The organism is Streptomyces hyderabadensis (assembly GCF_020404845.1).
Lineage (GTDB): Bacteria > Actinomycetota > Actinomycetes > Streptomycetales > Streptomycetaceae > Streptomyces > Streptomyces hyderabadensis.
This window is the reverse complement of record NZ_JAIOJZ010000056.1, coordinates 1-48,024: the sequence shown is the minus strand read 5'-3', so window position 1 is coordinate 48,024 and position 48,024 is coordinate 1. Positions and strand designations below refer to the sequence as shown.

The window sequence follows — 48,024 nt, the reverse complement described above, 5'->3', positions numbered from 1 at the left end:
TCTACGGGGCGGCCGTCGGCGAGATGGGTGAGCCGTTCCAGCATGAGGACCGCGGTGCCGCGCGGGGCCTCCAGTACGGCGGCGGAGTGCGCGTCGGCGGTGACGGCCTCCAAGGTGATCTCGGCGTGGCCGAGCGGCAGCCCCGTGACGGATTCCAGGAGGCGGAAGACGTCGGTGTTCTCCAGGTCGGCGCCGAGCAGGGCGGTGCCGATGTCCAGGGGCAGGTAGGTGAGGTCAAGGGACAGGGGGACGCCGTTGAGGCGGCGCAGGCGCTCGATGTACAGCACGTCGGCGCCGGGCGGGACGCGCAGGCGCTGGGCCACCGGTGCGGGGGCCGGGACGGGCACGGTCGTGCGTACCTCGTTGGTGACGCGGCCGTGCTCGTGCAGGGTCTCCGCGAGGCCCATCAGGCGGTCGAGGCCATGGGCGTACTTGCGGGCCACGACCACCGTGCCGATGCCGGGCTGGCGGGCCACCAGGCCCTCGGCGCGCAGCAGGTCGAGCGCCTGGCGGACGGTGTTGCGGGTGGTGTCGTAGTCGGTGGCGAGGGTGTTCTCGTGGGGGAGGGTGCCGTCGGGGAAGGCGTCGTCCAGGAGCTGGCGGCGGAGCAGGTCGGCCAGTTGACGGGCCCGGTCGGCGCGCAGCCGACGCCGCGTGCGGTGGGCGGCGACGGTGGTCGCGCCCTGGCCGGCGTGGTCTCGGATGCGGTCGGTGGGCGGCATGGCTGGAACCATACCTATCCGGTAGGAATAGTGGTGTTGCTGGAATGTTGCGCCACCGAGGGCTCCGCCGGTTGTGCGGGTGAGCTGGGGTTTCTCTTTGGGGCGGGGGAGTTCTGCCAGCCGTGGGCGCGTGGCGGTGACTGCCCGCGGCCACGGGGCGGGTGCCGTCAGGCCAGTGCGGTCAGCCCCGGGGCGGGTGCCGTCAGGCCAGGGCCGTCAGCCCCGGGGCGAAGGTGATCAGGAGCGGAAGGAGGGGGATCAGGGCGGCCGTCGCCGTGGCCAGGGCGCGGTGGCGGCGGCGCGGGCGGGGCTGGGGCTCCAGGAGGCGGTCGACCCGCTCGCCGAGGAGGCGGTGGCTGGAGGCGCAGGACAGGACGCCCCGGTGCTGGTTCAGCTCGATCAGGGCGAGCGCGGTGGTCAGGTGGCCGCAGCGCCGGGAGGCGGTGTCGTCGGCCGAGAGCTCGACCAGACGGTGGGTCTGGTCGCAGAAGTGGGCGAACAGCGGGACGCTCGGGAACCCGGTGGCCAGGGCGGTCGACAGGTGCAGCAGCCAGTCGTGGCGGGCCCGGGCGTGGCCGCGCTCGTGGGTGAGGACGGCGTCCAGCTGATGGTCGGTGAGGCGGTGCAGGGCGCCGGTGGTGACGACCAGCTGCGGCGGGTTGCCGGGCATCCACCAGGCGTCCGGGTACTCGTCCTCCAGGACCAGCAGGGGACCGCGGGCGGCGGGGAGTCCGGCGGGCAGGTCGGGGGCGCGCTCGCGCAGATGGGCGCGGGACCGGGCGCGCCGGCGGCGGGCCTCGACGAGTTCACGCGCGAGCATGGCGGTCGTCCAGGCGGCACCGGCTGCCAGCAGCAGGGTGAGGACGGCCGCCCAGACCGGGCCGGCGGAGAGGTTGTAGGCCGCGGTCACCGCGGGCGGCGCCGGTGCGAAGAGCTGGGCGCGGACGGTCCCGAAGACGGCCGCGGCACCGAGGACGAGAGCCGTCAGACAGCACAGCAGCACGGTGGCGACCAGGCACTGCCACACCCACAGCCCGACCACCGGGTCCCGGTCGGGCCACGCGGAACGGGTCAGCGCGCGCGGCACCGGCACCGCGGCGGTCACGGCGACGACGAACAGCAGGAGCAGGCAGACGGTCATGCCACTGGCTCCGGATCCTGGTCGAAGGATGGGCGGCTCTGGCTGTGCAGGGGCTGTGCAGGGGCTGTGCTGTACCGGGGCTGTGCTGTGCCGGGCTGTGTGCGGACACCGCCCGACGCCAGTATGACGGGGCCGGGCGGTGTGAGTCAGGTGTTGGCGGGCACCGGATTCGGATTCCGGGCACGCGGGATCCGGAGCCCGTCCGTGGCCCGGCCCCGCCCCGTCGGACTCAGGCGTCCCGTCCGACCACCCGCCCGGTCACCTCGCCCAGCCCCACCCGGACACCGTCGGGTCCCGGGGCCCAGGCCGAGAGCGTCACCACGTCCCCGTCCTCCAGGAACGTCCGCTTGCCGTCCGGGAGTTCCAGCGGGTCACGGCCGTTCCAGGTCAGCTCCAGCAGCGACCCCCGCTCCCGCTCGGCCGGCCCGCTCACCGTGCCCGAGCCGTAGAGGTCACCGGTGCGCAGCGAGGCGCCGTTGACCGTCATGTGGGCCAACTGCTGGGCGGCCGTCCAGTACATGGTGGAGAACGGCGGCTCGGAGACGACATGACCGTTCACGGCGACGGAGATGCGCAGGTCGTAGCCGCCGGGGCCGTCCTGGGCGTCCTTCGTGTCGTCCAGGTAGGGGAGTAGCTCGTGGGTGCGCTCGGGCGGCGCGACCCGGGCCTCCTCCAGGGCGTCCAGCGGGGTGATCCACGCCGACACCGAGGTGGCGAAGGACTTGCCGAGGAACGGGCCGAGGGGGACGTACTCCCAGGCCTGGATGTCCCGCGCGGACCAGTCGTTGAGCAGGCAGAGCCCGAAGACGTGCTCGCGGAAGTCGCCGAGTGCCACCGGAGCGCCCAGTTCGGACGGCACGCCCACCACGAAGCCCACCTCGGCCTCGATGTCGAGACGGACGGACGGACCGAAGACGGGGGCGGCGTCGGCCGGTGCCTTGCGCTGTCCCGACGGGCGCACGACGTCCGTGCCGGACACGACGACCGTGCCGGAGCGGCCGTGGTAGCCGATCGGGAGGTGCTTCCAGTTCGGGGTGAGGGAGTCGGCGGCGTCGGGGCGGAAGATCTGGCCGACGTTGCGGGCGTGGTTCTCGGAGGCGTAGAAGTCGACGTAGTCGGCGACCTCGAAGGGCAGGTGCAGGGTCACCGACGACAGCGGGTGGAAGAACGGCTCCAGGGCCTCGCGGTGGGAGGGGACCGTCACCCACGCCGTCAGCGCGCGCCGCACGTCCGACCACGCCGTGCGCCCGGCCGCCAGCAGCGGGTTGAGGGTGGGCTGCGCGAGCAGGGACGCGTACGGCGAGCCGAGCGCGTGGGCCGCCGCGCCCGCGTCGAGGACGTGGTCGCCGAGCCGGACGCCGACCGTCCGGTTCGACGGCTCCCGCGAGCCGGGGATCGAGAACACGCCGTACGGAAGGTTGTGCGGGCCGAAGGGGTCGCCCTCGGGGACATCGAAGGGGGGCATCGGGTGCTGCCTCGCTTTCGTGCTCGCCATGTGCGCCGTGCGCGCCGTCTGTCGTGCGGGCCACGTTACGGGTGACGCACCGGTCTTGGGCAGTACGGCCGGAGGCGGCCCCGGCAGGCCGCGGTGCCGCCCACCAGTGCGGAGACCCAGAGACCCAGCAACCCAGAGGCCCCGCGATCCCGGGACCCCGCGATCCCGAGACCCCGGGACCCTGAACCGGACTCAGCCGGTGAAGTGTCAGGTTGTGGGGCGTGATCGGGCGTCCGCGTGCATCCGCGACCGGGTTCGGACGCACTCGCTGCGTCCTCGTTCGGAAGCGGTCACGGGTGAGTCGGACGGGTGCGGTGTCCGTATTCTCTGATCATGGACCGCACCGCATGTTCCCTCGTCGCCACCGACCTGGACGGCACGCTGCTCCGCGGCGACGACACCGTCTCCGACCGGTCGCTGGCCGCGCTGGCGCTGGCCGCCGGGGCGGGGGCGTGCCACCTGGTGGTGACGGGGCGGCCGGCCCCCCGGGTGCGCCCCCTGCTCGACCGGCTCGGCTGCACCGGACTTGCGGTGTGCGGGCAGGGCGCGCAGGTGTACGACGCCGGGGCGCACCGGATGCTGTGGTCGGTCACCCTGGACCGGGAGCTGGCCGAGACCGCGCTCGGCAAGATCGAGGCGGAGGTGGGCCAGGTGCACGCCGCCGTCGACCAGGACGGGGTCGACGGGCTGACGCTCATCGAGCCGGGCTACCTGATGCCCCACCCGACGCTGCCCGCGGTCCGCGTCGAGCGGCGCGAGCAGCTGTGGTCCACGCCGATCAGCAAGGTGCTGCTGCGCCACCCCGAGCTGACCGACGACGAACTGGCGGCGACGGCGCGCGCGGTGGTCGGCTCGCTCGCGACGGTCACCATGTCGGGGCCGGGCACCGTGGAGCTCCAGCCGTGCGGCATCACCAAGGCGACCGGTCTGGCGCTGGCCGCCGAGCACCTGGGGCTGGAGCGGCGGCGGACGATCGCCTTCGGGGACATGCCCAACGACATCCCCATGTTCCACTGGGCGGCCCACGGCGTGGCCATGGCCGGTGCCCATCCCGAACTCAAGGCGGTGGCGGACGAGGTCACCACGACGAACGAGGACGACGGCGTGGCCGTCGTCCTCGAGCGGATCTTCGGTACCTCTTAGCCGCGCTGCCGGGGCGGTGCGGTGGTGCGGCAGCGCGGCTGGGCGGCTCAGTACGCGCTGAAGACGTTGTCCATCGAGCCGTAGCGGTCGGCCGCGTAGTTGCAGGCGGCGGTGATGTTGGCGACCGGGTCGTACGGGTCCCAGGAGGTGCCGGGCACGTGGTACGCCTGGAAGGTCGGGTCGATCACCTGGAGCAGCCCCTTGGACGGGGTGCCGTTGACGGCGTTGATGTCCCAGTTGTTGATGGCGAGCGGGTTGCCGGAGGACTCCCGCATGATGTTGCGGTGGATGCCCTCGTAGGTCCCGGGGATGCCGTGCTGGGCCATGATGTCGAGCGACTCGCGGATCCAGCCGTCGAGGTTGTCCGGGTACGTCGTGGCCGCCGTGGTGGCGGTCGTGGCGGCGGCCGGGGTGGCCGCGGAGGCGGTGGTGGCGCCGATGAGCGGCAGCGCGAGCACCGCGGCACCGGTGCCGGCCACCGCGAGCTTGCGGGCGAGGCGGCCGGTGCGGGCGTGACGGTTCTGACCGTTGGCAGACATGCAGTGTCCCTCTCCTTACGCCTACGAGGTGAGCTGTCGGGTTCGGGCGGGGAGGTGCCCGGCCGCGCCCTGACGGGTACGGCTTCACCCCGAGCCGCTCCGGTGGTGACCGGTGCGGCGACTTACCTGGGTCCCCCGCTCCTGCCGGCGAGTTTGTTGGGTGGATGACTGCGACGGGCGGTGGCAGGATTCGGCGTCCGCCCGACAGGCCGGGAACGTATGCGAGAGCACATGTCCGGAACAAGTGCAGGAATCACCCAACGTGCCTGTTGACCTTGGTCTGGGGTGTTTGAGGCTCTTGATCCTTTGCTGTTGCCAAGCCTCAACTGGCTTGCGGGGCAAAGGGAGGGCACAGGTTCGGACGGGGTTGCCTGCGGGTGGTCCGGAGTGAGCCAACTCACTGGCCTCAACAAGCACGGCAAAACGGGCATTAGCCTCAACTGTGCGTCAACCGGCCGCGGGTGAGGACGGCTTCGGGTGTCGGGCGGCGAGGGGAGGGAAGCGGGGTGGGGGGCGGCGTGGCGAGCGGGGTGCGGAAGGAGGTGTCTGACGTGCCCGTCGAGCGGGGTGCGCGGACCGTCGCGGGCCGCGGCCGGGCGGACGGTGTGGGCGCGTGTGTCGATCGGGTGACGTTCTCGAAGTGCGGGCCGTTGGGAGGAGTGGTGGGATCTTCGGTGGCGGCTTCCGGTCCGTTCGCCCTCCGGGCCCGGGTCTGGGGCCGGGTGCGGGTCCGGCTCCCTCCCTCTGGCGATGTCAATCAAAATCTGCTCATATCACCTGATCAAAAACATACCGTTCATGATCCGATACCGACCAGCCTGTAACGGTGGGCGCTAGCGGTGATCGAAACGTGACCGGATACGCTGACTTGAGTGGTGGCAGCGACCTATCGACAAACCAGGTAATCGCCAGTAGACACCAGCAGACAGGAGACCCCTCGTGACCGTCGTCGGGCCGTTCGGGCTGAGCGTGCGGGACCAGGCTCTGGAAGCCGATGTCCAGGCCGGATTGGTTGCTGTCGAGGAAGGGTTGCTTGAGGCAACCAAAAGCGACGTGCCGTTCATCACGGAGGCCGCCCAGCACCTGGTGCGGGCCGGCGGGAAACGGTTCCGGCCGCTGCTGGTGATGCTCTCGGCCCAGTTCGGCGACCCCTACGCCCCCGGGATCGTGCCCTCGGCCGTGGTGGTGGAGCTGACCCACCTCGCCACGCTGTACCACGACGACGTGATGGACGAGGCCGCCGTCCGGCGCGGGGTGCCCAGCGCGAACACCCGCTGGGGCAACTCGGTCGCGGTCCTCACCGGTGACTTCCTGTTCGCCCGCGCCTCCCAGATCCTCGCCGACCTCGGTCCCGAGGCGGTCCGCGTCCAGGCCCTCGCCTTCGAACGGCTGGTCACCGGCCAGATCCTGGAGACCGCGGGCCCCCAGGACGGCCGCGACCCGGTCGACCACTACCTGGACGTGCTGGGCGGCAAGACGGGCTCCCTGGTGGCGGTCTCCTGCCGGTTCGGCGCGATGATGTCCGGCGCCGACGAGACGGTGGTGGACGTGCTGACCCAGTACGGCGAGCGGCTCGGCGTCGCCTTCCAGCTCGCGGACGACGTGCTGGACATCGCCTCCGACTCCGACGAATCCGGCAAAACGCCCGGCACGGACCTGCGCGAGGGCATCCCCACCCTGCCCGTACTGCGGCTGCGCGAGCGGGCGGCCCGGCTGGGACTCGCCGAGGACCTCGCGCTGTGCGAGCTGCTCGACTCCGACCTGAGCGACGACGCGCGGCACGCCGAGGCGCTGCGCCTGCTGCGCGCCCACCCCGCGCTGGAGCAGGCCCGCCGGGACACCGTCAGGTACGCCAAGGACGCCCGGGCCGCGCTGGCCCCGCTGCGCGAGTGCGACGCGAAGGCCGCGCTGGTCGAGCTGTGCGACGCGGTGGTCCACCGGGCCGGCTGACCGCCCGGTGACAGCCGCGCGCGCCGTCACTGCCGGCCGGTGTCGAGCACCGTCCGCCGCCTGCCGGGGTCGAGCGCCGTCCGCGGCCTGCCGGTGCCGCGTGCTGCCTGCTCGTGCCGTCCGCCGCGTGTCGCCAGTGACGTGCGTCACGCCCCACGTCTTTCACGGCTCATGGGTCACGAGGTCGCGCGCCGTCCGCTGCCGGGTGGCGTACCCGGTCCCCTACGGGCCGGGGGAGGCGGCACCCCTGGGTGTCATCCCGCAGGAGTACGCGGAGTTGAGCCCGCGGGCTGACGCTTGCGCTCCGGTGATTTGGTCAGATGGACACCACGGAAAAACACCAATCCTCACCGATTCGGGTGAGAATGGCGGCTCACGGCCGAACACGTGCGAGGTCGCGAGACAGCCGCCGCCGACGACGGAGGTAGGGCACACATGGCACCGATCGATTCCGACGACAACACGACCGCCGGGGAGGGTGAGGAGCTGCGGGCCGGACGGCGCAAGGCCGCGCGGTACGTCGTCCCGGTCGCGGTGATGGGAGTGGCGGCCGCGACGATCGGGCTCGTCCCGGCGCTCGCCGACTCCGGCGACCCCGACCTGCCGAAGGTCACGGCGGAGCAGCTCATAGAGAAGATCGCCAAGTCGGACGTCCAGCAGCTGTCCGGCACGGTGCGCATCAACACCGACCTGGGCCTGCCGGACCTCGGAGGGCTGGAGAGCGGCCTGATGTCCGGAATGTCCGGTGGTCCGGGCTCCGGCGGGGACGGCGAGGGCTCCGCCGCCGACCCGTCGGCCAAGCTCACCGAGCTGGTGTCTGGCAGCCACACGCTGCGCGTCGCGGCCGACGGCCCCGACCGGCAGAAGCTCTCCCTGCTGGAGAACGCCGCCGAGTACAGCCTGATCCACAACGGCAAGGACGTCTGGGGCTACGACAGCCAGTCCAACGAGGTCTACCACTCCACCGCCCCCGACGGCGCCGAGCGGCCGGAGAAGGACGTGCCGGGCAAGGACGTGCCGGCCACGCCGAAGGACTTCGCCGACCAGGCGCTCAAGTCGGTCGACGACACCACGTCCGTGACCGTCGGCGGCACCGCGCAGGTGGCCGGCCGGGACGCCTACCGCCTGGTCGTCGAGCCCAAGCAGAAGGGCTCCACGGTCGGTGCGATCACCGTGGCCGTGGACGCCGAGACCGGTACCCCGCTGAAGTTCACCCTGACCCCGGCGAGCGGCGGCGCCGCCGTCGTGGACGTGGGCTTCACCAAGGTCAGCTTCGCGAAGCCGGACGCGTCGACGTTCGACTTCACGCCGCCCGAGGGCGCGAAGGTCACCGAGGCCGACGAGTCCGACGCGGCCGCCGAGGCCCCGGAGCACGGGCGCCCGGCCGAGGGAGACCTGGCCGAGGGGCTGGACGGCCTCAAGGTCATCGGCGAGGGCTGGAACTCGATCGCCACCTTCGACACCGGCGCCCAGGGCGGCCTGCCCACCGGCTCCGAGGGCGGTGACCTCGGCGGCCTCGGCGGCTTCCTCGGCTCCTTCGGCGACCAGGTCAAGGGCGACTTCGGCTCGGGCACGGTCTTCAAGACCCGCCTGGTCAACGCCCTGATCACGGACGACGGCAAGGTCTACGCCGGTGCGGTCACCAAGGACGCGCTGGTGAAGGCGGCCGACGCCGCGCAGTAGTACGTACGCAGCACCCCCACCCCGTACGGCGAAGAGGACCCCGTACGGGGAAGAGGACGAGAAGAGGGAGCCGATGGCCGAACCGTCCGCCACGGAGCCGGAGCGCCCGCACCAGGAGCGCGCGGATGACGCCGTCATCGCCACCCGCGGGCTCACCAAGCGCTACCGCGGCGGACAACTCGCCGTCGACGGTCTGGACCTGACCGTCCCGGCGGGCAGCGTCTTCGGCTTCCTCGGGCCCAACGGCTCCGGCAAGACCACCACCATCCGCATGCTGATGGGGCTGATCGAACCCACCTCGGGCAGCGCCCGGGTCCTCGGCCGGCCCATGCCCCGCGCGTCCCGCACCGTACTGCCCCGGGTCGGCGCCCTCATCGAGGGCCCGGCCCTGTACGGCTTCCTCTCCGGGCGCGACAACCTGCTGCGCTACGACGCCGCCGACCCGACCGCCGACCCGCGCACCCGGCGCGAGCGCGTCGCCGCGGCGCTGGACCGCGTGGGCCTCGCGGCCGCGGGCGGCAAGAAGGCGAAGGCGTACTCGCTCGGCATGAAGCAGCGGCTGGGTCTCGCCGCGGCGCTGCTCCAGCCGCGCCGACTGCTGGTTCTGGACGAGCCGACCAACGGACTCGACCCGCAGGGCATGCGTGAGATCCGCACCCTCGTCCGGGAGCTGGCCTCCGACGGCACCACCGTCTTCCTCTCCTCCCACCTGCTGGACGAGATCGAGCAGGTGTGCACCCACGCCGCCGTGATGGCCCAGGGACGGCTGATCACCCAGGGCGCGGTCGCCGATCTGTCGGCCGGGGCGCGGGGCCGGCTGGTGGTGACCACGCCGGACGCGGGCGAGGCCGCCCGGGTGCTGAAGGAGCAGGGGGCCGCGGACCTGGTCGTCGACGGGGACCGGGTCACGGCGGAACCGCCGGAGCGCGACCTCGCCGAGGTGAACGCGGCACTGGTCGCGGCCCGGGTCCGGGTCCGGGGCTTCGTCCTGGAACGGGCCTCGCTGGAGGACGCGTTCGTGGCGCTGACCGGGGAGGGTTTCGATGTCGCGGGCTGAGGCGCAGGACGATCGGGTGAGGGAGCCCGCGGTCGCGACGCCGGGCGGCCCGGACGCCGCGCGGACCCCGAGTCCGCTGTGGTCCCTGGGGCTGCTCCGCAGCGAGCTGCTGACCACCTTCCGGCGCTGGCGGACCCTCGCCCTGCTGGCCGTGCTCGCCGCCGTGCCGATCCTGGTGGGCATCGCCGTGAAGATCGAGACCAGCGACGGGTCCTCGCTCGGCGGCGGTGGCGGCGGAGGCGGCGGCGCGGGCCCGGCGTTCATCTCGCAGGTCAGCAACAACGGGCTGTTCCTGGTTTTCACCGCGCTCGCCGCCACCCTCCCGTTCTTCCTGCCGATGGCCATCGGCGTCGTCGCGGGCGACGCGATCGCGGGCGAGTCGAGCGCGGGCACGCTCCGCTACCTGCTGGTCGCCCCGGCCGGCCGCTCCCGGCTGCTGCTCACCAAGTACGCGACGGTGATCGCCTTCTGCCTCGCCGCCACCCTGGTGGTCGCGGTGTCGGCGCTCGCGGTCGGCGCGCTGCTGTTCCCGGTCGGTGACCTGATCACCATCTCCGGCACCCGGATCACCTACGCCGAGGGTCTGGGACGGGCCCTGCTGATCGCCCTGGTCGTGGCCGCCTCACTGGTCGGCATCGCGGCCCTCGGCCTGTTCGTCTCCACCCTGACGGGCAGCGGCATCGCGGCGATGGCCACCACGGTCGGACTGCTGATCACCGTCCAGATCCTCGACCAGATCCCCCAGCTCGACGCGCTCCAGCCGTACTTCTTCTCGCACTACTGGCTCTCCTTCGCCGACGTGATGCGCGAACCGGTCTACTGGGACGACCTGGTGAAGAACCTCGGTCTCCAGGCCCTCTACGCGGCGGTCTTCGGCTCGGCGGCCTGGGCCCGGTTCACGACCAAGGACATCACCGCGTAGCCACGGCGTCCGCGCGCCCGCTGCCCGGCAAGGGTTCCTCGCGTACCGCCCTCGTACCGCGTGACCTCCTGGAACGAGCCTGTGACACCCCGGTGACGCCAGAATCGGGAGCGAGCGGAGAGACTCGACAGTAGGTGCACGACAGGCATGACAGGCTCTGGACGGCAGGAACGCAAGACGCCGACGGAAGCCGCCGATGAGTGGGGGAACGATGTCTCGACTCGGCCGCGACAGGCAGCGGGAAGACGAACGCGCCGCGGGCTCGCCCGATCCCGCGGCGACACCGATCGACGTCCGCGTACCGGACGGCGGCTCCGGGGCGCGCGGTGCCACGGTCGACGGTTCGCTGGTCGTCGCGGCCCCGGGCGAGGAGATCCAGAACGCCGTCCTGAACCGCCTCCACCGCCTCGCCCTCGCCGCCGGTCACCCCGTGCTCGCCACCATCCACGACCGCCGTCTCGGCTACTCCGTCCCGCTCCGGGTCGATCCGGACGGTTCCAGCCACCTCGCCGCGGAACCGGTGCCGACGGCGGCGAAGGACGTGCCTCCGGAGGGCCTGCCTTCACAGGGCGTGCCCGTGGAGGACCCGCCTGTGACGGAGTCGCCTGTGAAGGTGCCGCCTGTGGAGGTGCCCGTGCCGACGCCCGGGTCGTCGCCCGTCCGACAGGACCGGCACACCCGCGTCCTGCGCCCGGTGGCGCCGGTCCGGGACAGCGCGCCGACGTTCACGCTGCGCGCCCTGCCGGAACCGGCCGGGGGCACGCCGCCCGGTACGGTGGCGCCGCCGACGGGCGTCTTCGGGCCGCCGCCGCGCATGGACGCCGTAGCCACGGCGGACGTCTCGCCGGACGCGGGGTCGCGCCCGGTGCCGGGTCCGTTCACCGCCGTGCCGGAGCCGATCCCGGCGCCCGAGCCGCGGGCGACCTCCGCACGCAGGCCGGAGACGACCCCCGCCCCCGCACCCGAGCCGGCGGCCGCCCCTGACCTCGGCCCACGCCCCGACCCGTACTCCGACCCCGACCCCAAGCCGACCCCCGCCCGCGGGTTCGACGCCGTGGCCGAGGCCGTGCTCGGGGACGCGCCGCTCACCGCTCCCGGCGACGCCACCGCCCCCGCCCTGCTCGCGGAGCCGACGGTCCGTATCAACGAGGCCGTCAAGGAGGGACGTACGGAGGTCGCGGCCCGGCTGGCGGAGGAGACGGTGACGGAGGCCTCGCGCACCCTGGGACCCGAGCACCCGGAGGTGCTCCGGCTCCGTGAACTCACGGCGTACATCGCCTACTTGTCGGGCGACCCGCACCGTGCCTTCCGGCTCTCCCTCGACCTGGCCCGGATACACCGGCGCTCGGGCGACGCCGAGGCCGCGTACGGCAACGTCCAGAGCGCGGCGACCGCCTGGCGTGCCGTACGCGACCCCGCCCGGGGCCTGGAGCTGGGGGACGATCTGGTCGGCCTGTGGGGCGAACTCGTGGCCGAGGACGGCCCGGCCGCCGAGGACGCCGAGGAACTGGAGTCCGCCCGCGCCCGCATGGGCCGCCTCACCGAACGCGTCCGCGCCCAGACGGGCTGACACGGGCGGCGCGGGCGGCGCAGGTGGCGCGGGCGGCCCGGACCGCGGCCACGCGCGGGGCGATTCCCCTACTGCGACAGTGCCCAGACCGCGTAGGCGATGGCGTCGCTGTTGCGGTCCAGGGCCGTGTCGTTGATGTTGGCGGTGGTGTCGCAGGACGAGTGGTAGCAGCGGTCGAACGGCTGGCCCACGGTGCCGCCCCACTTGGCCGCCTGCGCGGACGTCTTGCGGTAGTCCGCGCCGCTGAAGAGGCCGCCGACGGGTACGCCCGCGTTCTTGAAGGGCGCGTGGTCGGAGCGCCCGTCGCCCTCGGTCTCGATCTCCGTGGAGATGCCCAGGCCGGCGAAGTAGTCCTTGAACGTCTTCTCGATCGTGGGATCGTCGTCGTAGACGAAGTAGCCGGGGTTGGGCGAGCCGATCATGTCGAAGTTCAGATAGCCGCTGATCTTCGCGCGCTCGACGGAGCCGAGGCTGTTGACGTAGTACCGGGAGCCGACAAGTCCCAGCTCCTCCGCGCCCCACCAGGCGAAGCGCAGGTGCTTGGCGGGCTGGTAGCCGGACCGGGCGACGGCGAGCGCGGTCTCCAGGACGGCCGAGGAGCCGGAGCCGTTGTCGTTGATGCCGGGCCCGGAGGTGACGCTGTCCAGGTGTGACCCGGCCATGACAACCTGATTAGCGTCGCCGCCCGGCCAGTCCGCTATGAGGTTGTACCCGGTGCGGCCCGAGGCGGTGAACTGCTGGACGCGGGTGGTGAACCCGGCCGCGTCCAGCTTGGCCTTCACGTAGTTGAGCGAGGCCTGGTAGCCGGCGCGGCCGTGGGCGCGGTTGCCGCCGTTCGCCGAGGCGATCGACTGGAGCTGGGAGAGATGGGCCTTGACGTTGGCTATCGGTATGTCGGGCGCGGCGGCGGCCGTGGCGGTGGGGTGCGCGGGCGCGGTCGCCGCGCCGGCGGCGGAACCGCCGGTCACCAGGGTGGCGACGGCGACGGCTCCGGCCGTCAGCGCACGCCCGGAAAGGAGGAGCTTCATGTGGGGGGCTCCGAATTCCTAGGGGGTCCCTGGGGAGGGGACTCCGCAGTGAATGGGGTGCCTGGATGGTGCGGGCGGGACTGACCAGCCGTCAAGACCGCTATTCGGCCACGCCGTCACACATACCGGAAGCCCCCTGCTCGCAGCCCGGGTGGTTCCGGCTCTAGTGGACGCAGAACTCGTTCCCCTCGGGGTCCGTCATCACCACCCACTCCCCGCCCGCCTCCTTCACCTGCCGCTGCACGCTCGCCCCCAGTGCCTCCAGCCGGGCGACCTCCTCCTCCCGCCGGCCTTCCGGTGCGTGCACGTCGAGGTGGACCCGGTTCTTGACGGTCTTGGCCTCCGGCACGCGCTGGAACAGCAGTCGCCGCCCCAGCCCGGTGCCGCTCTCCTCCTGGAAGGGGTCGTCGGGGTGGCGCACGGCGGCCAGGTCCCGCCAGGCGCGGCGGCCGTGGGACTCGACGGTCAACTCCGTCGGCACCGCGCCGAAGCCCAGCAGTTTCTCGATGAGCGCGCTGTTGTCCTCCAGTTCGTAGTGGAGGGCCGCGGCCCAGAAGTCCGCCTGCGCGTGCGGGGCGGCCGCATCAATGACGATCTTGAAGTGCAGGGGGGCGGGTCTTGAGGTCGATGTCATGTAACCACTTATACTGGTTGCATGACCGAGCGGGCAGCGGAATCGCCGGATGGACCGGAAACACGGGCAACGCGGGGAACACGGGAAACGCTGGAATCGCCGAAGTCGGCCCCCGGTCGTCCCCCCGGACTCACGCTGGTGTCGTCCCAGGGCAAGTCGTACCGCTTCGACCCGGGCGCGCTCTGCCTCGAACTGCTGCCGACGGGAGGGCCGGGCGAGTTCGCGCGCTGGGAGGTGCTGCACGAGCCCGCCGACCTGCTGGCCTGGGCCGACCGCAGCCGACTGCCGGGCGGGCTCGACCTGTCGGTGGACCGGGCGGACCTGGCACGGGCCAGGGCCCTGCGCGACGCCCTCTTCCTGCTCGCCGCGGACCGGGCCCACGGGCGGCTGCTCCGCCCCGCCCACCTGGACGTCGTCAACGCCGCCGCGGCCGCGCCGCCGCTCGTCACCCGCCTCGAAGCGGACGGCACGCGCGGCTGGGCCCCGGGTGCCACCGGCTCCGGACTGCTGTCGACGGTGGCGCGCGACGCGATCGAGCTGTTCACCGGTCCGTACGCGGACCGCATCCGCGAGTGCGGTGCCCACAACTGCTTCCTGCTGTTCGTGGACACCTCACGCCCCGGGCGTCGCCGCTGGTGTGCGATGGAGCACTGCGGCAACCGGGAGAAGGTCCGTGCCCACCGTGCCCGGCGGGCGCCGGACGAGCGCTGACCCGCCGCCCGGAGGTGCCGCTACGGCTTCCCCGCCCGGGTGCCGTGCCGCTGCCGCGGCGCGTCGGCGGCACCCGGCGACGCCGGCGTCCCGGAGGCCACCACCCCCGGCTCCCGCGCAGCGGCCCCCTTGGCCGGCGGTACGCCCGTGCCCGCCCGGTCCAGCCCCTCACGCAGTGCTCGCGCACTCCGGTGGGCCGTGCGCAGCGCGTCCCAGGTGAGCAGCGTCAGCGCCAGCCAGACCAGCCCGAAGCCCGCCCAGCGCTCGGGCGGCATGGCCTCGCCGAAGTACAGGACGCCGAGCAGGAACTGGAAGACCGGCGCCAGGTACTGCAGCAGCCCCAGGGTGGACAGCGGCACCCGGATCGCGGCCGCGCCGAAGCAGACCAGGGGGATCGCGGTGACGACACCGGTCGCGGCGAGCAGGGCCGAGTGCCCGGGCCCCTCGGAGGTGAAGGTCGAATCGCCCTGGGCGCCCAGCCACAGCAGGTAACCGAGCGCCGGGAGGAACTGGATCGCCGTCTCCGCGGCCAGCGACTCGACGCCGCCGAGGTTGACCTTCTTCTTCACCAGTCCGTAGGTGGCGAAGGAGAAGGCGAGGCAGAGCGAGATCCACGGCGGCTGGCCGTAGCCGATGGTGAGGACGAGCACGGCCGCGAAGCCGGTGCCGACCGCCGCCCACTGGGCGGGCCGCAGCCGCTCCTTGAGCAGCAGCACACCCATCGCGATGGTGACCAGCGGGTTGATGAAGTACCCGAGCGAGGCCTCGACGACGTGGCCGCTGTTCACGGCCCAGATGTAGACGCCCCAGTTCACGGTGATCACTGCGGCGGCGACCGTGACCAGCGCGAGCCTGCGCGGCTGCCGCAGCAGCTCGCCGGCCCAGGCCCAGCGTCGTACGAAGAGCAGGGCGACGGCGACGAAGACGAGGGACCACACCATCCGGTGGGCGAGGATCTCCCCGGCCCCGGCCGGCTTGAGCAGCGGCCAGAACAGCGGGACCAGGCCCCACATCCCGTACGCCGCGAAGCCGTTCAGCAGGCCTATGCGCTGATCACTCCTGGACGACCCGGCCACGGGCACCTCCTTCTCGCACACGGCATGCAGGGGACGGGGAGGCATGCCAGGACGAAGGTAGCGCCGGACCCACCCGCCTGTCATGCCCGTATCGCAATACGGTCATGACAGGCGAGGTGGGTGTGGGTAGGCGGGCGGGTGGGCGGCGGCCGGAAGGGCGGAGTCAGCCCTTGAGCGCGGCGGCGACGGCCTCCGCGAGCGGCGTCGTCGGACGGCCGGCCAGCCGGGACAGGTCGCCGGTGGAGACGACCAGCTCGCCCTTGGCGATGGCGGCGTCCACGCCCGCGAAGACGTCCGCGAGCGGTCCGGGCACCCCGGCGCCGGTCAGGATCCCGGTGTAGTCCTCGACGGAGACGGGGGTGTAGCCGATCTCCTTGCCCGTCTGCCGGCTCAGCTCGGCGGCGTACTCGGCGAAGCTCCAGGCCTCGTCGCCGCCCAGCTCGTACGCGGTGTTCTCGTGACCCTCGCCGGTCAGTACGGCGACGGCGGCGGCCGCGTAGTCGGCGCGGGAGGCGGAGGAGACCCGGCCCTCCCCGGCCGCCTGCACGACGGCGCCGTGCTCCAGGACCGGGGCGAGCTGCTCGGTGTAGTTCTCGTGGTACCAGCCGTTGCGCAGCAGCACGTACGGCACGCCCGAGCCGACCAGCACCTCCTCGGTGGCGCGGTGGTCGTCGGCGAGCGCGGCCTTGAGGCTGCTGGGGGCGCTGGTGTAGGCGAGCAGGGCGACGCCGGCCTTCTTCGCCGCTTCGATCACGATCGTGTGCTGCCCCACGCGGCCCTTGTCGAACTCGTTCCCGGAGATCAGCAGCACCCGGTCGCCGGAAGCGAACAGGCCGTCGAAGGTCTCCGGGGAGTTGTAGTCGGCGACCGCGAGCCGGACGCCGCGGGCGGCGAGGTCGGCGGCCTTGCCGCGGTCCCGGACGACGGCGGTGACCTGGTCGGCCGGGACCTTCTCCAGCAGTTGCCGCACGACGTGGCGGCCGAGGTGTCCGGTGGCTCCGGTGACGACGATGCTCATGGCTTCAGTGCTCCTAGTGGGGGTGCGTTGCCACTAACCCTAGGAGCTGCGCTATCCGAAGGAAAGTGCCCACTTCAAAGTAAGTACCTACCTGTGGGTAAGCGAAAGGGCCCGGACGTTCTCCGTCCGGGCCCTCGTGTGCCGTCCACGGCGGTCTGTCAGCCGACGACCGTCCAGGTGTCGTTGCCGGCGAGCAGGGCGGCGAGGTCGCCCTTGCCGTGCTGCTCGACGGCGGTGTCGAGCTGGTCGGACATCAGGGTGTCGTAGACCGGCCGCTCGACGGAGCGCAGGACCCCGATCGGGGTGTGGTGCAGGGTGTCGGGGTCGGCGAGGCGGGAGAGGGCGAAGGCCGTGGTCGGGGAGGCGGCGTGGGCGTCGTGGACGAGGATGTCCGCCTCGTTGTCCGCGGTGACGGTGACGATCTCCAGGTCGCCGGTGCGCGGGTCGCGTACGACGCCCTTGGCGCCGTCGGTGCCGAAACGGATCGGCTGACCGTGTTCGAGGCGGATCACCGCGTCCTCGGCCTGCTCCCTGTCCTTGAGGGTGTCGAAGGCGCCGTCGTTGAAGATGTTGCAGTTCTGGTAGATCTCGATCAGCGCGGTGCCGGGGTGGTCGGCGGCCTGGCGCAGGACCTCGGTGAGGTGCTTGCGGTCGGAGTCGACGGTCCGGGCGACGAAGGACGCCTCCGCGCCCAGGGCGAGGGAGACCGGGTTGAAGGGCGCGTCCAGGGAGCCCATCGGGGTCGACTTGGTGATCTTGCCGACCTCGGAGGTGGGGGAGTACTGGCCCTTGGTCAGGCCGTAGATCCGGTTGTTGAACAGCAGGATCTTGAGGTTGACGTTGCGGCGCAGGGCGTGGATGAGGTGGTTGCCGCCGATGGAGAGGGCGTCGCCGTCGCCGGTGACGACCCAGACGGACAGATCGCGGCGGGAGGCGGCGAGGCCGGTGGCGATGGCGGGGGCGCGGCCATGGATGGAGTGCATCCCGTAGGTGTTCATGTAGTACGGGAAGCGGGAGGAGCAGCCGATGCCGGAGACGAAGACGATGTTCTCGCGGGCGAGCCCGAGCTGCGGCATGAAGCCCTGCACGGCGGCGAGGATGGCGTAGTCGCCGCAGCCGGGACACCAGCGCACTTCCTGATCGGACTTGAAGTCCTTCATGGACTGCCGGCCCTCGGCCTTGGGCACGAGCTGGAGCAGTGCGTTGGCGTCAGCCATCGATGGCCTCCTTCAGGACGGCGGCGAGCTGTTCCGCCTTGAACGGCATGCCGTTGACCTGGTTGTGGGAGCGGGCGTCGACCAGGTACTTCGCCCGGATGAGGGTGGCGAGCTGGCCGAGGTTCATCTCCGGGACCACGACCTTGTCGTACCGGTCCAGGATCTCGCCGAGGTTCGGCGGGAAGGGGTTGAGGTGGCGCAGGTGGGCCTGGGCGATCCGGCCGCCCTCCTTGCGGATCCGCCGCACGGCGGCGGTGATCGGCCCGTACGTCGAGCCCCAGCCCAGCACCAGCGTCCGCGCGCCGCCGTCGGGGTCGTCGACGTCCAGGGCGGGGACCTCGATGCCGTCGATCTTGGCCTGGCGGGTGCGGACCATGAAGTCGTGGTTGGCCGGGTCGTAGGAGATGTTCCCCGTGCCGTCCTGCTTCTCGATGCCGCCGATCCGGTGCTCCAGCCCGGGCGTGCCCGGCACCGCCCACGGGCGGGCCAGGGTGTGCGGGTCGCGCTGGTAGGGCCAGAACACCTCGGTGCCGTCGTCCAGCGTGTGGTTGGGGCCCTGCGCGAACTGCACCGCCAGGTCCGGCAGCTCGTCCGGTTCGGGGATCCGCCACGGCTCCGAGCCGTTGGCCAGGTAGCCGTCCGAGAGGAGGAAGACCGGCGTCCGGTAGGTCAGGGCGATCCGGGCGGCCTCCAGGGCGGCGTCGAAGCAGTCCCCCGGGGTGCGCGGGGCGACGACCGGGACCGGCGCCTCGCCGTTGCGCCCGTACATCGCCTGCAGCAGGTCGGCCTGCTCCGTCTTGGTCGGCAGCCCGGTCGACGGGCCGCCGCGCTGGATGTCCACCACCAGCAGCGGCAGCTCCAGCGACACCGCCAGCCCGATCGTCTCGCTCTTGAGCGCCACTCCCGGACCCGAGGTCGTCGTCACCGCCAGCGACCCGCCGAACGCTGCACCCAGCGCCGCACCGATCCCCGCGATCTCGTCCTCCGCCTGGAAGGTGCGCACCCCGAAGTTCTTGTGCTTCGAGAGCTCGTGCAGGATGTCCGAGGCCGGAGTGATCGGATACGAACCCAGGAACAGCGGCAGGTCCGCCTGCCGGGACGCGGCGATCAGACCGTAGGCCAGCGCCAGGTTCCCGGAGATGTTGCGGTAGGTGCCGGGCTCGAACGCCGACCCGGCCGGCGCCACCTCGTAGGAGACGGCGAAGTCCTCCGTGGTCTCCCCGAAGTTCCAGCCCGCCCGGAAGGCCGCGATGTTCGCCGCCGCGATGTCCGGCTTCTTGGCGAACTTCGACTTCAGGAACTTCTCCGTGCCCTCGGTGGGCCGGTGGTACATCCACGACAGCAGCCCGAGCGCGAACATGTTCTTGCTGCGCTCGGCCTCCTTGCGGCTCAGGTCGAACTCGGTGAGCGCCTCCACCGTCAGCGTCGTCAACGGCACCGGATGCAGCCGGTAGCCGTCCAGGGAACCGTCCTCCAGCGGAGAGGTGTCGTAGCCGACCTTCTGCATCGCCCGCCGCGTGAACTCGTCCGTGTTCACGATGATCTCCGCACCGCGCGGCAGGTCGCCCACGTTCGCCTTCAACGCGGCCGGGTTCATCGCCACCAGCACGTTCGGCGCGTCACCCGGCGTGAGGATGTCGTGGTCGGCGAAGTGCAGCTGGAAGGACGAGACACCCGGCAGGGTGCCGGCCGGGGCCCGGATCTCGGCCGGGAAGTTCGGCAGCGTCGACAGGTCGTTGCCGAACGACGCGGTCTCCGAGGTGAACCGGTCACCGGTGAGCTGCATCCCGTCGCCCGAGTCCCCCGCGAACCTGATGATCACCCGGTCCAGCCGGCGGACGTCCTTCGCCCCGGCCGGTTTGCGCTGCGCTCCCACGACGGTCTCGTCGGTACCGTCGGCCTGCTCCGCTGGGCTGCTGACCTGGCTGGTCACTTACTGGACCTCCCTAGGGACGGCTGTCCGGGGACTGGTCTCCCACCGACCGTCCCAGGATCAACCCTACGTCCGCACGCAATGACTTCCGGTGGACATTCGCATGATGGACACGACTTCGAGATGGCCCGCGGCCCTGGAATTCCACGGCTTTCCCGCCCCGGCACCGTGCAGGACGCACGCGGCCCGTCCTCCGGTTTCTCATTCGTCCGGATGAGCGTCCCCGTTGCCGAGCCCGCCCGGTGCCTCCGAGGCGTGGGCCCCTGATATCAGGGATTGAGATGGATGTCAGGAATTGAGATAGGTGAGCACGGCGAGCACCCTGCGGTGATCACCGTCGCTCGGGGACAGACCCAGCTTCATGAAGATGTTGCTGACGTGCTTCTCGACGGCCCCGTCGCTCACGACGAGCTGCCGGGCGATCGCCGAGTTCGTCCGGCCCTCGGCCATGAGCCCCAGCACCTCCCGCTCGCGCGGGGTGAGCCCCGCCAGCACGTCCTGCTTGCGGCTGCGCCCGAGCAACTGCGCGACCACCTCCGGGTCCAGCGCCGTACCGCCCTGCGCCACGCGCACCACCGCGTCCACGAACTCCCGGACCTCGGCCACCCGGTCCTTGAGCAGGTAGCCGACGCCCCGACTGGAACCGGCCAGCAGCTCCGTCGCGTAGCGCTCCTCCACGTACTGGGACAGCACCAGCACACCGAGACCCGGATGCGCCTTGCGCAGCCGCACCGATGCCCGCACCCCCTCGTCGGTGTGTGTCGGCGGCATCCGCACGTCCGCCACCACGACGTCCGGCAGCTCGCCCTGGGCGTCCAGCTCGGTGATGGTCTTGACCAGTGCCTCACCGTCACCGACGCCGGCCACGACCTCGTGCCCGCGGTCGGTCAGCAACCGGGTCAGCCCCTCTCGGAGCAGCACTGAATCCTCGGCGATGACCACCCGCACCCTGTCCTCCACGATCCTCGGCCCCCCACAGCCCGTGCACCCCACGGCCCGCGCGGCCCACGCCGCGTCCACGAACCGTCCGTGCGACGGGTCCAGCATCCCAGCATCCGGGGGCGGACGCGCTCGGGCAACGAGAAGAAGGCGGCAAGTCCCGGGTGCCAGTCCGGGTTCGGCCACTCGATGGCCGGTTCTCGATCATCCCACCAGTCGGTATCAGGGCAACCGACGGAGCAGCAGGCGGCAGGCAGCAGGTGCTGTGCACCAGCCGGGCCCCGGTCGGCGCCTGCGGAGCCGTACGGAGCCCGGCGGCTGCTGAGTCGTACGGAGCCCGGCGGATCAGCCGGTGATCGGCTCGTTCCGCCACGGCAGTTCCGCCGTGATCCGGGTCGGACCGCCGGCGGGGGAGTCCACCACGAGGATCCCGTCCACCGCGTCGAGCCGCTCCGCCAGACCGGCCAGCCCCGAGCCGGCCGACGCCTGCGCGCCGCCCACGCCGTTGTCCACGACCTGGAGCATCAGCCGGTTCTCCACCCGCCACACCTCCACGGCGGCCGACGTGGCCCTCGCGTGCTTGCTGATGTTCTGGAGCAGCTCCGAGACGGTGAAGTAGGCGATGCCCTCGATCGCCGACGCCGGGCGCTCCGACAGGTCGACCTCCACCCGCACCGGCACGGTGCAGCGCGAAGCGACCGAGGAGAGCGCCGCGTCCAGGCCGCGGTCGGTCAGCACCGCGGGGTGGATACCCCGAGCGAGGTCCCGCAGCTCCTGGAGCGCCGTCTTCACCTCGCCGTGCGCCTCGTCCACCATGAGGGCCGCGGCCCTCGGGTCCTCCTTCAGCTTCTCCTTGGCCAGGCCCAGGTCCATGGCGAGGTTGACCAGGCGGGCCTGCGCCCCGTCGTGCAGGTCGCGCTCGATGCGCCGCAGGTCGGCCGCGGCCGTGTCGACCACCACCCCCCGGTCCGACTCCAGCTCCACGACCCGCGTCGCCAGCCGCGACGGTCCGAGCAGTCCGTGCACCATGACCCGGTCCACCATGGTCAGCGCCCGCACCAGCCACGGTGTGGCCAGGGTGAACAGCAGACCGACCAGCGCGGTGACGGCTATCTCGAAGGGGTTGTCCAGGTAGACCCGGTGGGTCTCGTCGCCGTAGAGCTGGAGCCCGTCCTGGCCGGCGTACATCGGGAACACCCAGAACCACAGCGGGTACGTCAGCGTCGCCCACCCGATCGCCCAGACGTTCAGGGCGACGACGAACGAGAACACGGCCCACGGGAACTGCACCAGCGCGTACAGCAGGCTCCGCCAGGAGGTGCCGCTCTTGAGCACGGCTCCCATCCAGCCCATCGCGCCCTGCTTCTTCAGCCGCAGCGGCTCCGGGTCGGCCACCCGCAGCCCCAGCAGGGCGCGCGCCCGCGCCCGCTCCATCGCCCCGAAGCCCCGGCACCCCGCGAGCGCGGCCGCCAGCACCGGCACTCCCAGGAACGTCACCAGCAGGCCCGCCCCCAGCGTCACCATCGTCACGGCGTAGGTGAAGAGCAGGATGCCGACCGGCAGCCCCAGCAGGACATAGCCGAACTCCCGCCAGCTGCGCGCCTCGAACGGTGCCCGCAGTCCCGCCGGCAGCCGGTGGCCCCGCGCACCGGTGTCCCCGGGGAAGCCGGAGCCGCTGCCGAGCCCGTAACCCTGTCCGTATTCCGTGGCCATCGGTGCCGTCCTTCTCCTCGTCGTCTGCGGTCGTCTGCGGCTGTGCTGTCGTACTCCCAGCCTCCTCGGCCGCACCGCCATGGCCAATGGAGCCCGTCGGCGTCTGGAGAGGGGGGTTTTCCCTACCTCCTGGCGAGTGAGCCGGCCGCGTCGGCCTCCGTGCGGTCGCGCCACGGCAGCTCGGCCGTGATGGTCGTGGGGCCGCCCTCGGGGGAGTCGACGACGAAGAGACCGTCGACGGCGGACAGCCGGTCGGCGAGGCCCTTCATCCCCGTACCGCCGTCGAGGCGCGCACCCCCGCGGCCGTTGTCCTCCACCTGTATGAGCAGTCGGTCGGACGACCGCCACACCTCCACCGAGGCCGAACTCGCCCCGCTGTGCTTGCTGACGTTCTGCAGCAGCTCCGAGACCGTGAAGTAGGCGATGCCCTCGATGGCGGCCGCCGGGCGCTCCGCCAGGTCGACGGTCACCCGGACCGGCACGGTGCAACGGGAGGCGACCGAGGAGAGCGCCGCGTCCAGGCCGCGGTCGGTCAGTACGGCCGGATGGATACCGCGAGCCAGGTCCCGCAACTCCTGCAGGGCCAGCTTCACCTCCCCGTGCGCCTCGTCGACCATGGCCGCCGCCGCGTCGGGGTCCTCCAGGAGCTTCTCCTTCGCCAGTCCCAGCCCCATGGCGAGGTTGACCAGGCGGGCCTGGGCCCCGTCGTGCAGGTCGCGCTCGATGCGCCGCAGGTCGGCCGCGGCCGTGTCGACCACCACCCCGCGGTCCGACTCCAGCTCGGCGATCCGCCGCTCCAGCTCGTCGGACGGGGACAGCAGCCCGCGCACCATCGCCCGGTCGGCGTTGGCGAGGCCCCGCGCGACGAACGGCAGCACCGGCCACAGCACGATCAACGACGTCAGGGTGACGACGAAGGTGAGGACGCCCCAGGGGAACCGGATGAACTCGTACAGCACCGTGCGCCAGCCCACCGGGTCCTTCAGCAACATCCACAACTGCGCGAAGAAGCCGCGGCGGCTCCGCAACGGCAGCGGGCTCGGCTCGTCCACCCGCACGCCGAGCAGCATCCGCGCCCGCGCCCGCTCCAGCTTGCCCAGCTGCCGCGCGCCCAGCAGACCGGCCGCCAGCAGCGGGAGCCCGATCACCGTGACCGTCAACCCGACACCGACGGACAGCATCGTTATGACATAGGTGAATCCGAGCAGCGCCGCCGGGAGATTCGCCAGCAGGTGGGCGATCTCCTTCCAGGTGTGCCGGTCGTAGGCGAAACGGGCCGGTGGCAGGCGGTCGCCGGCCGCTGCGCCGGTGGTCCCGGCGAGGCTGGATGTCGAGAGGCGTTCGGTCATACCCGTCAGCGTGCCGTGCGGCGGGGCGCGGCGCCATGAGGTGGACCGCCGGGATGCACTGAGGAAAACCCCACCCCCGCGTCCCAGGGCGCGACGGGCTGCTTACCGTCTCTTTATCAGGCTCTAGACTCCCGTGCGTACAGATCGTCGAACAGCGGCGTCCACGATGTCCGCGACGTCCACGACAGGGAGCGAGGGGCGCACGTGCCGGAACCGACCGTCGGCGACGCGACCGCCGGCGCCGTGACCACCGCCGATGCGACCGTGGGGCTCGCCGCCGACTACTTCCGGTCCTACTCCGTCGTCGGCCTGCTCGCCGTCGTGGGGGTGCTCTTCGTCGCCGTGGCCTTCGGCGCCGGGCGTCTGCTGCGGCCGGTGGTCCCGACGCCCGAGAAGCTGCTCACGTACGAGTGCGGCGTCGACCCCGTCGGCGAGGGCTGGGCACACACCCAGGTCCGCTACTACGTCTACGCGTTCCTCTACGTCATCTTCGCGGTCGACTCGATCTTCCTCTTCCCCTGGGCGACGGTCTTCGCCGACCCTGGTTACGGGGCCACGACCCTCGTGGAGATGTTCATCTTCCTCGGATTCCTCGCCGTGGGCCTGTTGTACGCATACAAGAAGGGCGTCCTGTCATGGACGTGAACCCCGTCGACCCCGCACCCGTGCCGCTCCCCGAGCCCAAGAGGCTGGGCACGCTCGCCCGCCTCGCCCCGGAGCCGATGAAGGTCGTCCTGAACTGGGGCCGCCGCTATTCGCTGTGGGTCTTCAACTTCGGCCTCGCCTGCTGCGCGATCGAGTTCATCGCCGCGTCGATGGCCCGCCACGACTTCATCCGGCTCGGTGTGATCCCGTTCGCGCCCGGCCCCCGCCAGGCCGACCTGATGGTCGTCTCGGGCACCGTGACCGACAAGATGGCTCCGGCCGTCAAGCGCCTGTACGAGCAGATGCCCGAGCCGAAGTACGTCATCTCCTTCGGCGCCTGCTCCAACTGCGGCGGCCCCTACTGGGACTCCTACTCGGTGACCAAGGGCGTCGACCAGATCATCCCCGTCGACGTCTACGTGCCCGGCTGCCCGCCGCGCCCCGAGGCGCTGCTCCAGGGCATCCTCAAGCTCCAGGAGAAGATCGCGCGGGAGTCGCTGGGGGAGCGGTACGGCACCTCGCCCCGGCCGTCGACGGCCGCGCTGCGCAGCGGTCTGGTACGGCCGCCCGTGTCGGCCCCGGACCCGGCCCCGGCCTCCGACGCGGAGGAGGGCCGATGACCGCCGTCGGCTGGCTCCCCGCGGACGCCGCGGACCTCTTCGGTCCGGACGCCGCGGCGGCGGAGTCGTACGACCTGCTGACCGTCGACGTGCCGCCCACGTCGTGGATCACCGCCCTGGAGACGGCGCGCGACCGGCTCGGCTGTACGTACTTCGACTGGCTGAGCGCGGTCGACGAGCCGGGCACCGGGTTCCGCGTCGCGGCGCACGTCGTGGCGCTGGGACCGGTACGCAGGCTGCTGCTGCGTACCACCGTCCCGCACGACGCCCCGGTCCTGCCCACCGCCGTCGCGGTGTACGCGGGCGCGGCCTGGCACGAGCGCGAGACCCACGAGATGTTCGGTGTCGCCTTCGCGGACCACCCCGCGCTGGACCACCTGCTCCTGCCGGAGGGCTTCGAGGGCCACCCGCTGCGCAAGGACTTCGTCCTCGCCGCCCGCGTCGCCAAGGCCTGGCCCGGGGCCAAGGAACCCGGCGAGTCCGACCACGGCGGTCCCCGTCGGCGCCAGATGCTGCCGCCGGGCGTACCGGATCCCAACGAGTGGGGCCCGCTGAAGGGCCAGCTGCCTCCCGCCCCCGCGCGCCCGGCCCGAGGTACGGGGCGCGCGACCGGGGAGCGCCCGGTACGCGGTGCGGGCGAACGCCCCGCCCGCCGTTCCCGTACGGCCGCCGAGGGCTCCGTCGGCCAGACGGCTCCCGGCAGCGAGACCCCGGCCGCGCCGCGCCGGTCCCGTACGGCCGCCGAGGGCTCGGTCAGCCAGGCCGCCCCGGCCGGGGAACCGGCGGCGGCACCGGCACCGCGGCGGTCCCGCAGCGCGAGCCAGGGCTCCGCCTCCCAGCGAGCGGCCGCCCCGACGGACGGGCCCACCGCCGATCCGGCCACCGGACAGCAGGACCCCGCGGGGGCGGTGAGCCCCCGGCGCACCCGGAGCGCGTCGCAGGGCTCGGCGAGCCAGCGGGAGGCCTCCGACGCCGCGTCCTCCCCCACCGAGGAGCCGGCGCCGAAGCCGGCGCCTTCGACCCCGCGCAGCCCCGATGCCCCGTGGCACCACGCCCGCCCGGCGTTCGACGAGCCTGCCGCCGCCGATGAGCCGAAGGCTGCCAGCGAGTCGTCGGCGGCTCCGGACCGGTCCGAGGCGCCCCGCGAGTCGCCGGATGGTCCCGACGGGCCCGACGCTCAGCACGGGTCGGAAGCCCCCCAGGAGCCCGACACCCCCGGCGGCACGGACACAGGTACAGACACAGACACGGACACGGACACGGACACGGACGCCGACACTCCGCCCGATCCGCCGAACTCCCCAGGAGGCCCGCAGTGAACGACGCGCTCGACGTCACCCTGCGCCTCCTGGTCGTCTTCGTCGTCTTCCTCGCCTTCCCCCTGATCGTCGGCCAGACCGAGCACAAGGTGATGGCCCACATGCAGGGCCGCCTGGGCCCGATGTACGCGGGTGGCTTCCACGGCTGGGCCCAGCTCGTCGCGGACGGCGTGAAGTTCGCGCAGAAGGAGGACGTGGTCCCCGCCGACGCGGACCGCCGCATCTTCCAGCTCGCCCCGGCCGTGGCCCTGCTGCCGTACCTCCTGGTGCTCCTGGCCATCCCGGTCGGGCCCGGGGAGGGCGCAGTCGGTCAGGCCGTCGACGCGGGCGTCTTCTTCGTCCTCGCCGTCATGGGCGTGGGCGTCCTCGGCTCGCTGATGGCGGGCTGGTCCTCGGCCAACAAGTTCTCCCTCCTCGGCGGCCTGCGGACCGCCGCCCAGCTCCTCGCGTACGAACTCCCGATGCTGCTGACCGCGGCCTCCGTGGCCATGGCGGCCGGCACGGTCTCCCTCGTCGGCATCCTCGACGCCTTCGAGTGGTGGTGGCTGCCCTGGCAGATCGTCGGCGCGGTCGTCTTCTTCGTCGCCGGGCTGGCCGAACTGCAACGGCCCCCGTTCGACATGCCGGTCGCCGACTCGGAGATCATCTTCGGCGCCTACACCGAGTACACCGGCCTGCGCTTCGCCCTGTTCCTCCTCGCCGAGTACGCCGGCATCGTCGTCCTGTGCGGTCTGACCACCGTCCTCTTCCTGGGCGGCTGGCACGGCCCCTGGGGCGCTGACGGCCTCGGCTGGGTGTGGACCCTGCTCAAGGCGGCCGTCCTCGCCTTCGTCGTGATCTGGCTGCGCGTCACCTACCCGCGCCTGCGCGAGGACCAGCTCCAGAAACTGTCCTGGACCCTCCTCGTCCCCCTCTCCCTCGCCCAGATCGCCCTCACCGGCATCGTCAAGGTGGTGATCGCGTAATGGCCCCCGTCCCCGGCAGCGGCCTGGCCAAGGGCCTGGCCGTCACCCTGCGCACGATGACGCGGAAGACCGTCACCGAGCAGTACCCGGACGCCCAGCCCGAACTGCCGCCCCGTACCCGCGGGGTGATCGGCCTGTTCGAGGAGAACTGCACGGTCTGCATGCTGTGCGCCCGCGAGTGCCCCGACTGGTGCATCTACATCGACTCCCACAAGGAGACGGTCCCGGCGACCACCCCCGGCGGACGCGACCGCAGCCGCAACGTCCTCGACCGCTTCGCCATCGACTTCTCCCTGTGCATGTACTGCGGCATCTGCATCGAGGTCTGTCCTTTCGACGCCCTGTTCTGGTCCCCGGAGTTCGAGTACGCCGAGACCGACATCCGCGACCTCACCCACGAGCGGGACAAGCTCCGCGAGTGGATGTGGACCGTGCCGGCCCCGCCCGCCCTCGACCCCGGCGCGGAGGAGCCCAAGGAAGTCGCCGCCGCCCGCAAGGCAGCCGACAAGCTGGCCGCACAGCAGCGGGCGGACCAGCCCGGGCAGGAGGACCGGACGTGACCCTCGCCGCCGCATCCCACGGCTTCCTGTCCCCGACCGGCGTGGAGATCGCCTTCCTCCTCGTCGGCCTGGTCACCCTCGGAGCCGCCGTCCTCACCGTCACCACCCGCCAACTCGTCCACGCCGCCCTGTGGCTCGTGGTGGCCCTGGGCGGCCTCGCCGTCGAATACCTGCTGCTCACCGCCGAGTTCATCGCCTGGGTCCAGGTCCTCATCTACGTCGGTGCCGTCGTCGTCCTCATCCTGTTCGGCCTGATGCTCACCAGGGCGCCCATCGGCCGCTCCCCGGACGCGGACTCGGGCAACCGCTGGGCCGCGCTCACCGTGGCGGTGGCCTCCGCGGCGGCCCTGGTGTGGGTCGTCGTCGACGCCTTCCGCACCACCTGGATCGAGCTGGACGGCCCGGCGGCCGGCTCCACCGCCGTCACCGGCGCGAGTCTCTTCCAGAACTGGGTCCTCCCCTTCGAAGCCCTCTCGGTCCTCCTCCTCGCCGCCCTGGTCGGCGCCATCGTCCTGTCCCGCAGGACCAAGGCGGCCCGCGCGGACGAAGTGTCCCGGGCCGGAACCCCCCAAGGGCAGCAGGGCGGTGTCCGCTGATGCACCTCGCCTATCCAGCCGTCCTCTCCGCCCTCCTGTTCTGCACGGGCCTCTACGGCGTCCTCGCCCGCCGCAACGCGATCCTGGTCCTGATGTCGGTCGAGCTGATGCTCAACGCCGTCAACCTCAACCTGGTCGCCTTCGACGTCTGGCTCAGCAGGGCCGCGGAAGAGACCCTGCACTCCGGCCAGGCCCTGACCCTGTTCACCATCGCCATCGCGGCCGCCGAGATCGGCATCGGCCTGGCGATCGTCCTCGCCGTCCACCGCAACCGCGGCACCTCCGACATCGACAAGCTCCGCGACACCGCCGAGGGCCACGAACCGGACGGCCCCGACACCGACACCCCCGCGACCGGGACGGCCGCCGAGAAGGCTGAGGCCACCGCGTGACCACGACCACCCTCGCCGTACTCGTCCCCCTCCTGCCCTTCCTCGGGGCTGCCGCCGGTCTCCTGCTGGGCCGGTCGGCGCCCGGGTTCGTCCGTCCCCTCGCCGTGCTGCCGACGCTGGCCGCCCTCGTCCTCGCCGTACTCGTGGCGGCCCGGCAGGGCGGCGGACGGGCCGTCGACGCCGTCACGGAGCTGACGCCCACCGGTTCGGTCCCCGTCGAACTCGCCCTGCACATCGACGGCTTCGCCGCCCTCGTCGCCATCCTGGTCGGCACCGTCGCCACCTGCGTGCAGCTCTACTCGACGGGCTACCTGCGCGACGACCCGCGCTACCCCTCCTACGCCGCCCTCGTCTCCCTGTTCACCTCCGCCATGTTCCTCGTCGTCTACTCCGGCGACCTGATGGTGCTGCTGGTCGGCTGGGAGATCATGGGCATCTGCTCGTACTTCCTGGTCGGCCACTACTGGGAGACCCCGGAGGCCCGCGCCGCCTCCCTCAAGGCCTTCCTGGTGACCAAGCTCGGCGACGTCCCCTTCCTGATCGGCCTGCTGGCCCTGGCGACCGAGGTCGGCTCCTTCCGCATCACCAAGATCCTCGGCGCGGTCGCGAGCGACTCCCTCGACCACCCGACGCTGATCGCCCTGCTGCTCCTGGCCGGGGTGGCGGGCAAGTCGGCGCAGTTCCCCCTGCACACCTGGCTGCCCGACGCGATGGCGGGCCCGACGCCCGTCTCCGCGCTGATCCACGCCGCGACGATGGTCGCCGCCGGTGTGTACTTCGTCGCCCGGCTCCTTCCGCTCTTCGAGGCCTCCGGGGCCGCGATGGTCGTCCTCGCCGTCATGGCCGCCGTCACCATGGTCGGCTCCGCGCTCGCCGCGCTCGCCCAGGACGACATCAAACGCGTCCTGGCCTACTCGACGATCGGACAGCTCGGCTACATGACCGGTGCCCTCGCCACCGGCGACCGGGGTGCCGCCGTCTTCCACCTCCTCACCCACGGCGCCTTCAAGGCGCTCCTGTTCCTCGCCGCCGGCGTGATCATCCACGCCGCCGGCACCAACTCGCTGGCCGCCATGTCGCGCATGCGGGGCCTGCGCGACCGCGTCCCGGACGCCTACTGGACGATGACCGTGGCCCTGCTCGCGCTCGCCGCGATCCCGCCCTTCAGCGGCTTCTTCTCCAAGGAGTCCGTCCTCGGCGCCGCGGAGCACGTCGCCACCGGCCACACCGAGCACGCACCCGGTGCCGCGGGCTGGACCGTCCTCGTCGCCGGCCTCGTCACGGCCCTGCTCACCGCCGCCTACGCCACCCGCCTGTGGCTGCTGGCCTTCCGCGGCCGCGGCGCCGAGGCCCCCGACCACGGCAGGCAGCCGGTGGTCATGAACGCGGTGCTCTGGGTACTGGCCCTCCCCTCACTCGCTCTGGGCGGACTAGCCTTCCGGCTGCTGCCCGACTGGTTCGACGGCCACGACCTCACCCCGACCCTCACCACCTCCGTGCTGGGCACGGGAGTGGCCCTGGTGGGCGGCATCGTCACCTACGCCGCCTGGCGGCACACCTCGGCGCTCGCGGCCCGCACCCCGCTGGGCGCCGTAGCGGCCCATCCCGAGGGCGACGCCGCCCTGGTGGAGGCCGAGGCCATCGCCGCCCACCGGCCCGCCTACGGAGACCTCGCCTCCGCGCCCGACCCCTCGGACCCGGGACGCCTCCTGCTGGGCCCGGTGCACCGGCACGCTGCCGTCGGCTTCCACCTGGACGCGGTGTACACGGCCCTCTTCGTCCGCCCGGTCCAGGCAGGCGCGAGCCTCGTCCGGTTCCTCGACCGCGAGGTCGTCGACACCTACGTACGCGCGGCGGGCGGACTGCCCCGCCTGCTCGGGGCCGCCGTACGGCGTGCCCAGACCGGCAATGTGCAGACCTATGTGAGCGCGCTGCTCGCCGGCACCGTCGTCCTCGCGGTCGCCGCCGTCCTCGTCGCCACGGGAGCGTGAGCAGGCGTGATCGATATCAACGAGTCCGTGATGCAGGTCCTTCTCGCGTTCATCGTCGTGGGCCCGCTCCTCGGTGCCGCCGCCGCCCTGCTGCCGGCCCCGCCCGGGCTGAAGGGGAAGTCACCCGAGCAGGCCGTACTCCGGCACGGCGTCACCGTCACCGGCGCCGTCCTCATCGCCGCGATCGTCCTCGTGCTCGGCTTCGACCACGACCATCCGTCGAAGATGCAGGCCAGCACGGACATCAGCTGGATCCCCGCACTCGACGTGCGCATCCACCTCGGCATCGACGGCATCTCCCTCCCCCTGCTGGTCCTGACCGCGCTGCTGACCTTCCTCTGCGCGCTCTACTCGTACTCGAAGATGCCGTCGGGCCCGAGCCCGAAGGCATTCGTCGCGCTGCTGCTCGTCCTGGAGTCCGGCACCCTCGCGACCTTCGCCGTCCTCGATCTGGTCCTGTTCTTCCTCGCCTTCGAGACGGTCCTCATCCCGATGTACTTCCTCATCGCCCGCTGGGGCGGCGAGGGACGGGCCGGGGCCGCCTGGAAATTCATCCTCTTCACGCTCCTCGGCTCCGTCGTCATGCTGCTCGGCCTGCTCCTGATCGGAATCACGGCGGGCACATTCGACATGGTGGCACTCGCCACTGACAACGGCCGGTCGCTGACCACATCCGTGCAGGTCATCGCCGTTCTCGCGATCGGGATCGGGCTCGCGGTCAAGACCCCGATGTGGCCGTTGCACAGCTGGCTGCCCGACGCCCACACCGCCGCGCCGACCGTCGGCTCGGTCCTGCTGGCCGGCGTGCTGCTGAAGATGGGCACGTACGGGTTCGTCCGGATCCTGCTCCCGGTGGCGCCGGACGGTTTCCGCACCTTCGCGCCCTACCTCGCCGCCTTCGCGGTCGTCGGCATCATCTACGGCTCCCTGGCCTGTCTGGCCCTCGCCAGGAGGGGCGCGAAGGGCGACCTCAAGCGCCTCATCGCCTACTCCTCCGTCGGCCACATGGGCTTCGTCCTGCTCGGCATCGCGACCATGACCCCGACCGGCGTGAACGGCGCCCTGTTCGCCAACATCGCCCACGGCCTCATCACCGGCCTGCTCTTCTTCGTCGTCGGCGCGCTCAAGGACCGCACCGGCACCACCGACCTCGACGCCCTCGCCGAGGAGTCCGGCCACGCCCTGTACGGCAAGGCGCCGCGCCTCGGCGGACTGCTCGCCTTCGCCGCGGTCGCCTCGCTCGGTCTGCCGGGCCTGGCCGGGTTCTGGGGCGAGATGCTCACCCTGTTCGGTGCCTTCGACCCGGCCCGGGACCTGAACCGCCCCGCCTTCCTCACCTTCATGGCGATCGCCGCGTTCGGCACCCTGCTGACGGCCGCGTACATGCTGATCGTGGTCCGCCGCGTCTGCATGGGCGCCGTACCGCAGGACGCCCCGCAGCCGAAGCTCGCCGACGTACGCGTGTACGAGTTCGCCGCCTGGACGCCGCTCGTCGCCCTCACCGTCGTCGCCGGACTGTGGCCCAGGACCCTCCTCGGGCTGACCGACCCGGCCGTGCAGCAGCTCCTCTCAGGAGGCACCCGATGAGCTTCCCGGCCCAGCCCCTCGCCGAGGCAGCCCTGGCGCAGCCACTGGCCCAGAACCTCGTCCAGTCCGTCGACTGGCTCGCCATCGCGCCGCCCACCATCACGGCCGTCGTGGGCCTCGTCGTGCTCGTCACCGACCTGTTCGTCAAGGACGCCCGCAAGCCGCTGCTCGGCTGGATCTCGATCGCCGGACTCGCCGCCTCGGCCCTCATGCTGCTGCCCCTGGTGAACGACGACCGCTCGACGTTCTGCCTGTCCGGCGAGCCCGGCGTCTGCAGCTACACCGCGGACACCTTCACCCTCGCCATCCAGTTCCTCGTCCTCGGCGGCGCCCTGCTCACCGCCCTGCTGTCCGTCACCGCCGTGAAGGACGCCGAGCGGGGACTGCCCGAGGGCGAGTTCTGGTTCCTGCTGCTCTCCTCCGCGGCCGGCGCCGCCCTCCTGCCCGCCTCCCGCGACCTCGCCACCCTGATCGTCGCCCTGGAGGTCGCCTCCCTGCCCGCCTTCGCCCTCGTCGGCCTCCGGCAGGGCGACCGCAGGTCCTCCGAAGCGGCCCTGAAGTTCTTCCTCTCCTCGGTCACCGCGACCGCGGTCAGCCTCATGGGCATCAGCTTCGTGTACGCCACCACCGGCACCCTCTACCTCACCCAGGTGGCCGACCGCATCCAGCACGTCGACGGGCAGTTCACCACCCTCGCCCAGACCGGCGTCGTCCTCACCCTCGTCGGTTTCGCCTTCAAGACGGCCGCCGTCCCCTTCCACTTCTGGGTGCCCGACACGTACGTGGGCGCCCCCCTGCCGATCGCCGCCTATCTGTCCGTGATCGGCAAGGCGGTCGGCTTCTCCGGCCTGATCCTGGTCACCGTCGTCGCGCTGCCGTCCTACGCGGACGTCTGGGGCCCCGCCCTCGCGGCACTGGCCGCCCTCACCATGACCGTCGGCAACGTCGGCGCCCTCCGGCAGCAGGCCACGCGCGCGTACAGCGCGGTACGCCTGCTCGCCTGGTCGTCCGTCGGCCAGGCCGGCTACCTGCTGGTGCCGATCGCCGCCGCCGCGTACTCCGACGATCCCGAGCACTCGATCGGCTCGACCGTCGCCTACGCCCTCATGTACGCCGCGGTGAACCTCGGCGCCTTCGCGGTGGCCGCGCTGGTGGGCCGCACGAGGGCCCTCAACCGCGTCGCGGACTACCGCGGCCTGTACGCGTCCAACCCCCTCACAGCCCTGCTCCTGGCCTTCTTCCTGCTCTGCCTCGCCGGTCTGCCGCCCGGCGTCATCGGCCTCTTCGCCAAGGTCACGGTGTTCACCGCGGCCGTCGACGCCGGACTGGGCTGGCTGGCCGTCGTCATGGCCGTCAACGTCGTGATCGCGCTCTTCTACTACCTCCAATGGACGGCTCTGCTGTTCCGGGCGCCGAAGGACGCGACCGCCGGCCACCGAGCCCCCGCTCCCCTCACGGCCGCGATCACCGTGACCGCGGTCCTCGCCGTCGCCCTCTCCGGCGCGCCCCAGCTGATCCTGCGCTTCGCCGACACCGGGCTCTTCTGAACGCACCCGCCCGGGCACGCGCGCGTACGGCACCCGGCTCCACGCGCGCGTGCCGCCCGCCGCGGCCGTCACCCGTACGGACCACACCTGCCGCCCCGGACGCCGGGGAACTGGTGGCCGTCGCCTGGCGTTGACCAGTACGGAAGGGTCCACTGGACGTGTCACCCACGGCACCGGTGGCACCGGAGACCAGGAAGCAACCACAGCGAGCGAGACCAGCAAGCAAAGGGTTCCCCTGCTGCACGACTTGGAGGGCGTACCGTGCACCGCCGGCACAACGGGCTCAGGACCGCAGTACTCCTCGGGGGACTGTCCGCGCTCATCATCGTCATCGGCAGCTTCTTCGGCCGAGCGGGGCTCGTCGTCGCCGTCCTCGTCGCCCTGGGCACCAACGCGTACGCGTACTGGAACAGCGACAAGCTCGCCCTCCGCGCCATGCGCGCCCGTCCGGTCAGCGAGTTCGAGGCCCCGGCGCTGTACCGCATGGTCCGCGACCTCTCCACCCAGGCCCGCCAGCCGATGCCCCGCCTGTACATCTCGCCGACGGAGGCACCGAACGCCTTCGCGACCGGCCGCAACCCGCGCAACGCCGCCGTGTGCTGCACCGAGGGCATCCTGCGCCTGCTCGACGAGCGCGAGCTGCGCGGCGTCATCGGGCACGAACTCAGCCACGTCTACAACCGCGACATCCTCATCTCGTCCGTCGCCGGCGCCCTCGCCTCGGTGATCATGTTCCTGGTCAACTTCGCCTGGCTGATCCCCGTGGGGCGGTCCAACGACGACGACGGCCCGGGTCTGCTGGGCATGCTCCTCATCATGCTGCTCGGACCGCTCGCCGCCACCGTCATCCAGCTGGCGATCAGCCGGTCCCGGGAGTACGAGGCCGACGCCTCCGGCGCCCAGCTGACCGGTGACCCGCTCGCCCTGGCCGACGCCCTGCGCAAACTGGAACTCGGCACCAAGCAGCTCCCGCTCCCCCCGGAGCCCCGGCTCGAGACCGCCAGCCACATGATGATCGCCAACCCCTTCCGGCCGGGGCAGGGACTCTCCAAGATGTTCTCCACCCATCCTCCGATGGCGGAGCGAATCGCCCGACTCGAAAAGATGGCAGGTCGTCAGCAGTGAAGACCATCCTGAACGTCATTTGGCTCGTGCTCAGCGGCTTCTGGCTGTTCCTCGGCTACCTGCTCGCGGGCGCGCTGCTCTGCATCACGATCATCGGTATCCCGTTCGGCATCGCGGCCTTCCGCATCGGCGTCTACGCGCTGTGGCCCTTCGGGTACACGACGGTCGAGCGCCGCGGCGCGGGAGCACCCTCCTGCATCGGGAACGTGCTGTGGCTCGTCCTCGCCGGCTGGTGGCTGGCCCTCGGTCACATCGTCACCGGGATCGCGCTCTGCGTCACGATCATCGGCATCCCGCTCGGCATCGCCAACTTCAAGCTGATCCCCGTCTCGCTGCTCCCGCTGGGGCGCGAGATCATCCGCACGGACCAGCCGTTCACGGCGGCGGGACCGACCCAGCGGGGGAGTGGCTGGTAGGGCCTCGGCGCTGCTGAGTGTGGCCTTCGTTGTCCACAGCTGCCCGGTTGTCCACAGGCCCGCCCCGATGTCGGCGGCGGCCTGCATGATGAATCCATGACCGAGAACGAGCAGTTGCTGGAACGGGTGGCCGCCAAGGCGCGGACCACCCGGCCGTGGGGTTGGGACACCTTGCCCGGGCCCGTGGACGGGGCGACGCCTGCCCGCGCCGAGGCGGCCCTGGGTTTTCCTCTCCCCGCCCTGCTCGCCCAGCTGTACCTGCGCATAGGAGACGGCGGATTCGGGCCGGAGTACGGTCTGTTGCCCCTGCTCGACAGCCCGCCCTCGGGCGAGCCCGCCGCCGTCGCCCAGTACCTCGCCAACCGCGACAGCGGTGCGAAGGATCCCGACTGGCCCTGGCCCGAGGGCGTCCTGCCCATATCCCACTGGGGCTGCGCGATGTACGCGTGCGTCGACTGCCGTTCCCCGCAGGCCACCGTCCTCCTCTTCGAGCCCAACGCCGGTGACGCCGACCACGCCTGGTACGTCGACGCCCCGAGCCTCGCCGACTGGCTGCGCGCCTGGGTCGAGGGCACGGGCTGGTACGAGGAGACGCACGAGGGCCCGGAGCCGCTGCCCTGGGGCGACTTCCCCATACGCACCGGCAGACGGCCCGTGACGACGGGCACGTCGCCCGCCCGGGCGTCCTGAGGGAACCGGCCGCTTCCCCTCCTGCGCGCGACACCCGGGGCGCGGACGTACGACCACGTAGGCGCCCCCAGCCGCCGCCTACCGCGGGACCTGCTGCCCCCGCACCCCGTACGCCACCACACCCACCGCCAGCACACCCACACCCACGACGACCGACACCGCCGGAAGGGAGAACGCGAGCACCACACAGCCGACCAGCCCCAGCGCCGGCACGACCCGCGACACCCGTGACGGGTCGAGCGTCCAGGCCGACGCGTTGGCCACGGCGTAGTACGCCAGCACACCGAAGGAGGAGAAGCCGATCGCCCCACGCACGTCCACCGTCGCCGCCAGGACCGCGACCACCGCGCCCACGGCCAGCTCCGCCCGGTGCGGCACCTGGAATCGCGGATGCACCGCGGCCAGCGCCCCAGGCAGATGACGGTCCCGGGCCATGGCCAGGGTCGTCCGCGAAACCCCCAGGATCAGGGCCAGCAGGGACCCCAGCGCGGCCACGGCGGCGCCCACCCGCACCACCGGCACCAGGGCAGGCAGGCCGGCCGCCCGTACCGCGTCGGCCAGCGGCGCCGTCGCCTGCCCGAGACCCTCCGGGCCCAGCACGGAAAGGACAGCCACCGCGACACACCCGTACACCGCCAGAGTGAGCCCCAGCGCCAGCGGGATCGCGCGCGGAATGGTGCGCTGCGGGTCCCGCACCTCCTCACCGAGGGTCGCGACGCGCGCGTACCCGGCGAACGCGAAGAACAGCAGCCCGGCCGCCTGCAGAACTCCGCCGGCGCCGCCCGACAGGCCGATGTCCAGCCGACCGGCGTCGGCCCGCTCCGACCCGAGACACACCACCACGACGGAAGCGAGGACAGCGAGCACCACCGCCACGATCACCCGCGTCAGCCAGGCGGACTTCTGAATCCCGCCGTAGTTCACCGCGGTCAGCGCCACCACGGCAGCGACCGCCACCGCATGCGCCTGCCCCGGCCAGACGTACGCGCCCACGGTGAGCGCCATGGCGGCACAAGAGGCCGTCTTCCCGACGACGAACGACCATCCCGCGAGATAGCCCCAGAATTCCCCGAGCCGCTCACGCCCGTAGACGTAGGTGCCGCCCGAGGCCGGATACCGGGCGGCCAGCCGGGCCGACGACATGGCGTTGCAGTAGGCGACGACGACTGCCACGGCGAGGGCGGGGAGCAGCCCCGAACCGGCTGCGCGCGCCGCCGGGGCGAGGGCGGCGAAGACCCCGGCGCCGATCATGGAACCGAGCCCCACGACGACGGCGTCGCCCAGACCGAGAGTGCGACGCAGCTGCGAACCCCCAGGTGTCATGGGTCGCACCCTACTGATCGCCGCAACCACCCGACGCGCCCGGAACGTCTCCTCCACCAAGAAGACATGAACACCGCGCGGAGGAACGGCCCGCAGAGCACTCGCACAGTGTGGGCACAGAGAGAAAGGGCAGGGTCACGGCATGACCGTCATCAGCTGGATCATCCTCGGACTGCTGGCCGGAGCCATTGCCAAATTCCTGCTGCCGGGCCGCGACCCCGGAGGGCTCATCGGCACCACCCTCATCGGCATCGCGGGTGCCTTCATCGGCGGCTGGATATCCGCCCGCTGGCTCGACCACCCGATCAGCAAGGACTTCTACGACGGCGCCACCTGGGCGGCGGCGATCGGCGGCTCGCTGGTGCTCCTGGTCGCCTACCGGCTCCTGTTCGGCAACTCGCGCGACTGAAGGCGCGCGGACCGGACGAGAAAGGGTGGGCACCGCCGGGGTGCCCACCCTTTTCGTCTCGTTTCGCTCTCGGTTCAGCGGCTCACCGGTAGTTGACGAACTGCAGCGCGAAGTCGAAGTCCTGGCCCTTCAGCAGGGCGATCACGGTCTGCAGGTCGTCCCGGCTCTTCGAGGAGACCCGCAGCTCCTCGCCCTGCACCTGGGCCTTCACGCCCTTGGGGCCTTCGTCGCGGATGAGCTTGGCCACCTTCTTCGCGTTCTCCTGGGAGATGCCCTCCTCGATGGACGCGAAGATCTTGTACTCCTTGCCGGAGAGCTGCGGCTCGCCCGCGTCCAGAGCCTTGAGCGAGATGCCGCGCTTGATCAGCTTGGACTGGAAGACGTCGAGGACTGCCTTCACCCGGTCCTCGGAGTTCGCCTCCAGGAGGATCTTCTCCCCGGACCACGAGATCGAGGCTCCCACGCCCTTGAAGTCGTAGCGCTGCGAGATCTCCTTGGCGGTCTGGTTGAGGGCGTTGTCGACCTCCTGCCGCTCGACCTTCGAGACGATGTCGAAACTGGAGTCGGCCATGTCCTGTGGCTCCTTGTATCTGGGTGCGTGTCGGGCCGCGTGTCGGGTCCGTACCGGCATACGTCGGCGGCCACCGGGCCCGGCAGGGTCCTCGGCCGCATCCGGACAAGCCTAGCCACCCGCCGCGGTCCGGGCGGCGATCAATCGGGTGGCGAAGCACCCCTCCACATCAGGTATTGTTTACGTCGTTGCCACGGAGCACCGCCCACCAGCGGTTCCCCGGGCGGCAAACCCCGGCGGTGTGCCCGAGCGGCCAAAGGGAGCAGACTGTAAATCTGCCGGCTCAGCCTTCCCAGGTTCGAATCCTGGCGCCGCCACACGGGAATGAAAGGGCCCCGTGACCTGCGTGAACAGCAGGTCACGGGGCCCTTCGTCATGAGCGGGGCCCGAGCGCGGATGTGTGGGGGCGGCGGGCGGGCAGACTGGTGGCATGGTCTCGTCCTCCCGCCGCAGAATCTGCCCCGAGTGCCGTCGCGAGATCGCTGTCGTCGCGGGGCGGTACGCGCGTCACGATCCGCCCGGTGCACGGGAGAGCGGGGAGCTGGTGTCCTGCCCGGGGTCGCGCCGGCCGGCGCAACTCGGTGCGGCGCAGCCGTCCTTGGACGGGTACGTCATCCCCGACTTCCCCGGGCAGCTGCCCCTCTTCTAGCCGTCTCCGGCCTTCGTGAGAGTGTCCGAGCCGCGAGCCGCCGTCAGTTCCCGGCCACCGACTTCACCGCCACCGACACCGGCGCCGAGCCGCTGATCAGCTCCAGGGTCAGGCCGTTGGTGGCCGGGGTGTCGACCAGTTCGGCCAGGACGGCGGCGACGTCGTCGCGCGGTACGGGGCCGCGGCCGGTGTGCGCCTCCAGACGCACCAGGCCCGTGCCCGCGTCGTCCGTCAGGGCGCCCGGGCGCAGGATCGTCCAGTCCAAGGCGTCCAGCGAGCTGACGTACGCGTCCGCCTCGCCCTTGGCGCGCAGGTAGACGTCGAAGATCTCGTCGCCCCGGTGCTCGGGGTCGGCGCCCATGGACGACACGATCAGGAAGCGGCGTACGCCCGCCCGGACCGCCGCGTCCGCGAAGAGGACCGCGGCCGCCTTGTCCACCGTGTCCTTGCGGGCCGCCCCGCTGCCGGGACCCGCCCCCGCCGCGAAGACCGCCGCGTCCGCGCCCCGCAGCCGCTCCGCGACCTCCTCGACCGAGGCCGACTCCAGGTCCAGCACGACCGGTTCGGCGCCCGCCGCGCGCAGATCGTCGGCCTGCTCGGCCTTGCGGACGATGCCCGCCACCTCGTCACCGCGCGCGGCGAGCAACCGCTCCAGCCGCAGCGCGATCTGACCATGACCACCAGCGATGACAATGCGCATGTCTTCGACCGTACGCCCCGACGACCGCCCGCGCCGCACGGCTTCGGCCACCCCGCGCCGTACGACTCGGACGCCTCGCCCGGCGCGGGCGGGCCGCAGTGCACCACCCCGCCACGCCCCGGACCTCGCTCAGGCCAGGTCCCCGCGCCCGCCGGAGCCGCCGCGCCCGTCGCGCCGTCCCCGTCCGGCACCGCCCTGCCGGGGCAGCCCCAGGTCCGACGCGGCGGTCGAGTCGCCGTACTCGCGCACCGCGCTGGTCCGCGCCACCACGCGCCCCCGGTGCACGACGATCCGGCTGTACGCCAGTGACAGCGCACCCGCCAGCCGGTCCCCGCGCACGGCGACGAGTTCGGCCGGGAAGCCCGCCTCCACCCGCACCTCGGGCAGACCGAGGGCCGACCGTGCCGCCGTGCTCACCGCCTCGTAGGCCTCCTCGGGACGCAGCCCGTGGCGCGAGGCCAGCAGATAGGCGGCCTCCAGGGGGTCGCCGCGGCCGACCGGGTTGGACACGTCCCGCAGCGCACCGCTTCCGGCGGCGACCCGCACCCCGGCCGCCCGCAGCAGCCGTACCGGAGCCGTGCCCCCGGGGCGGTCCACCGGTCCGCAGGCGCCCTGCGGCAGGCAGACCACCGTCACTCCCGCAGCCGCGAGCTGGTCCGCGGCCCGGGAGACCGCATCGGCGGGGAGCCGGCCCAGGCCGTCGCAGGGGCCGATGGCGACCGAGGGGCGCAGCCCGCCCGCCATGGCCGCCAGGCGGGCCAGCCGCGCCGGGTCGGCGGCGTCCGTGTGCAGGTCGACCGGGCAGCCGTGCTCGGCGGCGACCTCCAGGACCGCCTCCACGTACCCCGCCGGATCGGGGTCCAGGTCCGGACACCCGCCCACCACGTCCGCGCCCATCTTGACCGCGTCCCGCAGCATCGCCAGCCCGTCGGCACCGGCCACCCCGGTCAGCACCCGCGGCATCGCCACCGCGGTCAGTTCGGCGAGCCCGCGCAGGGAGCGCCGGGTCCGCAGTACGGCGGTCAGCGCGCCGAGGCCCGCGACGTCGCCCACCCGCACGTGTGCCCGCAGCGCGGTGGCGCCGTGTCCCAGCTGGAGCAGGGCGGCCTCGGTGGCCCGGCGCTGGACGTCCTCGGGCTGGTAGGAGACGGGGCCGGGGACGTCGGCCGTGAGGGCCGTGTCGGCGTGGACATGGGGATCGGCCGGCGCCGGGAGGAGCAGGTAGCCGCCGAGATCGAGGTGGCCGCCGGGGTTCAGGTGGCCGCCGGAGCCCGGGCGCGTGCCGGGGCCGGGCGGGCGCACCGGGGGGAGGCTGCCGAGGGTGCGGCGCGGGGTCAGGCTGCCGGCCGTGCCGACCGCCTCGATACGGCCGCCGTGGAGCCGTACGTCCACCGTCCGGCCGTCGGTGAGGCGCGCCCCGGAGAGCAGGAGCGAGCCGCGGTCGGCGGGGTCCGAGGGCGACGGCGAGTGGGGCGGCTGCGGCTGGCTGTCGGGCATCGCGGTCCTCTGGGCTCGGGGCTGCGCAGTGGGGGACGCAAGATCACGCAGAGTGAGTCGAGCCTAGGACGGTGATCAGCCCGTGGCGCGGAGGAGCGCAATAGTCGTACCGGTGCGGTCCAGCCGGTTCCGTCTCCGCGGTGCGTTCCGTCCAGTGGGCGGCGGGCCGTGCCGTGGACGCGACCCGCGGCGGCCGGGACGGGACGGGGCAGGGTCGGCGAAACGGATTTGGGCGAACGGCGGGCGACCGTGTAATGTCTTCATCGCTCGCCCCAATAGCTCAGTCGGCAGAGCGTCTCCATGGTAAGGAGAAGGTCAACGGTTCGATTCCGTTTTGGGGCTCTGGTGTGAAAGGTTCCCGTCGCGAGGCGGGGCCCGATCGCATCACAGCGGTGTAGCTCAGTCGGTAGAGCAAGCGGCTCATAATCGCTGTGTCACCGGTTCAAGTCCGGTCACCGCTACTCTCAGTAGCCGATTGCGGGGTCGGTCCTTCAATCGGCTACTCTTTCCTGCGTTAATAACATCAATCCGTTCGTCAAGGAGCACTCACGTGGCTGCCACCGACGTCCGCCCGAAGATCACGCTGGCCTGCGTGGAGTGCAAGGAGCGGAACTACATCACCAAGAAGAACCGGCGTAACAACCCGGACCGACTGGAGATGAAGAAGCACTGCCCGCGTTGCAACGCGCACACCGCGCACCGCGAGACGCGATAGTCAGATCAGGCTCGTACACGAGGCCGTCCCCGAGGCTTGGGGGCGGCCTCGTGTCGTTGTCGCCGTCGCTGGATGACAACGACACACAGAGCAGCGGACACACAGAGCAGCAGGTACGAAGAGCAGCAGGAGGTTGTGAGCCCATGGCGCTCGACCAGTCGTTCGTGGGGCGGACCTACCCGCCCACCGCGCCCTACGAGGTGGGCCGGGAGAAGATCCGCGAGTTCGCGGAAGCGGTGGGGGACGCCAACCCGGCGTACACCGACGCGGAGGCCGCCAAGGCGCTGGGCCATCCGGACGTGATCGCTCCGCCGACCTTCGTGTTCTCGATCACCTTCAAGGCGGCCGGTCAGGTCATCGCGGACCCGCAGCTCGGGCTGGACTACAGCCGAGTGGTGCACGGCGACCAGAAGTTCGCCTACACGCGCCCGGTACGGGCCGGGGACCGGCTCACCGTCACCTCGACCATCGAGGCGATCAAGTCAATGGCCGGCAACGACATCCTGGACATCCGCGGCGAGGTCCACGACGAGGCCGGTGAGCACGTCGTGACCGCCTGGACCAAGCTCGTGGCCCGCGCGGCCGAGGAGGCGTGAGCAACCCCATGACGCAACCGACGCAGTCGACGCAGCCGGGCGGGCCGACGCAGCCGCTGACGGCGAAGATCGCGTACAGCGACGTCGAGGTCGGCACCGAACTGCCCGCGCAGAGCTTCCCCGTGGACCGCGCCACGCTCGTGCGCTACGCGGGTGCCTCCGGCGACTTCAACCCGATTCACTGGAACGAGAAGTTCGCCAAGGAGGTGGGTCTGCCGGACGTCATCGCGCACGGCATGTTCACCATGGCCGAGGCGATCCGCGTGGTCACCGACTGGACCGGCGACCCGGGCTCCGTCGTGGAGTACGGCGTCCGCTTCACCAGGCCCGTCGTCGTCCCGAACGACGAGCGGGGTGCCGTGATCGAGGTCAGCGGCAAGGTGGCGGCCAAGCTCGACGACAACACCGTCCGCGTCGACCTCACGGCCACCAGCGGCGGCCAGAAAGTCCTCGGCATGTCCCGGGCGGTCGTCCGACTGGGCTGACCGGTTCCCCGGACCGCCCCCTGCTCGCCGCCCGTCGGCCGGGCGGCGGCGGAGTGGGCATGGGCATGCGTTCACCTTGGTGGGCGGTTGCGCACCCCCCAGGGGCGGGCAACCGCCACGCGTAAAATGTGGGCAGGCGCCCACAGGCGAGTGGTGGGCCGACGCCCATGTGCCGATGGATGTCAGGCGGGCCTGACGCACGGGAGGGAGGGGGTCGCACGTGCCGACCGGAGTGCACCTTCGCGACGCGCGTCAGCAGCTGTTCGACGCCGCGGAACGCGTGCTTCTGCGAGCGGGTCCGAACGGGCTGACCAGCCGGGCGGTCACCGACGAGGCGGGTTGCGCCAAGGGCGTCCTGCACCGGCACTTCACCGACTTCGACGCCTTCCTCGCCGCGCTCGTGCTCGACCGTGCCGCGCGGCTCGATGCGCAGGCACTGGCGTTGCGCGAGGCCGTGGGCACCGGCGCCGTGGCCGACAACCTCACCCACGCGCTGACCACGCTCTTCGGACCGGTGCCCGTGGCGATCATCCCGCTCATCACCTTCCGGGACGAGCTGCGGGCCCGGCTGCGGCAAGGGATGCCCGGGGGCGGCATCGCGATACTCTCCCAGGTCACCTCGGCGGTCTCCGCCTACCTGACCGCCGAGCGCGCGCGGGGCCGGATCTCGGCCGACGCCGACGTCGACTCGCTCACCCTCTCCCTGGTCGGCGGGGGGCATCTCCTGTTCGCGGACCGGGACCCGGGTCCACCGGCCACGGCGACCGTCGCCAAGCTGGTGAACACGGTGCTCGCCGATGTCCTGCAGCGGCGGCCGCGCTGACCCGGCCCGGCCTCCCCGGACCTGCGGCGAGACCTGAACGCACGGCGTCGCTTGACGAAGTTAGTGATTGAGTACTAACTTACTCGCATGGTCAGGATGAGCGCAGAGGAGCGGCGCGAGAGCGTCATCCGTGCGGCGACGAGCGAGTTCGCCCGGGGTGGCTACCACGGCACCTCCACGGAGGCCATCGCCAAGCGGGTGGGGGTCTCCCAGCCGTACCTCTTCCGCCTCTTCCCGGACAAGCGGGCGATCTTCCTCGCGGTGGCGGAGCGCTGCCTGCGGGAGACGCGCGAGGTGTTCGAGAAGGCGTCCGAGGGTCTGCACGGCGAGGAAGCCCTCCACGTCATGGCCGAGGCCTACACGCAGCTGATCGCCGACGACCCCGAGAAGCTCCAGATGCAGCTGCAGGTGTTCGTGACCGTCGCCGGCGCCGAGGCGGCCGGTGACCACGAGTTCGGCGAGATGGTGCGCAAGGGCTGGATGGAGCTCTGGGACGCCGTGCACCTGCCGCTGGGGGCCGACATCGGCCAGACGACGACCTTCCTGGCGTACGGCATGCTGATCAACAACCTGGTCGGCATGGGATTCCCGCCGGGACACCGTGTCTACGGCGGCATCTACGAATCGGGTCAGGCCAAGCCGCGCCGGGGAGACGCGTAGCGGCGCGCAGGAACGCGGTCGGCGGGCGGTCACTCGCTTCCGCATGGCCGCAAAAGTTAGTCATCAATTACTAACCAGAAACCACGGCAAACGCACGCACACCCTCTGGGGGAGAGATGTCACAACAGGGAACACGTCGGAACGCACGCGGCGGGGGCGCGGCCTGGGCCCTCGTGATCACCAGCGTCGCCGGTTTCATGGCGGCCCTGGACAACCTCGTCGTCACCACCGCCCTGCCCTCCATCCGCGAGGACCTGGGCGGCGCGCTGCACGACCTGGAATGGACCGTGAGCGCCTACACGCTCACCTTCGCGGTCCTCCTGATGTCCGGGGCGGCCCTCGGCGACCGCTTCGGCCGCCGCAGGCTCTTCCTCGTCGGCCTCACCGTCTTCACCGGGGCCTCCGCCGCCGCGGCCATGGCGCCCGGCATCGACTCGCTCATCGCCGCCCGCGCGGTGCAGGGCGTCGGCGCCGCGATCATGATGCCGCTGACGCTGACCCTGCTCACGGCCGCCGTACCCGCCGAGCGCCGCGGGATGGCGTACGGCATCTGGGGTGCCGTCAACGGGCTCGCCGTGGCCTCCGGGCCGCTGGTCGGCGGCACTCTCACCGAGCACATCTCCTGGCAGTGGATCTTCTGGCTGAACGTTCCGCTGGGCCTGGCCCTGCTGCCGCTCGCCCGGCTGCGCCTCGCCGAGTCGCACGGCACCAGTGCCCCGCTCGACATACCCGGCACCGCGCTCGCCAGCGGCGGACTCTTCGGCATCGTCTACGGCCTGGTCCGCGGCCCCGTCGACGGCTGGACCGGCGCCGTGGTGCTGACCGCCCTGTTCGCCGGGGCCGCGCTGCTCGCCGGCTTCGTCCTCTACAGCACCCGCGCCAAGAACCCCATGCTCCCCATGCGGCTGTTCCGCTCCCGCGCCTTCTCCGGCGTCAACGCGGCGAGCCTGCTGATGTTCCTGGGGATGTTCGGCTCGATCTTCCTGCTCAGCCAGTACATGCAGGGCGTGCTCGGCTACTCGCCCACCGAGGCGGGCCTGCGCATGCTGCCCTGGACCGGTATGCCGATGCTGGTGGCGCCGATCGCCGGACTCCTCTCCGACCGGATCGGCGGACGCCCGGTCGTCGCGGCCGGGCTCTTCCTCCAGGCGGCCGGTCTCGGCTACCTCGCCTCCGTGATCACGGCGGACGCCTCCTACGCGGTCCAACTGCCGGGTCTGATCATCAGCGGCATCGGCATGGCCCTCTACTTCGCCCCCGCCTCCGCGCTGGTGATGTCCAGCGTCGCCGCGAAGGAACAGGGCATCGCCTCCGGCGCCAACAACGCACTGCGCGAGGTGGGCGGGGCGCTCGGCATCGCGGTCATGTCGTCGATCTTCGCGGCGCGGGGCGGCTACGAGTCGGCGCAGACCTTCGTGGACGGACTGCGGCCCGCGGTCGCGGTGGGCGCCGCGGTGGTCGCCCTCGGCGGTCTCGCCGCCCTGCTGGTCCCCGCGCGCCGCCGGACCGCCGACGGAACACCCCCGGCCGCACCGGCGACGGAGCCGGCCCTCGCCACGACGGCACCGACGCGCCCGCACTGACCCGCGCGACCCGCAACGCCCGAACGAACCCGACGCACAGCACACGAGAGGAGTACGACATGCCCACCCTTCCCTGGACCGTGCCGAACGAGCCGCCCCGCGCCACCGAGGTCCACGTCTTCGCCTCCCGCTTCGAGACCCGCACGCTGTGGGGAGCGCTGAAGTTCCTGGTGCGCACGCCGGGCGTGTGGCGGCAGATCGGGAGCGCGCCCGGCGCGTACGGCGCCTCCCTGAAGGCGGAACCCTTCAAGCGGACCTTCTGGACGCTCTCCGCCTGGGAGTCGCCCGAGGCACTCAAGACCTTCGCGCGCTCCGGCCCCCACGCGCCGGCCTCCCGCGGACTGTCGGCACAGATGCGGGACGCGAAGTTCGCCTCCTGGCCGGCCTCCAGCGACGAACTGCCGGTGAGCTGGACGGAGGTGCGCAAGCGCCTGACGTGAGAACCCACCCGACGACGCCCCGGCCGACCGGTCGGGGCGTCGCCGTCTCGTAGTCTTGAGCGCGTGCAGGAACTCCATGACGCCCCGCTCGCCCCGCTGACCACCTTCCGCCTGGGCGGACCCGCGACCCGGCTGGTCACGGCCACCACCGACGCCGAGGTGATCGCCGCCGTCCGCGAGGCCGACGACACCGGGACCCCGCTGCTGCTCATCGGCGGCGGGTCCAACCTGGTCATCGGCGACAAGGGCTTCGACGGCACCGCGCTGCACATCGCCACGCGCGGCTTCCGCCTCGACGGCACGACGCTGGAGCTGGCGGCCGGCGAGATCTGGACCGACGCCGTAGCCCGCACCGTCGAGGCGGGCCTGGCGGGCGTCGAGTGCCTGGCCGGCATCCCCGGCTCGGCGGGCGCGACCCCGATCCAGAACGTCGGCGCGTACGGGCAGGAGGTGTCCGCCACGATCACCGAGGTCACCGCGTACGACCGCCGCAGCCGCGAGACGGTCGCCCTCTCCAACGCCGACTGCGCCTTCTCCTACCGCCACAGCCGCTTCAAGGCCGAGCCCGAGCGGTACGTGGTCCTGCGGGTCCGCTTCGAGCTGGAGGACGCCGGCGGCCTCTCCGCGCCGCTGCGCTACGCCGAGACGGCGCGCGCCCTCGGCGTCGAGGCCGGCGACCGGGTGCCGCTGGCCGCCGCCAGGCAGACGGTGCTGAAGCTGCGCGCGGGGAAGGGCATGGTGCTGGACCCCGAGGACCACGACACCTGGTCGGCCGGGTCGTTCTTCACCAACCCGATCCTCACGGACGAGGAGTTCGCCGCGTTCCGCTCCCGCGTCGCCGAACGCCTCGGTGACGCCGCGGAACCGCCCGCCTTCCCGGCCGGGGAGGGCCACGTCAAGACCTCCGCGGCCTGGCTGATCGACCGGGCGGGCTTCACCAAGGGGTACGGCAGCGGCCCCGCCCGCATCTCCACCAAGCACACCCTTGCGCTGACCAACCGCGGTGAGGCGACCACCGAGGATCTGCTTGCGCTGGCCCGCGAGGTGGTGGCCGGGGTCCACGAGGCGTTCGGCGTCACGCTGGTCAACGAACCGGTGACGGTGGGTGTCGCCCTGTAACCCTCGGCACCCGGCGTTCGTGTGGGCGCGGGGGGTGGGGAACGCAGCCCGGCGTTGCGGGGTGCCGCTGCGCCCACCCGTGCCGCCCCAGCGGCACGACTGCCCGCAGCTACGCGGCATGCGACTGCCCGCAGCGGCGGCGGCTGGCGACTGCCCGCAGC

The 48,024-nt window shown here is 72.1% G+C and carries 47 protein-coding genes, 3 tRNA genes and 1 riboswitch; of the genes, 33 read left to right on the top strand and 17 right to left on the bottom strand.

The features are described 5' to 3' along the window. The 3 genes from K7854_RS31310 to fahA all read right to left on the bottom strand — a co-directional run. On the bottom strand, positions 1–722 hold a 722-nt coding region (locus K7854_RS31310; RefSeq protein ID WP_226029925.1), incomplete at its 3' end, for a GntR family transcriptional regulator. Positions 723–924: 202 nt separating this feature from the next. Continuing rightward, positions 925–1,863, bottom strand: coding sequence for a M56 family metallopeptidase (locus tag K7854_RS31305; protein ID WP_226029924.1), 939 nt, complete (start codon positions 1,861–1,863; stop codon positions 925–927). A gap of 229 nt (positions 1,864–2,092) precedes the next feature. Next, positions 2,093–3,328, bottom strand: coding sequence for a fumarylacetoacetase (fahA, locus tag K7854_RS31300; RefSeq protein WP_226029923.1), 1,236 nt, complete (start codon positions 3,326–3,328; stop codon positions 2,093–2,095). A 363-nt stretch (positions 3,329–3,691) separates the two neighbouring features. Between fahA and K7854_RS31295 the strand changes: the two genes are divergently transcribed. Next, positions 3,692–4,501, top strand: coding sequence for an HAD family hydrolase (locus K7854_RS31295; RefSeq protein ID WP_226029922.1), 810 nt, complete (start codon positions 3,692–3,694; stop codon positions 4,499–4,501). 47 nt (positions 4,502–4,548) lie between these two features. On the opposite strand, the gene K7854_RS31290 is transcribed toward K7854_RS31295, so the two are convergent. After that, positions 4,549–5,040, bottom strand: coding sequence for a transglycosylase SLT domain-containing protein (locus tag K7854_RS31290; protein ID WP_121701171.1), 492 nt, complete (start codon positions 5,038–5,040; stop codon positions 4,549–4,551). 4 nt (positions 5,041–5,044) lie between these two features. Then, a riboswitch (cyclic di-AMP (ydaO/yuaA leader) is annotated at positions 5,045–5,200 on the bottom strand. Between the two features lie 779 nt (positions 5,201–5,979). Between K7854_RS31290 and K7854_RS31285 the strand changes: the two genes are divergently transcribed. The 5 genes from K7854_RS31285 (at position 5,980) to K7854_RS31265 (ending at position 12,222) form a co-directional block, all read left to right on the top strand. Then, positions 5,980–6,990, top strand: a complete 1,011-nt coding sequence (locus K7854_RS31285; protein WP_226029921.1) for a polyprenyl synthetase family protein — start codon at positions 5,980–5,982, stop codon at positions 6,988–6,990. Between the two features lie 435 nt (positions 6,991–7,425). Next, positions 7,426–8,673, top strand: a complete 1,248-nt coding sequence (locus K7854_RS31280; protein ID WP_226029920.1) for a LolA family protein — start codon at positions 7,426–7,428, stop codon at positions 8,671–8,673. Positions 8,674–8,746: 73 nt separating this feature from the next. Then, positions 8,747–9,730, top strand: coding sequence for an ABC transporter ATP-binding protein (locus tag K7854_RS31275; RefSeq protein ID WP_226029919.1), 984 nt, complete (start codon positions 8,747–8,749; stop codon positions 9,728–9,730). Beyond that, complete coding sequence (locus K7854_RS31270) at positions 9,717–10,652, top strand: ABC transporter permease (protein WP_226029918.1); 936 nt, start codon at positions 9,717–9,719, stop codon at positions 10,650–10,652. Before K7854_RS31275 ends, K7854_RS31270 begins: the two co-directional genes overlap by 14 nt. A gap of 211 nt (positions 10,653–10,863) precedes the next feature. Next, positions 10,864–12,222 carry a tetratricopeptide repeat protein gene (locus K7854_RS31265; RefSeq protein WP_226029917.1) on the top strand — a complete coding sequence of 453 codons (1,359 nt, stop codon included), beginning with the start codon at positions 10,864–10,866 and terminating at the stop codon, positions 12,220–12,222. Between the two features lie 68 nt (positions 12,223–12,290). On the opposite strand, the gene K7854_RS31260 is transcribed toward K7854_RS31265, so the two are convergent. Continuing rightward, positions 12,291–13,250, bottom strand: a complete 960-nt coding sequence (locus K7854_RS31260; RefSeq protein ID WP_226029916.1) for a M28 family metallopeptidase — start codon at positions 13,248–13,250, stop codon at positions 12,291–12,293. 163 nt (positions 13,251–13,413) lie between these two features. Next, positions 13,414–13,884 carry a VOC family protein gene (locus K7854_RS31255; protein ID WP_226029915.1) on the bottom strand — a complete coding sequence of 157 codons (471 nt, stop codon included), beginning with the start codon at positions 13,882–13,884 and terminating at the stop codon, positions 13,414–13,416. A 138-nt stretch (positions 13,885–14,022) separates the two neighbouring features. Here K7854_RS31255 and K7854_RS31250 point away from each other — a divergent pair, with 138 nt between their 5' ends. After that, entirely contained in the window at positions 14,023–14,595 is a 573-nt protein-coding gene (locus tag K7854_RS31250; RefSeq protein WP_226029914.1) for a CGNR zinc finger domain-containing protein, read from the top strand. A 20-nt stretch (positions 14,596–14,615) separates the two neighbouring features. Here the strand turns inward: K7854_RS31250 and rarD are convergent, their stop codons facing one another. The 7 genes from rarD to K7854_RS31215 all read right to left on the bottom strand — a co-directional run bounded on the left by rarD (position 14,616) and on the right by K7854_RS31215 (position 23,840). After that, positions 14,616–15,671: an EamA family transporter RarD gene (gene rarD, locus K7854_RS31245; RefSeq protein ID WP_226029913.1), complete on the bottom strand. Its 1,056-nt coding sequence runs from the start codon at positions 15,669–15,671 to the stop codon at positions 14,616–14,618. Between the two features lie 163 nt (positions 15,672–15,834). Further along, entirely contained in the window at positions 15,835–16,689 is an 855-nt protein-coding gene (locus tag K7854_RS31240; RefSeq protein WP_226029912.1) for an SDR family oxidoreductase, read from the bottom strand. Between the two features lie 158 nt (positions 16,690–16,847). Continuing rightward, the gene (locus tag K7854_RS31235; RefSeq protein WP_226029911.1) at positions 16,848–17,906 is read right to left on the bottom strand and encodes a 2-oxoacid:ferredoxin oxidoreductase subunit beta; all 1,059 of its coding nucleotides are present in this window, start codon (positions 17,904–17,906) and stop codon (positions 16,848–16,850) included. Further along, positions 17,899–19,839 carry a 2-oxoacid:acceptor oxidoreductase subunit alpha gene (locus K7854_RS31230; protein WP_226029910.1) on the bottom strand — a complete coding sequence of 647 codons (1,941 nt, stop codon included), beginning with the start codon at positions 19,837–19,839 and terminating at the stop codon, positions 17,899–17,901. The genes K7854_RS31235 and K7854_RS31230 overlap by 8 nt, the downstream gene beginning before the upstream one ends. 288 nt (positions 19,840–20,127) lie before the next feature. Continuing rightward, positions 20,128–20,787 carry a response regulator transcription factor gene (locus tag K7854_RS31225; protein ID WP_275898184.1) on the bottom strand — a complete coding sequence of 220 codons (660 nt, stop codon included), beginning with the start codon at positions 20,785–20,787 and terminating at the stop codon, positions 20,128–20,130. A gap of 336 nt (positions 20,788–21,123) precedes the next feature. Then, positions 21,124–22,491 carry a sensor histidine kinase gene (locus K7854_RS31220; RefSeq protein WP_226029909.1) on the bottom strand — a complete coding sequence of 456 codons (1,368 nt, stop codon included), beginning with the start codon at positions 22,489–22,491 and terminating at the stop codon, positions 21,124–21,126. 122 nt (positions 22,492–22,613) lie between these two features. Further along, positions 22,614–23,840 carry a sensor histidine kinase gene (locus tag K7854_RS31215; RefSeq protein ID WP_226029908.1) on the bottom strand — a complete coding sequence of 409 codons (1,227 nt, stop codon included), beginning with the start codon at positions 23,838–23,840 and terminating at the stop codon, positions 22,614–22,616. Positions 23,841–24,044: 204 nt separating this feature from the next. On the opposite strand from K7854_RS31215, the gene K7854_RS31210 reads away from it, so the two are divergent. The 13 genes from K7854_RS31210 (at position 24,045) to K7854_RS31150 (ending at position 36,293) form a co-directional block, all read left to right on the top strand. Further along, entirely contained in the window at positions 24,045–24,485 is a 441-nt protein-coding gene (locus tag K7854_RS31210) for an NADH-quinone oxidoreductase subunit A (protein ID WP_226029907.1), read from the top strand. Beyond that, a complete protein-coding gene (locus tag K7854_RS31205; protein WP_226029906.1) occupies positions 24,476–25,105 on the top strand; it encodes an NADH-quinone oxidoreductase subunit B in 630 nt (209 codons plus the stop codon). The genes K7854_RS31210 and K7854_RS31205 overlap by 10 nt, the downstream gene beginning before the upstream one ends. Then, positions 25,102–26,424, top strand: a complete 1,323-nt coding sequence (locus K7854_RS31200; RefSeq protein WP_226029905.1) for an NADH-quinone oxidoreductase subunit C — start codon at positions 25,102–25,104, stop codon at positions 26,422–26,424. The genes K7854_RS31205 and K7854_RS31200 overlap by 4 nt, the downstream gene beginning before the upstream one ends. Continuing rightward, positions 26,421–27,389 carry a complex I subunit 1/NuoH family protein gene (locus tag K7854_RS31195; RefSeq protein WP_226029904.1) on the top strand — a complete coding sequence of 323 codons (969 nt, stop codon included), beginning with the start codon at positions 26,421–26,423 and terminating at the stop codon, positions 27,387–27,389. Before K7854_RS31200 ends, K7854_RS31195 begins: the two co-directional genes overlap by 4 nt. Beyond that, positions 27,389–27,949: a NuoI/complex I 23 kDa subunit family protein gene (locus K7854_RS31190; protein WP_226029903.1), complete on the top strand. Its 561-nt coding sequence runs from the start codon at positions 27,389–27,391 to the stop codon at positions 27,947–27,949. The genes K7854_RS31195 and K7854_RS31190 overlap by 1 nt, the downstream gene beginning before the upstream one ends. After that, a complete protein-coding gene (locus K7854_RS31185; RefSeq protein ID WP_226029902.1) occupies positions 27,946–28,545 on the top strand; it encodes an NADH-quinone oxidoreductase subunit J family protein in 600 nt (199 codons plus the stop codon). The genes K7854_RS31190 and K7854_RS31185 overlap by 4 nt, the downstream gene beginning before the upstream one ends. Further along, the gene (nuoK, locus tag K7854_RS31180) at positions 28,545–28,937 is read left to right on the top strand and encodes an NADH-quinone oxidoreductase subunit NuoK (protein WP_011029757.1); all 393 of its coding nucleotides are present in this window, start codon (positions 28,545–28,547) and stop codon (positions 28,935–28,937) included. Before K7854_RS31185 ends, nuoK begins: the two co-directional genes overlap by 1 nt. Next, entirely contained in the window at positions 28,934–30,928 is a 1,995-nt protein-coding gene (locus K7854_RS31175; RefSeq protein ID WP_226029901.1) for an NADH-quinone oxidoreductase subunit 5 family protein, read from the top strand. Before nuoK ends, K7854_RS31175 begins: the two co-directional genes overlap by 4 nt. Positions 30,929–30,934: 6 nt before the next feature. Then, entirely contained in the window at positions 30,935–32,515 is a 1,581-nt protein-coding gene (locus tag K7854_RS31170) for a complex I subunit 4 family protein (protein WP_226029900.1), read from the top strand. After that, positions 32,512–34,062, top strand: a complete 1,551-nt coding sequence (locus tag K7854_RS31165) for an NADH-quinone oxidoreductase subunit N (RefSeq protein ID WP_226029899.1) — start codon at positions 32,512–32,514, stop codon at positions 34,060–34,062. The genes K7854_RS31170 and K7854_RS31165 overlap by 4 nt, the downstream gene beginning before the upstream one ends. A 261-nt stretch (positions 34,063–34,323) precedes the next feature. Next, on the top strand, positions 34,324–35,187 hold the full coding sequence (htpX, locus tag K7854_RS31160) for a zinc metalloprotease HtpX (RefSeq protein WP_226029898.1): 864 nt from the start codon (positions 34,324–34,326) through the stop codon (positions 35,185–35,187). Continuing rightward, a complete protein-coding gene (locus K7854_RS31155; RefSeq protein ID WP_226029897.1) occupies positions 35,184–35,603 on the top strand; it encodes a YccF domain-containing protein in 420 nt (139 codons plus the stop codon). The genes htpX and K7854_RS31155 overlap by 4 nt, the downstream gene beginning before the upstream one ends. A 96-nt stretch (positions 35,604–35,699) precedes the next feature. Next, positions 35,700–36,293, top strand: a complete 594-nt coding sequence (locus tag K7854_RS31150; protein WP_226029896.1) for an SMI1/KNR4 family protein — start codon at positions 35,700–35,702, stop codon at positions 36,291–36,293. A gap of 78 nt (positions 36,294–36,371) precedes the next feature. On the opposite strand, the gene K7854_RS31145 is transcribed toward K7854_RS31150, so the two are convergent. Further along, complete coding sequence (locus tag K7854_RS31145; RefSeq protein WP_226029895.1) at positions 36,372–37,616, bottom strand: APC family permease; 1,245 nt, start codon at positions 37,614–37,616, stop codon at positions 36,372–36,374. A gap of 142 nt (positions 37,617–37,758) precedes the next feature. Between K7854_RS31145 and K7854_RS31140 the strand changes: the two genes are divergently transcribed. After that, positions 37,759–38,025, top strand: coding sequence for a GlsB/YeaQ/YmgE family stress response membrane protein (locus tag K7854_RS31140; protein WP_030145422.1), 267 nt, complete (start codon positions 37,759–37,761; stop codon positions 38,023–38,025). Positions 38,026–38,107: 82 nt separating this feature from the next. Here K7854_RS31140 and K7854_RS31135 read toward each other — a convergent pair whose 3' ends face one another. Beyond that, a complete protein-coding gene (locus K7854_RS31135; protein ID WP_226029894.1) occupies positions 38,108–38,596 on the bottom strand; it encodes a YajQ family cyclic di-GMP-binding protein in 489 nt (162 codons plus the stop codon). Between the two features lie 235 nt (positions 38,597–38,831). On the opposite strand from K7854_RS31135, the gene K7854_RS31130 reads away from it, so the two are divergent. After that, positions 38,832–38,913: transfer RNA gene (locus tag K7854_RS31130), tRNA-Tyr, on the top strand. Positions 38,914–39,026: 113 nt separating this feature from the next. Then, on the top strand, positions 39,027–39,245 hold the full coding sequence (locus K7854_RS31125) for a hypothetical protein (RefSeq protein WP_226029893.1): 219 nt from the start codon (positions 39,027–39,029) through the stop codon (positions 39,243–39,245). Between the two features lie 43 nt (positions 39,246–39,288). Here K7854_RS31125 and K7854_RS31120 read toward each other — a convergent pair whose 3' ends face one another. After that, the gene (locus K7854_RS31120) at positions 39,289–39,945 is read right to left on the bottom strand and encodes an NAD(P)H-binding protein (RefSeq protein ID WP_226029892.1); all 657 of its coding nucleotides are present in this window, start codon (positions 39,943–39,945) and stop codon (positions 39,289–39,291) included. 129 nt (positions 39,946–40,074) lie between these two features. Further along, positions 40,075–41,442, bottom strand: coding sequence for an amidohydrolase family protein (locus K7854_RS31115; RefSeq protein ID WP_226029891.1), 1,368 nt, complete (start codon positions 41,440–41,442; stop codon positions 40,075–40,077). A gap of 269 nt (positions 41,443–41,711) precedes the next feature. On the opposite strand from K7854_RS31115, the gene K7854_RS31110 reads away from it, so the two are divergent. From K7854_RS31110 to K7854_RS31065, 10 genes are all read left to right on the top strand, one after another. Then, a tRNA-Thr gene (locus K7854_RS31110) sits at positions 41,712–41,784 on the top strand. Between the two features lie 46 nt (positions 41,785–41,830). Beyond that, positions 41,831–41,903: transfer RNA gene (locus K7854_RS31105), tRNA-Met, on the top strand. Between the two features lie 89 nt (positions 41,904–41,992). Next, a complete protein-coding gene (gene rpmG, locus K7854_RS31100; RefSeq protein ID WP_003948671.1) occupies positions 41,993–42,157 on the top strand; it encodes a 50S ribosomal protein L33 in 165 nt (54 codons plus the stop codon). 143 nt (positions 42,158–42,300) lie between these two features. Further along, on the top strand, positions 42,301–42,753 hold the full coding sequence (locus tag K7854_RS31095; protein WP_226029890.1) for a MaoC family dehydratase N-terminal domain-containing protein: 453 nt from the start codon (positions 42,301–42,303) through the stop codon (positions 42,751–42,753). Between the two features lie 56 nt (positions 42,754–42,809). Then, the gene (locus K7854_RS31090; protein WP_226029926.1) at positions 42,810–43,238 is read left to right on the top strand and encodes a MaoC family dehydratase; all 429 of its coding nucleotides are present in this window, start codon (positions 42,810–42,812) and stop codon (positions 43,236–43,238) included. Positions 43,239–43,458: 220 nt separating this feature from the next. After that, positions 43,459–44,061 carry a TetR/AcrR family transcriptional regulator gene (locus tag K7854_RS31085; protein ID WP_226029889.1) on the top strand — a complete coding sequence of 201 codons (603 nt, stop codon included), beginning with the start codon at positions 43,459–43,461 and terminating at the stop codon, positions 44,059–44,061. An 87-nt stretch (positions 44,062–44,148) separates the two neighbouring features. Further along, the gene (locus K7854_RS31080; RefSeq protein ID WP_226029888.1) at positions 44,149–44,721 is read left to right on the top strand and encodes a TetR/AcrR family transcriptional regulator; all 573 of its coding nucleotides are present in this window, start codon (positions 44,149–44,151) and stop codon (positions 44,719–44,721) included. A 116-nt stretch (positions 44,722–44,837) separates the two neighbouring features. Next, positions 44,838–46,304, top strand: a complete 1,467-nt coding sequence (locus tag K7854_RS31075) for an MFS transporter (RefSeq protein WP_226029887.1) — start codon at positions 44,838–44,840, stop codon at positions 46,302–46,304. 59 nt (positions 46,305–46,363) lie between these two features. Further along, positions 46,364–46,744: a DUF3291 domain-containing protein gene (locus K7854_RS31070; RefSeq protein ID WP_226029886.1), complete on the top strand. Its 381-nt coding sequence runs from the start codon at positions 46,364–46,366 to the stop codon at positions 46,742–46,744. A gap of 63 nt (positions 46,745–46,807) precedes the next feature. After that, positions 46,808–47,863 carry a UDP-N-acetylmuramate dehydrogenase gene (locus tag K7854_RS31065; protein ID WP_226029885.1) on the top strand — a complete coding sequence of 352 codons (1,056 nt, stop codon included), beginning with the start codon at positions 46,808–46,810 and terminating at the stop codon, positions 47,861–47,863. Positions 47,864–48,024 lie beyond the last annotated feature (161 nt).

Excerpts from the sequence above, each read along its gene's own strand:
- nuoK (WP_011029757.1), top strand. The coding sequence starts at position 28,545 with ATGCACCTCGCCTATCCAGCCGTCCTCTCCGCCCTCCTGTTCTGCACG.
- K7854_RS31260 (WP_226029916.1), bottom strand. The coding sequence starts at position 13,250 with ATGAAGCTCCTCCTTTCCGGGCGTGCGCTGACGGCCGGAGCCGTCGCC.
- K7854_RS31240 (WP_226029912.1), bottom strand. The coding sequence starts at position 16,689 with ATGAGCATCGTCGTCACCGGAGCCACCGGACACCTCGGCCGCCACGTC.
- K7854_RS31255 (WP_226029915.1), bottom strand. The coding sequence starts at position 13,884 with ATGACATCGACCTCAAGACCCGCCCCCCTGCACTTCAAGATCGTCATT.
- K7854_RS31125 (WP_226029893.1), top strand. The coding sequence starts at position 39,027 with ATGGTCTCGTCCTCCCGCCGCAGAATCTGCCCCGAGTGCCGTCGCGAG.
- K7854_RS31220 (WP_226029909.1), bottom strand. The coding sequence starts at position 22,491 with ATGGCCACGGAATACGGACAGGGTTACGGGCTCGGCAGCGGCTCCGGC.
- K7854_RS31075 (WP_226029887.1), top strand. The coding sequence starts at position 44,838 with ATGTCACAACAGGGAACACGTCGGAACGCACGCGGCGGGGGCGCGGCC.
- K7854_RS31215 (WP_226029908.1), bottom strand. The coding sequence starts at position 23,840 with ATGACCGAACGCCTCTCGACATCCAGCCTCGCCGGGACCACCGGCGCA.
- K7854_RS31205 (WP_226029906.1), top strand. The coding sequence starts at position 24,476 with ATGGACGTGAACCCCGTCGACCCCGCACCCGTGCCGCTCCCCGAGCCC.
- K7854_RS31120 (WP_226029892.1), bottom strand. The coding sequence starts at position 39,945 with ATGCGCATTGTCATCGCTGGTGGTCATGGTCAGATCGCGCTGCGGCTG.
- K7854_RS31280 (WP_226029920.1), top strand. The coding sequence starts at position 7,426 with ATGGCACCGATCGATTCCGACGACAACACGACCGCCGGGGAGGGTGAG.
- K7854_RS31080 (WP_226029888.1), top strand. The coding sequence starts at position 44,149 with ATGGTCAGGATGAGCGCAGAGGAGCGGCGCGAGAGCGTCATCCGTGCG.
- K7854_RS31305 (WP_226029924.1), bottom strand. The coding sequence starts at position 1,863 with ATGACCGTCTGCCTGCTCCTGCTGTTCGTCGTCGCCGTGACCGCCGCG.
- K7854_RS31190 (WP_226029903.1), top strand. The coding sequence starts at position 27,389 with ATGGCCCCCGTCCCCGGCAGCGGCCTGGCCAAGGGCCTGGCCGTCACC.
- K7854_RS31295 (WP_226029922.1), top strand. The coding sequence starts at position 3,692 with ATGGACCGCACCGCATGTTCCCTCGTCGCCACCGACCTGGACGGCACG.
- K7854_RS31145 (WP_226029895.1), bottom strand. The coding sequence starts at position 37,616 with ATGACACCTGGGGGTTCGCAGCTGCGTCGCACTCTCGGTCTGGGCGAC.
- K7854_RS31200 (WP_226029905.1), top strand. The coding sequence starts at position 25,102 with ATGACCGCCGTCGGCTGGCTCCCCGCGGACGCCGCGGACCTCTTCGGT.
- K7854_RS31235 (WP_226029911.1), bottom strand. The coding sequence starts at position 17,906 with ATGGCTGACGCCAACGCACTGCTCCAGCTCGTGCCCAAGGCCGAGGGC.
- fahA (WP_226029923.1), bottom strand. The coding sequence starts at position 3,328 with ATGCCCCCCTTCGATGTCCCCGAGGGCGACCCCTTCGGCCCGCACAAC.
- K7854_RS31095 (WP_226029890.1), top strand. The coding sequence starts at position 42,301 with ATGGCGCTCGACCAGTCGTTCGTGGGGCGGACCTACCCGCCCACCGCG.
- K7854_RS31270 (WP_226029918.1), top strand. The coding sequence starts at position 9,717 with ATGTCGCGGGCTGAGGCGCAGGACGATCGGGTGAGGGAGCCCGCGGTC.
- K7854_RS31165 (WP_226029899.1), top strand. The coding sequence starts at position 32,512 with ATGAGCTTCCCGGCCCAGCCCCTCGCCGAGGCAGCCCTGGCGCAGCCA.
- K7854_RS31265 (WP_226029917.1), top strand. The coding sequence starts at position 10,864 with ATGTCTCGACTCGGCCGCGACAGGCAGCGGGAAGACGAACGCGCCGCG.
- K7854_RS31150 (WP_226029896.1), top strand. The coding sequence starts at position 35,700 with ATGACCGAGAACGAGCAGTTGCTGGAACGGGTGGCCGCCAAGGCGCGG.
- K7854_RS31115 (WP_226029891.1), bottom strand. The coding sequence starts at position 41,442 with ATGCCCGACAGCCAGCCGCAGCCGCCCCACTCGCCGTCGCCCTCGGAC.
- K7854_RS31275 (WP_226029919.1), top strand. The coding sequence starts at position 8,747 with ATGGCCGAACCGTCCGCCACGGAGCCGGAGCGCCCGCACCAGGAGCGC.
- K7854_RS31140 (WP_030145422.1), top strand. The coding sequence starts at position 37,759 with ATGACCGTCATCAGCTGGATCATCCTCGGACTGCTGGCCGGAGCCATT.
- K7854_RS31070 (WP_226029886.1), top strand. The coding sequence starts at position 46,364 with ATGCCCACCCTTCCCTGGACCGTGCCGAACGAGCCGCCCCGCGCCACC.
- K7854_RS31135 (WP_226029894.1), bottom strand. The coding sequence starts at position 38,596 with ATGGCCGACTCCAGTTTCGACATCGTCTCGAAGGTCGAGCGGCAGGAG.
- K7854_RS31290 (WP_121701171.1), bottom strand. The coding sequence starts at position 5,040 with ATGTCTGCCAACGGTCAGAACCGTCACGCCCGCACCGGCCGCCTCGCC.